Origin of the sequence: Streptomyces virginiae (assembly GCF_040638905.1) — a bacterium.
Classification (GTDB): domain Bacteria; phylum Actinomycetota; class Actinomycetes; order Streptomycetales; family Streptomycetaceae; genus Streptomyces; species Streptomyces virginiae_B.
In genome coordinates this window covers 1-54,732 of record NZ_JBEZYV010000024.1, presented here as the reverse complement: position 1 = coordinate 54,732, position 54,732 = coordinate 1, and the positions used below count along the sequence as shown (strand labels likewise).

Below are 54,732 nucleotides of genomic sequence, written 5' to 3'. Positions count from 1 at the left end.
TTCGGTGAGCGCGCCGGTGCGGTCGGCGGGTTCGCCGGCGCGGGGCGCTGTGACCAGCCTCGTCAGTTCGCTGGGCAGGATCCGCAGGTCGTCGGTGGTGGCGAAGACGACGGCTTCCTCGGTGTCGCCGGCCGCGGTCGCGACCTCGGTCGTCACCTCGGTGCCCGCCGGCAGGGTGACGGTGTCGGGCTGGGGGGCGGACAGCCAGAAGTCGACGTCTGCGCAGGCGGCCGACGGCGGGTAGAGCTGGATGCCCAACAGGTCGAGGAAGGCCAGGTAGTTCTTGTCCGGGACCCGGTTGAGCCGGTACAGGAGCTGGTCGACGAGGTAGGCGAACGTCTCGATGAGGGTGACGCCCGGGTCGGAGACGTTGTGGTCGGTCCACTCCGGCGCGCGCTGCTGCACGTACCGCTTCGCCTCGTCGACGAGCTGCTGGAACCGTCGGTCGTCCAGGTTGGGGGAGGGCAGGGCCATCAGTCCGCGACCATTTCCTCGGCCCCCTCCTCGGAGGGGATCGTGTAGAAGGGGAAGACCAGGTTGCGCCGGTCGTTGGTGGTGCGCACGGTGTAGTGCACGTCGATGTAGAGGGTGCCCGTGTCGACGGCGTCGAAGGCCACGACGACGTCGTCGACGGTGATCCTGGGCTCCCAGCGTTCCAGTGCCTCGCGGACCTGCTGGGCGACCCGGCCGGCGGTGTCGCCGTCGCCGGGGGCGAAGACGTATTCGTGGATGCCGCAGCCGAACTCGGGCCGCATGGGCCGCTCCCCGGGCGCCGTGCCCAGGACGAGGCGGATGGCCTCTTCCAGCTCGCGTTCGCGTTCGACCATGGCGATCCCGCCGGTCGGTCCGACGCGCAGCGGGAACGCCCAGCCGCGGCCGATGAACCGTTCGCTCATCACACGCCTCCGATCAGGACGTTCAGGGCGCCGGTGAGGACCTGCGCGCCGCATGCGGTCTGGTCGCGGGCCCGGGCAGCGGGCAGTCCGCCGATGAGTACCGTTCCCGCGGTGAGGGCGGCCGGGTTGGGGACGATCACGTTGGCCGGGCCGAGGGCGGCGTGCGGCGGGACCACGCACACGTGCAGGCTGCCCACGACGGCGGCGGGCCGGCCGCCGATCAGCACCGTGGCCACCGCCGCGGCGGCGCCGGGCGGCGGCGTGGCGAGCCGGCCACCGTGGTTGGTGGGGTCGCCGGTACGGGCTGCGGCTGGCATCGGGGGCTCCTCGGGGACGGCGGGTCGTGGTGCAAGGGGGCGTGCGGTACGGAACAAGGGGGCTCAGTTGATGCGGATGAGGCGGGCCTTGAGGACGGCGAGCAGGCCGCCGTTGACCGTGACGTCCGAGGTTCCGGACACCTTCACCGACCGGCCGCCGATGCTGACCCCGGCGGTGCCGTCGATGTCGACCTGGCGGCCGGACACCTTCACGGTGCCCTTGCGGGCGTCCAGCGTGATGCCGTTCTTGTCCATGAGGACGGAGGTCAGCGGCCGGCCCCGGCCCGCGTACACGGTGAGCTCGATGCGGTCCCGGCGGTCGTCCATGCGTACTTCGAGCCGCTCGTCCCCGGTCACCAGCCGCAGCCCGGAGGGCCCCGGCGCCGCCGCGTCCAGCAGTTCCACGCGGTGGCCCGAGCGCGACACGATCGAGCGGCGGTTGACCTTTCCACTGGTCCTGTCGACCAGCGGCACGTCGTGCGGCGAGGGCTGGTCCACACCGTTGTAGAGGCCGCCGATGACGTACGGGCTGTCGAGCAGGCCCTGCTCGAAGCCGACCAGCACCTCGTCGTTGACCTCGGGGCTGACCACACCGCCGCCGCCCTTGCCGCCCCACTGGACGGTGCGCACCCAGTCGCTGACGTAGGTGTCGTCCAGCCACGGGAACTTCAGCCGTACGGCGCCGCGTTCGGAGCCGTTCGGTTCGCGTACGTCCGTCACCACGCCGATCGCCAGGCCCGGGATGCGCGGCCCGCGCCCGGGTGCGTTGGCGCCGGTCACCAGGCCGGTCAGGGAGCGGTCCGGACTGGCGCTGACCCACACGGTGGTGCGGAAGCCGCCGTGCGGCTCCAGGACGTGCTGGACGGCGGTGGCGGTGTACCGGCCGGAGAACGCCTGTCCGACGTTGCCGAGCGCTACCGGTTTGCCGGCCCGCAGCAGCGGGTTGCCCTCGGCGACCGCCTCCAGCTCGCCGAAGCCGGAGCTGATCTGGGCCGCGGCCGCCTTCGCGACCGCCGCCGTCTCGGCCTGTGTGCGGTAGGGGGTGTCGGTGACGGCCACGGCCGCCGCCCCGAAGCGTGCGGCGGTCTGCGGCCCGAGGCCCGGCACCACCGTGTCGCTGACCACGGACGGCTGCTCGGCGACCAGGGGCCGCTTCGTGGTCACGTCCCAGCCGCGCACCTGCACCTTCGAGGCGCCGTCGGCAGCCGTCAGCGCGGCCCGCAGGGCGAGGAGGTTGCGCCCGTACTCCAGGACCATCGGGTCGCGGACCGCCGACGTCGACGGGGCGGGCGCCCCCGAAGCCTTCACGGGCCGGGTGAACTGCAGGAGCCCCTTGTCGTCGACGCGCACCTGTGCGCCGCTCTCCCCGGCGAGGAACTGCAGGAAGTCCCAGTCGGAGACGTTCGCCTGGGACAGCTGCTTGTACGTGACCGGCGCGGCCTCCACCTTCCCGACGGCGAGCCCGGCTCCGGCGGCCACCTTGCGGACGATGGCGGCGGCGGTCATGTTCCGGTACGCCACGACCTTGCGGCCCCGCTGGAGGCGGTGCGCCTTGGAGTAGGCGCGTACGACGGTGAAGGAGCCGGTGCGGTCCCGGTCGATCTCCAGGGCCGTGACCTCGCCGTTGAACAGCCGTTCCCGTGACTGTCCCTTCACGGTCGCCACCGACACCCGCAGCGGGGTGCCGATGGTGATGCCGGTGGCGCGCAGGAACTCGTGGTCGGGGTCGCGGTAGGTGAGCACCGCGGTGTCGGGGAGGCCGACGTTCTCGTCGACCACACAGCTGACCAGCTGCGCCGCCCAGATCTGCGGCAGTTCGCCGGGGGCTTCCACGATGGGGTCGGCCGCGAACGACCGGCCCCCGGTCTCGGACCCGCTCACCGCTGCTCCTCCTCGCCGTGCTGGTCCCGCGAGCCCGGCACCACGATCTCGCTGCCGGGGACGAGGGCCATGGGGTCGTCTATGCCGTTGGCCTCGGCGATGACCCGCCAGGCCGTGGCGTCGCCGTATTCGCGCCAGGCCAGCATGGCCAGGCTGTCGCCCGCCACCACGGTGTGGGTGCTGCGGGCGGTGCGTGAGCCGGAGGTCGGGTTCTGGCCGGGCGGGTCGACGCTCGCCTCCTCGATGGAGAGCGAGCAGGTGGCCCGTAGCGGCTTTCCGTCCACGTCGAAGAGCGTGTACGACACCGACAGGTTCGACAGGACACCGTCGAACGAGGTCGTCCGTGCGCTGCCCCACTCGAAGCGCACCCACGGGCTCGCCGGCTTCTTGCGGCCGAGGCTGGCCGGGGTCGGCACGCACGCCTTCATCAGCTTCTCCACCGCCTGCTCCACCGAGTTGTCGTGGGTGGCGGTGGCGTCGAGGAACACTTCCAGGCTCAGGGTGCGCGGGCCGCTGCCCACGAACTCGGGCAGCGCCGACTGGCCCGCCATCCTGGACGGGGAGCGCCGCCATTCGGTGGTCTTGCCCAGTTGCAGGGTCGACGGGTTGAACTGCAGGTCGAGCCGGGCGATCGTCCCGCCGGGCTTGGCGCCGACCGAGGCCGGGGGCTCCTTGAGGGTGAGCTGGGCCCGAGCGCGGCTGGCGCGTGCCGAAGATGCCATGCCGTGGACTTCCTTCCGGGGCGGCGACGAACGGGACGAGGGGGGAGGGCGAGGGGGAGGCGGAGTCGGGACGTCGGGACGTCGGGAGGTCAGGAGGGCAGCAGGCCCGCGTGGGCGATCTCCAGGGTCTCCACCGCCGCCGCGGAGTTGGCGGGATCGAAGGACGGCCCCTGCCAGCGCACCGGAACGATCCCGAAGACCTGCCAGCTGATGATCCGGCTCAGGTCGGGCCGCAGCGCCACGATCTCGCCGTCCTTCGGTTCGACCCGTCGCAGCGTCTCGTCGAGCCAGCGGGCGATCTTCGCCGTGTCGGCGGTTACGGGCCGGGTGAGGGTGATGTTCGACCAGGTCACGCGGCCGGGCAGCTGCCAGGTGAAGCCGTTGTTGCCGCCCTCGGCGTAGCTCTCCATCTCGACCTCGGCGCCCATGCCCGAGCAGGTGTGGAAGGCGCCCAGGTCGTTGCCGCCGATCGCCAGCCGGAAGAACACGCTTGTCGCGAAGATGTTGTCGGTCATCGGTCCGTCGTCCGTTCCTCGTTCGTACGTGATCTCAGCGGCGGCCGTCGAAGGGCCTGCCCGCGCGTTCCCGGCCTCGCCGCAACTCGGTGCGCAGGAGGCGGGCGACCGGGTCGAGCAGACGCCGTGCCAGGTCGTCCAGGTCGAGGTCGCCGCCGCCGTGGGGCGCGGCGTCGCGCGCGCCCTCGGGCCGGCGAGCCGCTGCGGCGGGGGTGACCGGGCCGAGACCGGCCCGGCCGGCCCGGCCCGTGTCGCGCTGTACGGGGGGTGGCGGGCCGCTCGGCGGCGGCGCGGGAACGGCCGGGCCCGGGACTGCGGCGGGGGCCGACGCCCTGGGCCGTACGACGGGCACCGGTCCGGCGCCCGCAGCGGCGGGGGCCGGCTGGACCACGAGCGGCGGTGTGTACGGGCCGGTCACGGGCAGGGGGGCCGCCGCCCTGGCGGGGGCCGCGGGCGACGGCGCGGGCGCCGGGCGCACGGGCTGTGCGGGGCGGGAAGCCACGGGAGCCGGGGCGCGCCCACCGCCGGCGGCACGCTGGATCTGCCGCGGCTGCCCGGTCCGCCCGGGTGCGGCGGTGGACGGGGTAGTGGACGGGGCGGACCAGCGCGCGGGGACCACGGGCCGGCCGGCCGGGCGGGAGCGGGGGGCGGCGGCCGGCGCGGCCCCCATGCCCGCCACGTCAAGGGTGCCCGGGGCCAGGGGCCGGGCCGCCAGGAGCTGGAGGGCCCGGGGTGCGGTCGCGTCCGGCGCGACCGTCCCCCCGACGGCACGGGCGGCGACGAGCGGGACCGCGCCGGAACGCCGCGGTGTGGCGGCGGCCCGCTGGACGGGCGGACGCGCCCCCGCCGGCCCGCCGGTACGGGGCTGCGTGGCGGACGCGCCCGCCCCCAGCAGGGGCGCGTGCCCCCGGGACCCGGACGAGGCGACGGACGCGGGTACGGCGGCACTCGCCGGCATCGACTGCAGGGGCGCCCCGAGACCGCTGCGCACGCGCGGCCCGGCCGCCGCCGGGCCGCTCGCGGCGGGCTCTGCCTGACGCTGCACGGTGGGCATGGCCGGAGCCGCCCCCGGCCCCGCGATCGGCTTCGACGGTGTCGCGGTGGGCGGCAGTTCGGTGAGCGGCGCGCCGAGCGGCGCGCCGAGCGGCGCCCGGGTGCGCACCGGCTTCTCGGCCGCCGGGCCGCTCGCGGCGGGTTCCGGCCGGCGCTGCACGGTCGGCATGGCCGGGCCCGGGATGGCCGGTCCGGGGCTCGACGGGATGGCTGTGGACGGGAGTTCGGTGAGGGGTTCGCCGAGGGGTGCGCGGGTGCGCACCGGCTTCTCGGCCGCCGGGCCGCTCGCCGTGGGCTCTGCCCGGCGCTGCACGGGCGGCATGGCCGCAGCCGCCGGTTCCGGACCATTGGCCGCGGGCTCCGCTTGGCGCTGCAGGGTGGGCATGGCCGGACCAGGGGTGGCCGCCGTAGCGGGGATCGACGGTGTGACGGTGGGCGGCAGTTGGGTGAGGGGTTCGCCGAGGGGTGCGCGGGTGCGCACCGGCTTCTCGGCCGCCGGGCCGCTCGCCGTGGGCTCTGCCCGGCGCTGCACGGGCGGCATGGCCGGTGTGGCCGTGGGCGGGAGTTCGCCGAGGGGCTCGCCGAGGGGCTCGCCGAGGGGTGCACGGGTCCGCACGCGCTGTACGGGCGCCTCCGGTGCGCCACCGGTGGGTGCGGCCGGGGCCGCCGGTGCCGGACCGGTGGCCGTGGGTTCTGCGTGGCGCTGCACCGTGGGCATGGCCGGAGCCGGAGCGGCCGCCGTGGGGGTCGACGGTGTGACCGTGGGTGCAAGGCCGGGGAGCTGCGTCTGGGGGAGTTCGGTCTGGCGCTGCACCGTGGGCACGGTCGGAGCCGGGGTCGACGGGAGGCCGGTGCCGAGCGGGGAGCGGGTCTGCGCACGCTGCACGGGCGCGCTCAGGGCGGTCTCCGGCGTGGCGGAGGGGCGTACGGCGGGCACGAGCCGTCGCGGCGTGGCAGGGACCCGCGCGGTGGTGAGTGCACGACCGACGGGGCGCGGCCGGACCGCCGCGGTCGGCCCCTCGCCCGTACGGCCGGGCCGGGCGGCCCCAGGTGCGCCGGACCCGGACGTACGGGCGGCGGTGCGCTGGACGGGCGGGCCGGACACGGGCTCGGCGGATGCCCCGGGGACCACCGCGATGCGGCGGACCACCGGGAACTGCGCAGGCGAGGTCGTTGCACGGCCGGGCTCGGCAGGGGAGACGGAGGCCCGCTGTACGGCGGGCGCGGACGCCCCGAGCACCGTTGCGGAGTGCGTGGACGTGAGGCCCCGCGTCCCGGATCCGGATCCGCCCTGGGGCCGTTCGCGGGACGGTGTCACGGAGCTCGTCGCGGAAGCCTGCGTGCCCGGCTCGGCCGCGCCCGCGCCACCTCGGGCAGGGGCACGCGGGACGACCGGCTGTGGTGCTCGGTCGGCGCCGTGGGACGGCGCCACCGTGTTCGCCGCGGGCCCGGGCCCGGACGCGGGCCCGCGATCCGTCGTGCGCGGCGGAGACGCGCCCGCGTCACCCCGGGTGACGGCACGCGCGACGACCGGACCCGGCGTGCCGGTGTTCGCGCCGCGGTCCGCGGACGATGTCGGCCGTACGGCGTCCGGTGCGACCCCTGATCCCGATCCCGATCCTGATCCGGACCCGGGCCTGGATGCGGACCGGCTCGGCGAGGCGGCGCCGGGCCGCGTGCGGCGCGCGATCTTCGGGGTGTCGCGTACGGGCCCGGCCTCGGGCACCGGCTCCGCGCCGGGCTCGGTGGGCAGCGCCCGCAGCAGCAGCGGGCCGCCGCCGCTGTGGGTGGGGCGGGCGGTGGCGGGGCGGGCGACCCCGCGTACGAGACCGGCCGGCGCGGACGGCAGCAGGGCGTGGGCGAGCCCCGTGTCGAACGACGGGTCGCGCCACGCGGCCAGGCCGGAGCGGAAGGCGAGCCCGTCGCTGACGCCCAGGGCCGCGCGCGACACGGTCAGCGGGGGCGGCGCGGTCATGCGCCAGCCGCCGTCCCAGTCGCCGGGCACGGCGACCGACGCAGACGCCGGGGCCGACGCAGACGCCGGGGCCGACGCAGGCGCCGGCCCCGAGGAGGCCGGCGCCGTAGCCGCGGTGTCCGGCACGGCGGTGCGCCGACGCAGCCTGTCCCGCCATGCCATCTACTCAACCGCCTTCGTTCACACGGGTGTTGATCCGAGCTATCTCGGCGACCCAGTCCTGGCGCTCGCCGTGGGTCAGGTCGAGGATCTCGTCGCGCCGCCAGTGGAAGTGGTAGGCGATGTACGCGATCTCCTCCCGGAGCCGGGGGAGCGCGTACGTCACGATTCCCCCAGGCGCCCACCGGAGAGGTCGACCTCGAAGCCGCCGTCGCAGTGCGGGCAGGTGACCGCCGCGCGGGTGTGGCCCTCGCTGTTGACGCGCCGGTAGAAGTCCTGGAGGAACGCGACGTCGGTCGCGTACATCCGCTCGACGACCCCGGCGTGCACGTCGGTGATGGTGCCGAGCCGGGTGATCACCTGGCTCAGCAGCACCACGCTCAGGTACGCCGGGTTCTCCTTGACCCGCAGGTCGATCTGCGGGCGGAGCTCGTCGCGCGCGGTGGCCAGGCGCATCGCGCCGTGCCGGTGCACCGTGCCCGCCTCGTCCACGTACCCGCGCGGCAGCTCGAACTCGAACTCCGTGCGCAGCCCGTGGTCCTCGCGCGGGGCCGGAGCGGCGGCGGCCGGGGGTACCGCCGCCTGCTCCGGGGCCTGGGCGGGCGCCGTGACCTGGAGGATCTCCTCCAGGCTGCCCGCGGTCACGGTACGGCGCCTCATTCGACGATGATCTCCTCGAACACGATGGTCACGGACTCGGTGGCCGCGGCGGACTCGCCGGCCTTGAGGGAGGGGCCCTCCCACTTGGAGGCCCAGCCCTGCATCAGCTGGATGCGGCGGACGGTCGCGCCCGTGGAGTCCTTGATCTCGATCGTGAGGTTCTGCCGCGCGGTGTCGACGGCGCCGTTGTTGAGGGTCTCCTTGATCCACTTGGTGAACTCGCTGCTCTTGTCGAGTCCCCGGGTGATCGTGACCTCGCCCGCCTGGCGCGCGCCGGGCTGCTTGCGGATGATCTGCTTGCCCTCCGCGCTGACCTGGCGGACCTCGACGACCTCTTCCTCGACGGTCAGGCCGCTGATCTCCTGGATCGATTCGACCAGGTAGCCGCCGAGCTGCACGCCGAAGATATGGGTGGAAAGAGCATCGCCCTCTGCCATGACTGTCCTTCACCTTTCCTTGCTGCTGCTGGTGCTGTCGGTGCAGCCGGTGCCGCTGCCCCGGAGGGTCACTCGTCGACGAGGCTGGTGCTGTCGGAGAACTGGGCCAGCCGGAACACCACGAACTCGGCGGGCTTGACGGGCGACACACCGATCTCGCAGACCACCCGGCCCTGGTCGATGGACTCCTGCGGGTTGTTGTCCCGGTCGCACTTGACGTAGAACGCCTCCGCCGCCGTGCGGCCGAACAGCGCGCCGCGGCGCCACTCCTCGGTCAGGAACGCGGTGACGTTGCGCCGGATGCTGGACCAGAGCCGGTCGTCGTTCGGCTCGAAGACCACCCACTGGGTGCCCAGGAGGATGGACTCCTCCAGGTAGTTGAAGAGGCGGCGCACGTTCAGGTAGCGCCAGGCCGGGTCGGAGGAGAGGGTGCGCGCACCCCAGATCCGGATACCGCGGCCGGGGAAGGCCCGTACGCAGTTCACACCGATCGGGTTGAGCAGGTCCTGCTCACCCTTGCTCAGGCGCAGTTCCAGGTCCACCGCGCCGCGGATCACCTCGTTGGCGGGCGCCTTGTGCACTCCGCGTTCGGCGTCGCTGCGCGCCCACACGCCGGCGATGTGGCCGCTCGGCGGGACCGTCGTGTTGCGGCCGGCGGCCGGGTCGAAGACCCGCACCCACGGGTAGTAGAGGGTGGCGTAGCGGGAGTCGTAACCCGCCTCGTCGTTGCGCCAGGTGCGCACCTGCTGTGCCGAGAGGCCGGGCGGGGTGTCCAGGACGGCCACCCGGTCACCCATCTGCTCGCAGTGGGAGATCACCGCGAGCTGTACGGTGCGCACGCCCTCGGCGTCGATGTCGCCGCGCTCGTAGGCGCTCATCAGGTCCGGGACCGCGACCATGGTGATCTCGTCGATGGTCTCCAGGCCGGCGAAGCCGGTGCGGGCGCCCGCGTCGCCGACGTACTCGGCCGGGTCGAGCCGGGACACGGTGCCGTTCGCGGTCGCGGCGGGCACGGAGGCCGGGGCGTCGGGCAGGGCCACGGTCTGGCCCGCGGGGCGGGTCTGGGCGGCGGACCGCTGCTCGGTGACCTCGATCAGCTTCGAGGCGCGCGCCTGGGTGACGAGGTAGCCCTTGACGTTCTTGCGGGCGGAGACCTCGAAGGTCTCGGCGACCTGCTCGCCCTGGCGGACCAAGAGCTTGAAGCGGTCCTCGGGCGGGTTCTCCCCGTCCGCGTCGGCGATCTCCACGGTCACGCCGGTGGTGCCCGGCCGCGCCGTGATCAGGAAGCCGCCGAGCTCGACGGGCTCCGCGGCGCGGGGCTGGGGGACCGATCCCGCGGCGGCCGGTGCGGTGGAGGCGTCGTCGCGGTCGGATCCGCCGATGCGGACGACGTACGCGGCGCCGCCGCCGTTGGCGAAGTAGCCGTAGACGGCGTGGGGCAGGTAGGTGCCCTCGGTGAAGCCGCCGAAGTGCTGGGAGTACTGGTCCCAGCTGGTGACCAGCGTCGGTTCGTGGAAGGGCCCGCTCTGGGCGAACCCGACGAACGCGGCGACGGCGGTGCCGACCCCTTCGATCGGGCGAGCACCGGACTGCACCTCCTCCACGTACACGCCCGGGGTGAGGTACGTCGGCATGCTCGCTCCTTCGTCACGGCTTTGCAATCAGGTCTGGTCACAGCCTCGTGCGCGGGCGCCCCCGTCGGCAGGGGCGTGCGGACCTGGCCAGGGGCAAGTGCGCTGCCCTCGCGGTCGTTTGCGCCGGACCGTCCAGGCAGCGCGCACGCCCCGCACGCCCCCGTACGCGGCTCACACGTCCGTGACCTGGCCGAGGTACGGTCCGAACTCGCCCTCCAGGACCAGGCGTCCGAGCTTGCGGTACTCCTGGGCGACGGCGGTCACCACCTGGCGCATGGCCAGCGCTCCGCCCGCAGCGGCCGCGGAGTAGGCGGCCGTCACCGCGCAGGACCGGATCGAGCCGCCGGCCAGTTCGAACCGGTCGGCGCAGAACTTGAGATCGACGTCGTCGGCCCGGGGCAGCCGGTCGCCCAGGCAGCGTTCCCACAGGGCCCGGCGCTGGGCGGCGTCGGGCACCGGGAAGTCCGCGATCACGTCGAGGCGGCGGGTGAACGCCTCGTCGAGGTTGGCCCGCAGGTTGGTCGTCAGGATGGCGATGCCGTCGAAGGACTCCATCCGCTGGAGCAGGTAGGCCGACTCCATGTTGGCGTGCTTGTCGTGGGAGTCCTTCACGTCCGAGCGCTTTCCGAAGATCGCGTCGGCCTCGTCGAAGAGGAGCACCGCGTTGACGGCCGACGCCTCCGTGAAGATCCGTTCCAGGTTCTTCTCGGTCTCGCCGACGTACTTGTCGACGACCGTGGACAGGTCCACCACGTACAGGTCCATGCCCAGGTCGGCGGCCACCACCTCGGCGGACATGGTCTTGCCGGTGCCGGAGGAGCCCGCGAACAGGGCGATCACCCCGCGTCCGCGGCCGCCGCCGGGGCGCATGCCCCACTGGCCGAGCACCTGGTCGCGGTGGCGTGCGCGCACCGCGAGTTCGCGCAGTCGGCGGTGGGTGGGGGCGGGCAGTACCAGGTCGTCCCAGCCCACGGCGGGCTCCACCCGGCGTGCGAGGCGGGCCAGGCCCGCGCCGTTCTGGGCCCGTACGGCGGCACGCAGGTCGGCGGGGGAGACGGGACGGCCGTCGAGCGCGGCGGTGCGCGACGCGGTGTCGGCGGCGCGCCGCAGCTGCCCGGCGTCGAGGCGGTGCGCGGACACGGACCGGGCGAGGGCTTCGACCTCGTCGGCCCCGCTCGCCTCGCCGGCCCCGGCCACCTCGCCCGTCTCCCCGTGCCCGCCCGTCTCGCCGGCAGCGCCCGTCTCGCCGTGCTCGACCGCGGCGCGTTCCAGGGCGTGCCGCCAGCGCACGGCCTGCCGGTCGGGGGAGGGGGCCGTCACCGTCAGGGAGACGGGGGTGGCGGCCGCCCAGGCGGGCTCCCAGCCGCTGGTGCCGTGCGTGAACAGGGGGATGCCGCGCAGCACCGTGCACAGCGTGCGCAGTACGTGCGCGCGCTCGTCGGGCTTGTCGGGCAGGTCCTCCAGCGGCCCGAGCAGCACTCCGGCGCCCACCAGCCGGGCTTCGCGGGCCGCTGCGCGGGCGAGTGCGGGCAGGGCGCGGGCGTGGTGGGCAAGCGCCGAAGGGTCCAGGACCAGGGGGCGCAGCCCGCGGGCCCGCAGGGCGGCGGCGGCCAGGCCCTCGGGGTCGCCGCCGCGGGTGCGCAGGTGTACGTGGCCGGTGCCGCTCAGGGCCGCGGCGGCGGCCCGGTACAGCTCGTCGGGGTCGACGGCCGGGTCGTCGGCGGCTTCGCCGAGCACCTCGGCCAGCTGCGGATCGGGCGCCGCGTCGCCGAGCAGGTGGGCGGTGACCCGGTCCGGTACGGCCAGCACCCGTGACAGGGGCGGCCGCTCGGGTTCCGTGACCTCCAGCAGGCCGCCCGCGACGAGCGGTGCGCCGGAGGCGAGCCGGAAGCGTGCGGCGGCGACCCGGCCGCGGCCGCAGAGTTCGAGGGCGAGCCCGACGGTGGGCCGGCGGCGCGTCAGGTCGTCGTTGAGGTAGCCGTAGAGCCGTTCGAACCGGGCGTCCAGGTCCGGGGCGAGCGCGACCAGGAGCAGGTCCACGTCCAGCGGCTCCAGGCCGAAGCGCGTGACGAGGACGTCGAGCGGTGAGCCGGGCGGCGGCGGGCCGGCCGGGGCGAGCGTGGGCAGGTCCGGGGCGGCTTTCCCGTCCAGGATTCGGGCGGCCGCCTCGGGCGTGAAGTACTGGCCCCGGTAGGGGTCGTCCGGGTCGGGGTCGACGGCGCGCCGCAGGTCCACGGCCAGCCGGACCCGTTCCTCGACGAGCCGGAGCCGTGCCCACAGGTGGGGGACCTCGCCGTCGGAGGCCCTCTCGGGGCCCGGCGCGGGCGCGGGGGCCGGGGGCTGCAGGGTGTGCGTCACGGCTGGCGTTCTCCTCGTCGCCGGCGGGCGGGGGCCTTGGGCCGTTCGCGGGACCCGCCGAAGCCTTCCGGCCCCGGTGCGGCCAGCTCGACGTAGCGCAGCCGGCGCGGCCTCCCGTCGCCGTCCGGCCCGGCCTGCGGTACGGAGTCCACCACGAGGCCCTGGGTGACCGGCGGGGCGGTGGTCTTGCCGATGCCGGCCAGCGGGGCCTTCACACGCAGCCCGAGGGACGGCTTGAGTTCGCCGCCCAGCGCCGACCACACGTCGGAGGCGGCCGGCGCGTCCATTCCGGTGCCGCCCGCGTCCACGTCCACGAGCAGGCCGAGGTCGGCGAGCGTGCCGGTGAGCAGGCGCGGCGGCAGCGTGTCGGTGTTCACCAGGCAGGAGAGCACCTGCGACAGCAGCCGGTGCTCGTCCTGTGGCCTGCCCGCCCAGGCGGTGACCAGGTACGTCAGCTCGAACCAGCGCGGCGGGGTGCGGCGCGCGACGACGAAGCCGTCCGCGTCGTACACCTCGCCCGCGCCGCTGCCGCGCCGGGTCGGGTCCTCCCGGATGTCGTACAGGAACACGCAGACGGTGGGCGCGCTGCGGCGGGCCGCCCAGTCCCGGGTCGGCGCGTCGAAGACGACCTCGACGCCCGACGCCTCCAGGCCGGACTCCGCCAGCAGCCGCCGGAGCCCTTCGTCGACCTCGTGGATCACCGGCGGGCCACCTCGTCGGGCGGCTGCACCGTGCCGTTGACCACGAGGAAGTCGGTCTGCACCGGGGAGAAGCCGGGGCCGCTCGCCGTGATGGTGCGCGGGCCGGTCTGGTCCTTGGCGAGGATCAGCAGCTGGCCGATGAACGTGCCGTCGGCCTGCGGGTGGGTCGGCGCCGCCGCGGCGGTGATGCCCGGCTTCCACGCGAACCGAACCGGCGCGCCGGGCGGGAAGTCCTCGCCGCGTACCGAGGTGACGAAGCCGGGCCTGCCGATCGCCGGGACGGCGACGATGCGCGGCTGGAGGACGCGCAGCTGCTGCTGGGCGGTGTTGTCGCCGGGGTCGGCGTCCGTGCCGGTGGTGGTGAGGGTCGCGGTGACCTGGGCGGTGAGCGCCTTGTCGGGGCTCAGGACGATCCGCAGGACGCTGCGGGCGCCCGGCGCCAGGTCCGGCAGTGCGCACGTCCAGTTCTGGTCGCAGCCCGGCGGCGGCCCGTCGTGGGGGACGCCCTGGGGCAGGCCGATGCGCAGCCGCAGGCCGGTGGCCAGGGCGCTCCGGCCGTTGGCGACGGTGTAGGTGACGACGACGCGGCCGCCGACGTAGCCGGGGTTCGGCTGCGCGGTGATGCTCACCCCGGGACCTGCCTGGGGCGCGGGCGGCTGCGGCGGCGCGGGCGGAGGCGTCGGGGCCGGGGTCGGCGCCGGTGTCGGGGTGGGCGTCGGCGTCGGCGTGGGGGGTACGGGGGTCTCCCGCACCGGCACCACGGTCCGGCCGGCGTTGTCGCTGGGGCGGGGGTCGAGGACGGTGCCGGTGACCGACCACTCCACGGGCTGGTCGCCGGGGGTGACGCCGGTGAGGGTGACCGACACCGGGACGGTGGTGCCGGGGCGCACCACGCCCAGGGTGCAGGTCAGGGCCGCGGCGTCGCAGGTGGCGCCGGGTGCCGTGAGCGCGGTGACGCTCACGCCGAGCGGGGGTGCGACGGTCAGCCGGGTGCCGGGGGAGGCCGCCGGGCCGTGGTTGACGACGTCCACCCGGACGGTGGCCGAGCCGCCGACGGTGAGCGGCGGGGTCTTCTCGGGTGCCCTTACCGCGAGGTCCACCGACTGCTGCACGGTGGGCTCCTTCTGACGACCCGGCAGGCCGGTGACGAGCAGGTTGTGGGCGCCGGTCGCCACGTCCACCAGCTTCAGCTTCTCCGGGCTGTTGACGGCCCGGGAGCCGCGGCCGGTGAGCACCAGGCTCCTGCCGTCGGCGGTCCAGGCGGCGTCACGGGGCTGGAAGGGACCGGAGCCGGTGGTCTCGGGCAGTTCGCGGCCGCAGGCCCCCGGCTTGTCGCGGGCGGCGTCGGGCAGCAGGACCCGGCAGGTGCCGCCGGCCGCGGAGGCCAGCAGGATGCCGCTGCGCTCGTCGACGCGGCCGCCGCCGTTCTTGCGGTTGAAGGCGATGGTGGCGCCGTCCGGGGAGAACGCCGGGCTGTCGTCGATGACGTCGCAGGCGCCGGGGCACATGGTGGCGCTCAGGTCGCGCTGCCGGTCCAGGTGGTCCACGGGCACGGTCCAGACGTGCTTGTTGCCGCCGTGGCCGTTGATCACCAGGTTGCGGGTGAAGGCGAGCGTGGTGCCGTCGGAGGACCAGGTGGGCTGGGCGTCGCCGCCGCCGGGCAGGTCCGGGGGCGGGGTGATCCCACCGCGGATCGCGCCGGTGGCGGCGTCCGCGATCAGGATGCGCCCGGGGCCTGCTGCCTGGCCGGCGCCGCCGGGCGAGGTACGCGTGAAGGCGAGGTACCTGCCGTCGGGGGAGAACGTGGGGTCGGTGTCCCAGTCCTTGGGGCCGCGGCCGGCGAGCGGCAGGGGCGATGCGTCGGTTCCGTCGGCGTCCGCCGTCCAGATCCGCTGGATCCGGGAGCCGGGCCTGCCCTCGAAGCGGGTGACCACGATCCTGCGCCCGTCGGGCGTGTAGCTCTGCCGCTCCGTCCACGGGTCGTGGTCGGGGCCGGGCTGGAACAGCGGGTCCTTGGCCGGGTCGGTGTTGGTGTCGGCCGCCGGGTCCTCGTCGAGGATGGTCAGGCCCAGGTCGCGGGGGTCGGAGCCGTCCGTCCGGGCGTCCTGCAGGGTCACGGTGTGCGGGCCGGCCGCCGAGATCCGTTCGACGACGGCGCCGCCGCCCTTGAGGGGGCCGAGCCAGGTGGGCGAGCCGATCTCGCGGTCCTCGCTGTAGACGAGCTGCGGGGTGTCCGCCGAGTGCGCGGGCACCTGGAAGACGTGGTCCCAGTCGCCCTTGCATTCGCAGGTGCGGTCCGGGCTGAGGAAGAGCAGGCCGTTCCCGTCGGGCAGCCAGGCTGCCCCCCGGGTACGCCAGCCGGCCTGGGCGCCGGCCAGCAACTGCCCGTCGGCGCGGCCGTTCGTCCACCGCAGGCGGGGCCCGGAGGCCCCGGTGGCGGTGTAGGCGATTACGTCGCGGTTCGCGGCGTCGTCCACCGGGTTCCACACCGGCTCGGTGGCCGGGCCGTTGGCCGGGTCGGTGAGCCGGGTGGCGGCGCCGCCGCGCAGGGGGCGTACGTAGACCTGCCGGCCGGCGGCCGGGTCGCCGTCGGAGGAGTACGCCAGGCGTCCGCCCTCCGGGGAGACGGTGGGGTGCTCCTCGTTCGCGGGAGTGTCGGTCAGCCTGGTCAGGCCGGTGCCGTCGGTGCGCACGAGCCACAGGTCGCGCTGGACGCCTCCGGTCGTGGCGCGCTGGGCCGAGTCGAAGACGACCGACCGCCCGTCGGGGGTCAGCCGCGGGTTGCCCGCGTCCATGCCGCTGGTCAGCCGGCGTACCGAGCCGTCGGCGGACCTCAGGTAGACCTGCGGGGTCTTCTCGTCGCGCCGGCCGGCGAAGACGAGCTGGTCGCCCAGGGCTGCGGGCTGGACGTCGAGGTGGACCGGTCCGTCACCGAAGAGCGGGGTGCTGGTGTCGGACCTGCCGCTCGCCACCCGCCCCAGGCTGCGGTGGCGCGTACCGGCGTACGCGACCCGGCTGTCGCCCGCGTCGGCCGCGAGGGGCCGCGCCCCGGTGTCGCCCGGTCCGGCGGCCGCCGTCACCGCGAGCAAGGGCGCCAGCAGCAGCATCGACGCGCCGGCCCTCCCCCAGCGGTGTCGCCGACTGCCGGACCCATCCGTGCCCATCACGGCCCACCTCACAGTCCGGTCCAGCATGCTGCCTGTCACCCCGCCACCCTGCGGCCGGGACCGGCCGGTGCGGCAGGGCCTCGGGGCCGGATGCGGGGGAAGCGTGCGTTGCGCTTTCGGGCAGTGGCGGGCGGCCGTCCCCGCCCGCCACCGTCCGTCCGGGCGTCAGATCAGCCCGTTGCGCAGGGCGTAGCCGACCGCGTGCGTCCGGTTGCGCAGCTGCAGGCGCGTGATCACCTCGTGCAGAACGTTCTTGACGGTCCGTTCGGAGTACGAGGTCTTGCGCGCTATCTCCGCGGTGTCCAGGCCCTCCGACACCAGGCGCAGCATGTCCGCCTCGCGGGAGGTCAGGGTGGACAGGGACACGGAGCGCGGATCGAGCGCCGAACGCTGCAGGCTGCCCATGTGGTCGAGGAGCTTGGCGAGGAGGTCGCCGGGCAGGACGCCCTCGCCGTTCGCTATCGCCAGGACCAGCCGCAGCAGCCGGTCCTGGTCGGCCTCGGCGCGCCGCAGCACCGCGCTGACCCCGCATTCGATGGCGCGCTGCAGGGCGTCCCCGGATGCGAAGGTGCCGACCACGAGCCCGGTGCGCGTGCCGGGGTTGTGCCGCAGCCGGTACAGCAGTGCGGCGGTCTCGTCGTCCACGCTGTCCACGGTCACCAGCGACACCTGCGCGGCGTCGGCGTCCGTGTCGGGGACGAGTTCGATCTCGGGGCGTTGGCGCAGCTGGTGGACGACCCCGACGCGCAGGATCGGGTCCGACGCGTACACGGCCACGGTCACCCGTCGGCCGGTTCTGCGGGGAGGGGCCGGGCTGGGGGGCTGGGACATGCCGGTGTGGGACGTGAGGACGGGGCTGTTGGTGTCAGCGCAGCGCATGTGTCGTACCTGTTCCGTGATGCGTACGTGGGGTAGCGGAATTGGCCGGCTTGCTCGGATCTCGACGCTGAGATCCAACCGATGGCCGTACATGAGGAGTTGGGAAGTCTGTGGGGGCATCGGGACTGCCCGGGGCCTTGCCCCCGCGTCCGTGGAGGCGGCGCGGGCGTCGGCGTAGCGTCGTGGCGTGACATCCCCAGCTGCATCTCCCAGCCCTGGCGCGCCCGTCCTCGACATCGAGCCGGTGTCGGTGATGCCGGGCGGTACCGCCACCACGAGCCTGACCGTCCGCAACGACAGCGACATCGTCGAGGCGTACCGCCTGGAGGTCGTCGGCGACTGCGCTGCCTGGACCACGGTGGAACCCGAGCGCGTCTCGCTGTATCCGGGCACCTCGGAAACGGTGACGATCCGTCTGGCGCCGCCCCGTTCGCCCCAGGTGCGGGCCGGGGACGTGCCGCTCGCCGTGCGTGTGCTGCCCACCGAGCAGCCCGAGGCGGTCCGGGTTCCCGAGACCACCGTGCACGTCGAGGAGTTCCGGGAGCTTCGCGCGGAGAGCGCTCCCAAACGCCGCCGCGGCTGGCTCCGCGGGCGCTACCGCATCGCCGTGCGCAACGAGGGGAACTCCCCGGTACGGGTCGGTTTCACGCCCGCGCAGCCCGGTGAGGACCTGAAGTTCGACTTCGCCCCGGCCACGCTGAAGCTGGAGCCGGGCGAGTCCGCCGAGGTGGTGCTGAAGGTGCGCGCCGGAGGCCCGGTGTGGTTCGGATCCCCCGTGACCTGGCCGTTCACCGTGGAGGTGGCCGAGACCAAGGACGGTGAGGACGGCGACGCCGCCACGGTGCGGCCCGAGCCGGAGAACGTGCGGGCTCCGCTGGACGTGGAGTTCGTCCAGATCCCGATCTTCCCGACGTGGCTGCTCGCCGTTCTGGCGGCGCTGCTCGCGCTGCTGCTCGCCTGGTTCATGCTGGTGCGCCCGGCCGTGCGCAGCACCGCCAAGGAGGCCGCCGCCGAGGCGGCCAGGAACCCGGCGCCCGCCGCGGACGGGGCGGGGCAGACCCCGGTGACCGGTGACGGCAAGCAGCCGGGCGGCGCGGGCACGGCCCCGGGCGCGGCGAAGGGCAACCAGCCCGGAGCGGGCGGCGGCGGTACGGGTGGTGGCGGGGCCGGCGGCGGTGGGGGCGGGCTGCAGAGCTCGGCCACCATCGACCTGCAGACCGGCGGCGGCCAGTCCAAGACCGGCTCCTACACGGTGCCGGCGGGCAAGGTGTTCGGCATCACGGACCTCGTCGTCGCCAACTTCCAGGGCGACGAGGGCGTGGTGACGATCAACTTCGGTGACCGCAAGATCACGACGATCGCGCTGGAGACGTTCCGAAACCAGGACTACCACTGGGTCACCCCCATCAGCATCACCGAGAGCCAGACTGTGACTGTCCAGGTGACCTGTGCAAAGCCGGGCACGCCGGCCACCGGCCGTCAGGCGCAGGAGTGCCACGAAGTCCTCAACGTGAGTGGTGTGCTGAGCGACCTCAGGTGACCCGAGCGGCACGGACATCGTCCGTCAGGCTCGCCCAGGAACAAAGCGGACCCGCTCCGGTCCGTCCGGAAAGTGCTTACCGGACGGACTGGTGACGGGTCGTCGGCAATGGCGCCTTCCGGTGCGGTTACGCCGTTCCACGGCTATTGCCGACCTACTGGGCGGTAGCAAGACAGTACAGAAAAATATGGCTGCATTTCGACGCCTTCTCCCCCCTGCTCCCCGTCCCCGGTCGGCGCCGACCGTACGGGCGGCCACGGCTGCTGCTGCAGGAACACCCTGAGCCTTGCCGCCGATCACGCGCGGGCACCACTGAGCCCCCGGACGAATGTCCGGGAGCTCGGTGGCGAATGGCTCAACGCGCGGGACGGTCATGCCCGCGACGGGTCAGTCCTGTCGGGTTGCCGTGCCTCCCCGGGTCCTCTTCATGGCGAAGAAGGCCGAGCCTGCGATGAACGCCAGCGCGGCCGCGGCGGCGGCCATGATGCCGGCACCGCTGCCCGAGCCGGTCGCGGCGAGGTCTGCCGGCGCCTCCTTCGGCTGTCGGCCGGTGGCGGCGCTCACGTGGGCGAAGTTGACGCTCTTGGCGGCGTGGCCGGGACCGAACTGGCCCAGGGCGTCGTCGAGGCCGCCTGGCAGGAAGTCGGCCCACGGGGGCTTGCCCTGGTCGTCGTGACCGTGGCCGGGCTTTCCGTGGTCGTCGTGACCGTGGCCGGGCGGCCTTTCGTGGTCGTGCTCGCCGTGGCCGTCTTCACCGTCGTCGCCGTGACCGTGGTGGTGATCACCCGAGTCGCCATCTTCACCCTTGTCGCCGCGCGGCCCCTTGGGTCCGGCGGGTCCGGCGGGTCCGGCGGGTCCGGCGGGTCCGGCAGGTCCGGCAGGTCCGGCAGGTCCGGCGGGTCCTACGGGTCCTACGGGGCCGGCAGGTCCGGCAGGTCCTGCGGGTCCAACGGGGCCGGGTGCGCCGGGGCTGCCGGAGGGGCCGGGTGCGCCCGTGGGGCCGGGTGCGCCCGTGGGGCCGGGTGCACCAGGGCTGCCGGTCGGTCCGGGGGCACCCGTGGGGCCGGGGGCACCCGTGGGGCCGGGCGCGCCGGTCGGTCCGGGCTCACCCGTGGGGCCGGGCGCGCCGGTCGGTCCGGGCTCACCCGTGGGGCCGGGCGCGCCGGTCGGTCCGGGCTCACCCGTGGGGCCAGGGGCACCGGTCGGGCCAGGGGCACCGGTCGGGCCGGGAGAGCCGGTCGGTCCGGGAGGCCCGCTCGGTCCGGGAGGCCCAGGCGGGCCGACGGCGCAGGCCGCCCTGGTGATGGTGTTGGTGTCCAGCGTGACCGCGCCATTGCGCGCCAGGGCGCGGCCTTCGAGCACGGCGCCGGTGTTCAGCGTGATGGACGTCAGGGCAAGGATGTTGCCCTTGAACTGGGTGTTCGTGTCGAGCGTGGCGGAGCTCCCCACCTGCCAGAACACGTTGCAGGCGTTTGCTCCGTTGATCAGGGCCACGACGCTCGCCGGAGCTGTGATCAGGGTCGAGGGGATCTGGAAGATGAAGACGGCCTCGGGGTTGTTCTGGCCGTCGAGAGTGACCGTTCCGGTGAGGTTCAGTGTCGACGAGGCCGTGTAGACGCCCGGCGCCAGTGTCTGGCCGCCGATGTCGGGCGGCGTGGCGGTGCCGGGTCCCCGGCTCGCCGCGTCGTTGTAGGCGATGACGAGGTCGGACTTCGCCTGAGCGGCGGCGGCGTCGTTGATGTGCTGCGTTCCGTTGACGATGCCGGGCGGGAAGCCGGTCACCGATGTGCCCGGGTGGAGCCCCAGGTCGCCGTTGATGACGGTGGGGCCGGTATTGGTGACCGTCGAACCGGCCAGGACCGCGTAATTGGTGGCGGTCCCCAGGTTCACGGGGGCTTCCAGAGCGTGAGCGAGGTTCGGGACCAGGGTTGCCGCCGCCAGGAGCGCGGCGGGGAGCAGGACGAGGACTCCCCGTTTGAACAGATTGCGTCTGGGCCTTTTGTCGGGTGGACCCGACCGGATGACATCCAATGCCACAGCAGGACCTTTCTTGTTGCTTCGGGCCTCAGTCCTCCCGGAGGAGGCGCCCGAGCGCCCGCGACGATGACCGCTCAGGGCCGCAGGCCCCCACCCCGCCCCGTCGCGCAGGCTGATCCTGAGCGGCACCGCGAAGTGGCTACCAGGCAGACATGTGATGAGCCGTCATCCGGGAGTATTCACGCATATTTCCGTGCAATAGCTTCAAATCGGCAAAAGCGTCTGCATGAGTGACGCGGTGTCAGGAGTTGATGGGGTGCACGCACGTGCGGACCTGTCGGGTGCCCGGCCGCCGGCCGCGCCCGGAGCCGGGCCGACCCGCGGGGCGGGGCGCCCGGAAGGGGCGGGCGTGGGCTCGCGTCAGGCAGTCGCAGCGGGGCACGCGCAGTCCGCAACCGGGCACGTTCCTCGGTTGTGCGTCCTCGACGTGCCCCGACCGCCGGCCTCCGGGCGGGCCGGGACGCCCTTGTGGAGGGCCGCCGATCGGCGCCGGAGGGGAGGGATCAGGGCCAGACCAGGCAGTACGGCTGGTGTCCGGCCTCGTGCAGACGGTGGCTGAAATCCTGCCACTCGTGCAGCAGCTGGTAGACGTTGAAGGCGTCGCTCGGGCCGCCGCGGTCCGGGACCGTGGACCAGATGAAGGCCGCCGCGCCCACGGACTCCTCGCCGATCCCGCGCAGCGGGTCGACCACCGTCATGGGGAGCTTGACCACCGCGTAGTCGGGGTGCAGGACGACCAGCTCCAGCGGGGGCACCTTGTGCAGGGGTATGCCCTCGATGCCGGTCAGGACCATCGCGGCCACCGTCTCCGGCTTGATCTTGGTGAAGAGGCCGCCCATGCCGAGCTCGTCGCCGCCGAGCTCCTCCGGCCGCATCGTCACCGGGACCCGCGCCGCCGTGGCACCGTCCGGGGCGCCGAAGTACTTGTACGTCACTCCCATGCCGCGGCCCCTGGGCAGGTCCTGCGGCGTCGTCGCGGCCTCCGGCACGGCGTCGGCCGCCTCGGTGGCGCGCCGGCGGTGCTTGCCCCGGCGGCGGGCCTCGCGGGCTTCGCGGGCGCGCTGCGGATCGAGGCCGTCCGTACCCTCGCCCGGTCCACCACCGCGTTGCATATCTCCACCCGACTGGTCTTGCTCGCCACGGCCCCGCGGCGCCCGCCGCGCAGCCTGATCATCATGGCAGTGACCTCCCCCGCGGCGACGCGGTGAAACGCCCGCCCGCAAGTCTGTCGCAGCCTCTGAGACCATGGCTGGTGTGAGCTACCCGTACCCGTATGAAGCCCCAGTTTCGCAGACGCTCTTCGAGCGCGCCTCCCTCGTGACCCCCGGCGGCGTGAACTCTCCCGTGCGCGCCTTCCGCGCCGTGGGCGGTACGCCCCGGTTCATGGTGTCCGGCACCGGTCCGTACCTCACCGATGCCGACGGCCGCGAGTACGTGGACCTCGTCTGCTCGTGGGGGCCGATGATCCTCGGCCACTCCCACCCCGAGGTGATCGAGGCCGTCCAGGCCGCCGTCGCCCGCGGCACCTCCTTCGGCACGCCCGGTGAGGGCGAGGTGGCGCTCGCCGAGGAGATCGTCGCGCGCGTCACACCCGTGGAGCAGGTGCGGCTCGTCTCCTCCGGGACGGAGGCCACCATGTCGGCGATCCGGCTGGCACGCGGCTTCACCGGTCGCGCCAAGGTCGTGAAGTTCGCCGGCTGCTACCACGGTCACGTGGACGCGCTGCTCGCCGCCGCCGGTTCCGGGCTCGCGACCTTCGCGCTGCCGGACACCCCCGGCGTCACGGGCGCACAGGCCGGCGACACCATCGTGCTCCCCTACAACGACCTCGAAGCGGTACGGGCGGCCTTCGCCGCGCACCCCGGCGAGATCGCCTGCGTGATCACCGAGGCCGCGCCCGGCAACATGGGCGTGGTCACCCCCGCCGAGGGCTTCAACCAGGGACTCGCGGACCTCTGCCGCGAGAACGGCGCGCTCTACGTCTCCGACGAGGTCATGACCGGCTTCCGGACCTCCCGCGCCGGCTGGTACGGCGTCGACGGGGTCAAGCCCGACCTGATGACCTTCGGCAAGGTCATGGGCGGCGGCTTCCCCGCCGCGGCCTTCGGCGGCCGCGCCGACGTCATGGGCCACCTGGCCCCGGCCGGGCCCGTCTACCAGGCCGGCACGCTCTCCGGTAACCCCGTCGCCACCGCCGCCGGCCTCGCGCAGCTGCGCCTGCTCGACGCGGCCGCGTACGAGAAGGTCGACGCCGTCTCGGCGCAGATCCAGTCCCTGGTCACCGGGGCGCTCGCCAAGGAGGGTGTGGCGCACCGCCTGCAGACCGCGTCCAACATGTTCTCCGTCTTCTTCACCGCGGACGCGGTGCGCGACTACGACGACGCGAAGAAGCAGGAGAGCTTCCGCTTCAACGCGTTCTTCCACTCGATGCTGGCGCAGGGCGTCTACCTGCCGCCGTCCGCCTTCGAGTCCTGGTTCGTCTCCACCGCCCACGACGACAAGGCGATCGAGCGCGTCGCGGCGGCACTGCCGGCCGCCGCCCGTGCCGCCGCGGAGGCCACCGCATGAGCAACGACGGCCGTGAAGCGAAGTCCGACCTCACCGTCGTGCACCTGGTGCGCCACGGCGAGGTGCACAACCCGGACGGGGTCCTGTACGGGCGCCGCGAGGGCTACCACCTCTCCGAGCTGGGCCGCCGGATGGCGGACCGGGTCGCCGAGCACCTGAAGAGCCGGGACATCGCCTACGTGGTGTCCTCCCCTCTGGAGCGGGCGCAGGAGACGGCCGAGCCGATCGCCAAGGCCCACGGCCTGGATCTGGCGACGGACGGGCGGCTGCTGGAGGCGGAGAACGTCTTCGAGGGCAAGACCTTCGGCGTCGGCGACGGGGCGCTGCGCAAGCCCGGCAACTGGAAGCACCTGACGAACCCGTTCAAGCCCTCCTGGGGCGAGCCGTACGTCGAGCAGGTGGTCCGGATGATGAGCGCGCTGGAGTCGGCGCGCGACGCGGCCCGCGGCCGGGAGGCGGTGGCGGTCAGCCACCAGCTGCCGATCTGGATCGTGCGCAGCTTCGCGGAGAAGCGCCGGCTGTGGCACGACCCGCGCCGCCGGCAGTGCACCCTCGCGTCCCTGACGTCCTTCACCTTCCAGGGCGACAAGCTCGTGTCGGTGGGCTACAGCGAGCCGGCCCGGGACCTGGTCCCGGCCCACCTGCTGGCCGGCGCCAAGCCGGTGAAGGGCGCGTCCAAGGCGTTCGGCGCCTGATCCGAGCCTGATCCTCGTCTGATCCGCGTCTGCCCCGGGTCGGTTCCGGGAGTGATCCGACGGTCTGTTACGGGCCGTTACAGGCCTGTCTAATTAAATACAAGATGCGCGGGAATCACCGTGTCAGCACACAGGTCCGGTCGGCTTGTCCGTCTCCATGGGCTTCGGGTCGGGACGTGTTGACGACGAGGGGGACGGTGACATGCGCGACAACAGGGGAGTCGGTCGGAGGGGGCTGCTGGGACTGGGACTCGGCGCCGCGGCCGCGATGGGAGTCGCCGGCTGCGGTCTGCCCGATGTGTCCGGTCCCGGCGCTCCCGGACCCGTGAAGGACCCGGAGCCCGGCGAGCGGCCGCCGGCCAGGCCCATCGGTGACGGCTCCACCGCCGACACCGGCCCGCAGCCCCACCAGCCCGACCGGCCCGTGCCGCTCCGGCCGGGCGAGACGCCGCCGCAGTTCGTCGTCTTCAGCTGGGACGGCGCGGGGGAGATCGGCAACGGCCTCTTCCCGCGCTTCCTCAAGCTCGCCAAGGACCACGGCGCGGCCATGACCTTCTTCCTCTCCGGCCTCCACCTGCTGCCCGAGTCGAAGCGGAGCCTCTACCGTCCGCCCAACAACCCCGTCGGCGCCTCGGACATCGGCTACCTCAAGGACGAGAACGTCCGCGCCACCCTGAAGTACGTCCGCGAGGCGTGGCTCGACGGGCACGAGATAGGCACCCACTTCAACGGCCACTTCTGCGGGGGGCCCGGCTCCGTCGCCCGGTGGACCCCGGACGACTGGCAGAGCGAGATCGACCAGGCCGTGTCCTTCGTCACGAACTGGCGCACCAACACCGGCTTCACCGACGTGGAACCGCTGCCCTTCGACTACCGCAAGGAACTGGCCGGCTCCCGCACCCCCTGCCTCCTCGGCCGGGACACCCTCCTGCCGACCGCCCAGAAGCTGGGCTGGCGCTACGACTCCAGCTCGCCCGGCGGCCTCCAGGTCTGGCCCGTGCGCCGGTCGGGCGTCTGGGACCTGCCGCTGCAGTCCCTGCCCTTCCCCGGGCACTCCTTCGAGGTGCTGTCGATGGACTACAACATCCTCGCCAACCAGTCGAAGAACACCACGCAGGGCGTACCCGCCAACTACCCGGCCTGGCGCACCCAGGCCACCGCCACCTACCTCGGCGGCTTCCGCCGGGCCTACGAGACCAACCGCGCGCCCCTCTTCATCGGCAACCACTTCGAGCAGTGGAACGGCGGCATCTACATGGACGCGGTCGAGGAAGCACTCAAGGGCATGGCGGACAAAAGGGATGTACGGCTCGTATCCTTCCGGCAGTTCACCGACTGGCTGGACGTCCAGGACCCCAAGGTGCTCGCCCGGCTGCGCACCCTCGGCCCCGGCCAGTCGCCCACCGGTGGCTGGAACGCGTACCTGACGGCCGCCTGACCGGTACTGCCCATCCTCTGACCAGGGCATTGACATCGGCCCGGGGGGCGCGACAGATCGCGGAACCGTTCATGCGAAACTTTTCACATGAGCCTTAGCCGCGCCCCCCGACGCCGCTCGACCGGCGGCCGCGCCCTCCTGCTGACCGCGGTGACCCTCACCGGCGCCCTCGCCCTCACGGCGTGCGACGGTTCGGACAGCGGCAAGCCGACCGGGAGTGGCGGGAACTACGTCACGGGCGCGAAGGGCGTCTCCACCGCCGCCAAGGGCGAGCGCACCGAGGCCCCCAAGCTCGACGGCGAGACCGTCGACGGCAAGACGCTCGACACCACGGCCCTCAAGGGCAAGGTCGTCGTCCTCAACGTGTGGGGCTCCTGGTGCCCGCCGTGCCGCGCCGAGGCCCCGTCCTTCGCGAAGGTCTCCAAGGAACTCGCCGACGCGGGCAAGGACGTCGTCTTCGTCGGCGTCAACGTCCGCGACAACAGCAAGCAGAACGCCGCCTCCTTCGAGGAGACCTTCGGGATCACCTACCCGAGCCTCTACGACCCCGACGGCAAACTGCTGCTGCGCTTCCCCAAGGGCAGCCTCAACCCGAACGCCATCCCGTCCACGCTCGTCCTGGACCGGGAGGGCAGGATCGCGGCGCGCACCCTGGCCCCCCTCAGCGAGGAGCAGCTGCGCTCCATGATCGACCCCGTCCTCGCGGAGCAGTGACCTCGTGGTCCCGTACGTCCTCGCCGCCGAGGCCACCGGTGTGAACGAGACGGTGCTGAACGGCGCACTGCTCCTCGCACTGCCGATCGCACTCCTCGCCGGCCTGGTCTCCTTCTTCTCTCCCTGCGTGCTGCCGCTCGTCCCCGGCTACCTCTCCTACGTGACCGGCGTCAGCGGCGCCGACCTCGCCGAGGCCCGCCGCGGGCGGATGCTGGCGGGCGCGCTCCTGTTCATCGCCGGCTTCACCGCCGTCTTCGTCTCCACCGGCGCGCTCTTCGGATACTTCGGCGAGACCCTCCGGGAGAACAACGAGATCATCTCCCGCGTCCTGGGCGGCGTGGTGATCTTCATGGGCCTCTTCTTCATGGGGGCCGTCCCGGGTCTGACGATGCGGGAGTTCCGCTTCCACCGGAAGCCGACGGCGGGCCTGCTCGGCGCGCCCCTGCTCGGCGTGCTCTTCGGCGTCGGCTGGACCCCCTGCATGGGCCCGACCCTCGCCGCCGTGACCACCCTCTCCCTCGACCAGGCGAGCGCCGGCCGCGGCGCCCTGCTGACCGTGGTCTACTGCCTGGGCCTCGGCGTGCCCTTCATCCTCGCCGCGATCGCCTTCCGCAAGGCGCTCGGCGCGTTCGGGTGGGTGAAGCGGCACTACGCGTGGGTGATGCGCATCGGCGGCGGCATGCTGATCCTGACCGGACTGCTGCTCGTCACAGGAATGTGGGACAGCATCGTCAGCGACATGCAGAGCTGGACCCAAACCTTCACGGTGGGGATCTGAGGACTTAACGGACATGAGTACGACAGACAAAGCGTCCACCGAGGCGTCGCACGAGCCCGCCGAGCCCGCCGAGCCCGGCGACTCCGCCGCCCTCGGCGACGCGGGCGCCCAGCTCTCCACCGCACCCGTCGAGGACCGCGGTCCCGTCGGCATCGGCGTGATCGGCTGGGCCCGCTGGTTCTGGCGGCAGCTCACCTCCATGCGGGTGGCGCTGATCCTGCTCTTCCTGCTGTCGCTGGGCGCCATCCCCGGCTCCCTCGTGCCGCAGACCAACGTCGACGCGCTGAAGGTCGCGCAGTGGAAGGACGAGCACTCCTCCTACGTCGGCATCGCCGAGGCGCTGCAGCTCTTCGACGTCTACAGCTCGGTCTGGTTCTCCGCGATCTACCTGCTGCTGTTCATCTCGCTGATCGGCTGCATCATCCCGCGCGCCTGGCAGTTCGTCGGCCAGCTGCGCGGCCGCCCGCCGGGTGCCCCGGGCCGCCTCGACCGGCTGCCCGCCCACACCACCTGGCGCACCGGGAAGACCCCGGAGGAGGTCCTCGCGCTCGCGAAGACGCTCCTCGGCGAGCGGCGCTTCCGTACCGAGGCGGGCGGGGACCACGTGGCGGCGGAGAAGGGCTACCTCCGCGAGGCCGGGAACCTGGTCTTCCACGTCTCGCTGATCGTGATGCTGGTGGCCTTCGCCTGGGGCCAGTACTTCAAGTCCGAGGGCGGCAAGCTGGTCCTGCGCGGCAGCGGCTTCTCCAACACGCTCACCCAGTACGACGACTTCAAGCCCGGCACGCTCTTCCACCCGGACGACCTGCCGCCGTTCAGCTTCACGCTGGACCGGTTCGACGCCACCTACGAGATGTCCGGCCCGCAGCGGGGCACCCCGCGCGACTTCAAGGCGTACGTCACCTTCCGTGACGGCGCGCACGGCGCACCGCAGAAGCGCGAGATCCAGGTCAACAAGCCCCTTGAGGTCGACGGGTCCAAGATCTACCTGCTCGGCCACGGCTACGCGCCGATCATCTCGGTGACCGACCCCACCGGGAAGGTGGTCTACAAGGACGCCGTCCCGGTCCTCCCGCAGGACGGCAACCTCACCTCCACCGGAGCCGTCAAGGTCACCGACGGCTACAAGGACAAGGACGGCAAGAGCGAGCAGCTCGGCTTCAACGCCGTCTTCGTGCCGACCTTCGCCGGCGAGGGCATGGGCACGATGTTCTCGCAGTTCCCCGCCCCCTTGAACCCGCGGCTCATGCTCAACGCCTTCCACGGCAGCCTCGGCGTGGACTCGGGTCTGCCGCAGAACGTCTACCGGCTCGACACCGCCAAGCTGGTGCCGTTCAAGGACGGGTCGGGCCAGCAGTTCAAGCAGAAGCTGGCGCCCGGCGACACGATGACCCTGCCGGACGGCGCGGGCACCGTGAAGTTCGAGGGCATCGAGCGGTGGGCCACCTTCTCCGTCACCCACCAGCCCGGCAGCGCCCTCGCCCTCGGGGGCGCGATCGCCGCCATCGCGGGCCTCGCCGGATCGCTGTTCATCCAGCGCCGACGGGTCTGGGTCCGTGCGGTGACCGGCAAGGACGGCGTCACCGTCGTCGAGATGGCGGGTCTGGGCCGCAGCGAGTCCGCCCGGCTCCCCGAGGAACTGGCGGACCTCGCCGCCACCCTGCACCAGCAGGCGCCGAGCGCGCCCACCGCACCTGCCGAACCACGTGTCGAAGAAACCCCTGAAGGAGAGCGCGGATGACGCCGCTCGCAGCCGCAGCCAACGAGAACCTGGCTCAGATCAGCAACTACCTGATCTATTCGTCGATGGCGGTCTTCACGCTCGCCTTCTTCGCGCACATCGCCGAGTGGACCTTCGGCAGCCGCAGCAAGGTGGCCCGTACGGCCGCCGCGCTCACCGGCGCCGATGCGGCCCCGGCCCCGGCCGTACAGGTCCGCGGCAAGGGCGGGGCCACCGCGGTCCTCGACCGGCCGAAGGTCACCACCCGCTCCGGCGCGGGCACCCGTGACGTGCCCGACGGCCCCGGCGCCGCCGGCGGCACGGTGCAGGGCGACCTGTACGGCCGGATCGCGGTGTCGCTGACCGCGCTCGCCTTCCTCGTCGAGGCGGCCGGAGTCGTCGCCCGCGCGATGTCGGTCGAGCGGGCCCCCTGGGGCAACATGTACGAGTTCTCGATCACCTTCTCCACGGTGGCCGTCGGCACGTACCTGGCGCTCCTCGCCCTGAAGAAGAACGTCCGCTGGATGGGCCTGATCCTGGTCACCACCGTCCTTCTGGACCTCGGCATCGCCGTCACCTGGCTCTACACCGACAGCGACCAGCTGGTCCCGGCCCTGCACTCGTACTGGCTGTGGATCCACGTCTCCACCGCCATCTTCTGCGGCGCCGTCTTCTACCTCGGCGCGGCCGGCGCGGTCCTCTACCTCTTCCGCGACGCCTACGAGGGCAAGCTCGCCGACGGCGGCAAGCCCGGCAGGATCACCTCCTCCATCCTGGAGCGGATGCCGTCCGCCGCTTCGCTGGACAAGTTCTCCTACCGCATCAACGCGGCCGTCTTCCCGCTGTGGACCTTCACGATCATCGCGGGCGCGATCTGGGCCGGCGACGCCTGGGGCCGCTACTGGGGCTGGGACCCCAAGGAGGTCTGGTCCTTCGTGACCTGGGTGGCGTACGCCTGCTACCTGCACGCCCGCGCCACCGCCGGCTGGAAGGGCCGCAAGGCCGCCTACCTGGCGCTCTTCGCCTTCGCCTGCTGGATCTGGAACTACTACGGCGTGAACATCCTGCTCAGCGGCAAGCACTCGTACGCGGGCGTCTGACCGTCGGGAGTGGGACGCTGGTGGCATGTCCCTCGTGAGCCATGCCACCAGCGAACGGCGCGGCGAGAACCACTGGCTGCTCCGCTTCGAGCTGCACCTGCCGTACGCCTATGAGGCCCTCTGGCACGCCCTGACCACGCCCGACGGGCTGCGCGGCTGGCTGGCCGAGGCCGACGTCCTGGAGCGGCACCTCGGCGGTGCCGTCACGCTGCGCTGGCTGAACACCGGGACCGTGGTGAGCGGCCACGTCTCGGCCTGGGACGTCGAGCGCGTCGCCGAGTACACCGTGAGCGAGCACGGGCGGATCCGCTTCCACCTGGAGGCCGTCGGCACCGACTCGACGGTCATCCGGTTCCTGAACGAACGCGGCGGATCCGACGAGGACCGCCTCGACTGCCTGGCCGGCTGGCACGAGCACTTCGAGCTGCTGGACGCCGCACTGGCCGGACGCCCGACGGACTGGTCCACCTGGACGGACGCCCGCTGGGCGCGGCTGCGCGAGTCGTACGCGTCCTTCACCAGGGCCCGCAAGGCCTCCTGAACCGCCGGGGCCGCGTTCACCACACCGGGCGCAGGGGCGGCAGCCCCTCCTCTCCGTGGAGCGCGCGCACGACGCGCGACAGCTCCCGGCGCAGGGCGCCGACGTCGGCGCTGCCCGCGAGCTCGGCCTCCAGCTCGTGCAGGACCCGGCCCGCGACCAAGAGGTGTTCCCGGGCCGCCGCGGTCAGCACGACCAGCTTGCGGCGGCCGCCCCCGGGGTGCGGCTCGCGGCGTACGTAGCCGCGCCTCTCCAGATCGTCCACGATCTGCCCGGCCGCCTGTTTGGTCACCCCGAGCCGCTCGGCGAGCTCGGTGGCGGTGGCGCCGTCGCCCTTCAGGGCCTGGAAGGCCATGCCGTGCACGGGCCGCAGGTCGCCCTGGCCCGCGTCGGCCAGGCGCCGGGTGAAATCGCCCAGCACCAGTTGGAAGCCCAGGCCGAGCAGGAAGGTCAGCTCGACGCCGGCGTAGTCGTCTCTCGTCACGCAAATATGGTGACACGACTGAGTCAAGGTGCTTTACTCACTGCGAGTAAAGCACCTTGACTAAGTAGCCGAGAAGAATGGGCCCCGCCTTGCACGTGATCGCCGCTTCCCCCGAGAACGTCACCACCACCCCGAACGCCACCATGACCGCGTTCGCCGCCCCCAGTCGCGGCAGCTCCGAGCTGTCCACCTGGCACGTCGACATGCCCGCCGGCGCCACCGGCCCCGAGCACTCGGTCAGCCGCGAGCAGGTCTGGACCCTGACCGCCGGCTCCCTGGAGGCCACCTGCGACGGCCGCACCGAGAAGGTCACCGCCGGCCAGACCCTGGTCCTGCCCGCGGACGTGCCGCGCCGGATCCACGCCGCCGAGACCTTCCAGGCCTACGTCGCGATGCGCGCGGACGGCGTGGTGTCGGTGCCGGGCGAGGAGGGCACCCGCGCCCTCCCTTGGGCCCGGTAGGACCCTGCCGCGCCCCCGCCCGGGGGCGTGTGACGGAACCGCCGCCTCCCCGTCCGGGGTCCGTAACAGACCTTCCGGTCCGGGACGCGGCGAGCGGCCCCCCGGGCATGCTGACCAGCATGATCGAAAACAACGGGGGGACGACCGGGGAGCCGCGCAAACGGTCCGCGTTCGTCGCGGTCGCCGCCGTCGGGCTGGCGTCGGTACTGGCCGGGGCCGGGCTGCTGCTCGGCCCCGTCGCGAACGCCGTGGACACGCAACGCGCCTTCGAGGCCGCGACCCCGTGCGCCCGGGGACAGACGCGGGACTGCCTGAGTGCGGCTCCCGCGACGGTGGTGGGGCGCTTGGACAACGGCAGCCTCCGGCACGCCGACATCGAGTTCGCGACGGCCGACGGGACCAGCCAGGTGATCACCCTGGACTACAAACCCGACGAGAGGCACTTCCCCGCGGACAGGCCCGTCCGGCTGGTCGCCTGGCGGGGCGCGGTCACCGCGGTCCAGTACGGCAACGGCCCGAGCGCCGGCAGCTCCCTTACCACCGACCACCCGCGCGACGCCCACCAGGCGCCCCTGGCCTGGGCGCTGGGCCTGGTCTTCGCCGGTGCGGGCGTGCTGTGGCTCGTGACGTGGACCGCAGCCTTCTCCACGCGCTCCCTGCGCAATGCGCCGCCGGGGGCCGCCGTCCCGTACGTCTGGCTCGTGACGGTCGCCGTCGCCGCGCCCTTCACAGCCATGTTGACCGACGGCGTGCCCCAGAGCCTGTTCTGGACGGCCGTCGCCGCCGCCGTGCTGCTGTGCATCACCGTCGCCCTCTGCCGGTCCCAGGTGGACCGGGGCGAGGTGATCGAGGTGGCGCCGCGCCGCGACGGGCGGGAGCACGTCTTCCCGGCGCTGGTGCTCGGTGACCGCAGCGGCCCCGGCGGTACGTACGCCCACAGCCACCTCGTCGTGGGCCCGGGGGTGCTCGCCTTCACCAACGACCCCACCGGCGCCTTCCGGCGCGACCCGCTGCCCGCCGGGCTGGTGTTGGAGCGGGTCCGGCGGCTGCTGCCCTCGGATCCCGATGCCATCGTCGCGAACGACGTCGGCCGCGCCTGCCTGGTGGCCCAGTGCCGCGACGGGGAGCGCGAGGTGCTCATAGCCGTCACACCCCGGAACATGCGGTGGCTCGTCGGCGCGCTGCCCCGCACGGACCCCGCCGACGCCGACTAGTCGGAGTCCTTGTCCTTGTCGCGGTCCTTGTTCTCCTGCTCCTCGCGCAGGAACTTCAGGAACTCCGGGTTGTCGTCCGGAGCCACCCACCGGCTCCGGCCCCGGGGGCCGCGCCCACCGCCGGAGGCCACCCGCTTCTTGCCCGCGAACAGCCACACCACCGGTCCCACGATGGAGAAGAGCAGGATGATGAGCACCCACATCGCCTTGGGCAGGTGCTTGACCTCTTCCTCCGGTGTGTTCAGGCAGTCGATGAAGGCGTAGATGGTCAGCGCGATGATCAGCAGGAACGGCAGATAGCGCAGCACGGTGTGGGACCGACTCCCGGGCAGTGACGGCGGGCCCGCAGGGGGCCCCGGTGACGCTCCCAGCGTAGTTGGTGACGGATACTGGCCCCTATGGCTTACGACGATCTCCGCTCGCTGCTCCGGGCTCTGGAGCGAGAGGGCGACCTCAAGCGCATCAAGGCCGAAGTCGACCCGTACCTGGAGGTCGGGGAGATCGTCGACAGAGTGAACAAGGCGGGCGGCCCCGCGCTCCTCTTCGAGAACGTCAAGGGCTCGGCGATGCCGCTGGCCATGAACGTGTTCGGCACCGACCGCCGCCTCCTGAAGGCCCTGGGCCTGAAGTCCTACGCCGAGATCAGCGAGAAGATCGGCGGCCTGCTCAAGCCGGAGCTGCCGCAGGGCTTCATCGGGGTCCGCGAGGCCTTCGGCAAGCTCGGCTCGATGGTCCACGTGCCGCCGAAGAAGGTGAAGGGCGACTCCGCGCCCGTCCAGGAGGTCGTCCTCACCGGCGACGACGTCGACCTGGACCTGCTGCCGGCCCTCTTCACCTGGCCGAAGGACGGCGGCTCCTTCTTCAACCTCGGCCTCACCCACACCAAGCACCCCGAGACGGGCGTGCGCAACCTCGGCCTCTACCGGTTGCAGCGCCACGACAGGCGCACCATCGGCATGCACTGGCAGATCCACAAGGACAGCCGCAACCACTACGCCGTCGCCGCGGCCAAGGGCGAGCGGCTGCCGGTCGCGATCGCCTTCGGCTGCCCGCCCGCCGTCACGTACGCGTCCACCGCTCCGCTGCCGGGCGACATCGACGAGTACCTCTTCGCCGGCTTCGTCGCGGGCAAGCGGATCGAGATGGTCGACTGCAAGACCGTCCCGCTCCAGGTCCCGGCCAACGCGGAGGTCGTCGTCGAGGGCTGGCTGGAGCCCGGCGAGATGCTCCCGGAGGGCCCCTTCGGCGACCACACGGGCTTCTACACCCCGCAGGAGCCCTTCCCGGCCCTGAAGATCGACTGCATCACGATGCGCAAGCGGCCGCTGCTCCAGTCGATCGTGGTGGGACGCCCGCCGACCGAGGACGGCCCGCTGGGCCGCGCGACGGAGCGGTTCTTCCTGCCCCTGCTGAAGATCATCGTCCCGGACATCGTGGACTACCACCTGCCCGAGTCCGGCGGCTTCCACAACTGCGCGATCGTCTCGATCGACAAGAAGTACCCCAAGCACGCGCAGAAGGTCATGCACGCCATCTGGGGCGCCCACATGATGTCGCTGACCAAACTGATCATCGTGGTGGACAAGGACTGCGACGTCCACGACCTGCACGAGGTGTCCTGGCGGGCCCTCGGCAACACGGACTACTCCCGCGACCTCACGGTCGTCGAGGGCCCGGTGGACCACCTCGACCACGCCTCGTACCAGCAGTTCTGGGGCGGCAAGGCGGGCATCGACGCGACGAAGAAGCTGCCCGAGGAGGGCTACACCCGCGACGGCGGCTGGCCGGACATGGTGGAGTCGGACCCGGCGACCGCCGCCCTGGTGGACCGCCGCTGGAAGGAGTACGGCCTGTGAGCCCGATTGCTGTGGGCGGCCCCGCCCTGTTCCTCGGCGACGGCACGCCGTGCGTGGCACTGGTGCGCCCGGAGCTCGACGTGAACGACTTCGGGCTGCGGTTCGCCGCGGAGCAGGCCGGTGTCACCCCGGAGGAGTTCGCCGGCCCGTCCGACGTCTGGCAGGTGATGGCGGACCGCCAGGACGGCGAGGGCCGCTCCTTCGAACTGCCGGAGCTGTCCGACGGGGACGTGGCGGTCTTCACCGAGGAGCTGATGGCCGCCCTGTCCGGTGCCGGCACCGGTGGGGGCGCCGAACTGGAGCTGTCCGACGGCGCCCTCACCGTCACCGTCGACGCGGCCGGTGACGACCGGGTCGCCCTGACCGCCCGGGTCGTACCGCCGCCCGGCGGGGACGCACCGGCGGGCGAGAGCGGCCCGCTGGAGCTGGAACTGGGCACCCTGCCCGTCGCCGAACTCCGCGACGAGGTGGCCTCCTTCCGCCGGAGCTTCGCATGATGACCACCGCGGAAGACGTCCTCGGGCCCGGCCCGGCGCCGCGGGCCGACGGCAAGGTCAAGGCCTTCCTGCGGCTGGTGATGATCGAGCACTCGGTCTTCGCGCTGCCGTTCGCCTACATCGCGGCCCTGACCGCCATGTTCCAGCTCGACCGGACCGTGCACTGGGGCAAGCTGCTCCTCGTCACCGTGTGCATGGTGGGGCTGCGCACCTTCGCCATGGCCGCGAACCGGATCATCGACCGCGAGATCGACGCCCGCAATCCGCGGACCGCGGGGCGCGAGCTGGTCACCGGCGCGGTGTCGGTCCGCTCGGCCTGGACCGGAGCCGCGATCGCGCTCGTGGTCTTCCTCGGCTCGGCGGCCCTGCTGAACCCGCTGTGCCTGGCGCTGGCGCCGGTCGCCGTCGTCCCGATGGTCGTCTATCCGTACGGCAAGCGGTTCACGAACTTCCCGCACGCCATCCTGGGGCTTGCCCAGGCGATGGGCCCGGTCGGGGCCTGGCTGGCGGTCACCGGCGAGTGGTCCTGGGACGCGGTCGTCCTGGGCCTGGCGGTCGGCGTGTGGATCGGCGGCTTCGACCTGATCTTCGCCTGCCAGGACGTGGCCGCCGACCGCGCGGAAGGCGTCAAGTCCGTCCCGGCCCGCTTCGGCGTCCCGGCCGCCCTCTGGGGGGCGCGCGGCTCGCACGTCGCGACGACGGCCCTGCTGGCCTGGTACGCGCTCGCCACGGACGCCGGCCCGCTGTTCTGGGCCGGCCTGGCGATCGTCGTCGCCGCCTTCGTCTACGAGCACACCATCGTGACGCCCGACGACCTGTCCCGCCTGAACCGGGCCTTCTTCACGGTCAACGGCTTCATCGGCATCGCCCTCTTCGCGTGCGCCCTGGCCGACCTCGTGGTCCGCGGCCTGACCGTGTAGCCCGGCGGGCCCCGCCGTCGTCAGGCCGTGACCCCGCCGTCCTCAGGCCGCGACGGCCGGGCGGTGGGCCGGCCGGCGGAAGCAGAGGGCCGTCACGATGCCCGCCACCAGACCGCACAGGTGGCCCTGCCAGCTCACGCCCGAGTCCGTCGGGAGGATGCCGGAGACGATCGTGGTGCCCCAGACGGCGGCGACGCCCACGGCCACCGCGATGCCCAGCGCCTTGCGCTCGACGAAGCCCCGTACGAGCAGGTAGCCGAAGAGCCCGAAGACGATGCCGGAGGCGCCGAGCGTCATGGTCCCGGACGGCGATATCAGCCAGGTGCCGAGGCCGTCGGCCAGCAGGATCAGGCCGCACACCGCGAGGAACCGGCGGATCCCGGACAGGGCGGCTATGAAGCCGAGGACCAGCAGCGGGACGCTGTTGGACGCGACGTGGTCGAAGCCGAAGTGGAGGAAGGCCGCGGAGACCACGCCGCTGAGGCTGTCGGGGTCGCGGGCGACGATCCCGTACTGGTCGAGGGCGTGCCCGGTGGCGTGGTCGACGGCCTCCAGGACCCACAGCAGGGCCACCCAGCCCAGCATCAGCTTGGCCGCGGCCTTGGCCCGGCCGGTCTGCGTCCAGCCGGTATCCACCGTCGTGCTCATCTTCGCCCCCTTCGCGGCTCCCCTCACGGGAACGTGCGGTCACCTTACTGAGTGCCCGCCGGGCATGGCCGGATAGTCTCGGAGGTATGACAGAGCGCAATCGCACCCCGTGGGTGGTCGGGGTTTCCGGAGCGTCCGGGACGCCGTACGCGGCGGCGGTGCTCCGCGGGCTGCTCGCCGCGGGGGAGAGCGTCGACCTGGTCGTGAGCCGGGCATCGCGCCTCACCCTGCTGGACGAGACCCAGATCGCCTTCCGCGACGCGCACTGGCGCGAGGACCTCGCGCAATGGCTGGCACGCGGAGCCGACGGAAAGCCGGGGACCTTCGAGGGCCTGGCGGCCGACGCGGACGTCCGGTACTGGGCCGCCGGGGATCTGGCCGCGGGCCCGAGCTCGGGCTCGTACCCGGCCAAGGGGATGCTCATCGTCCCCGCCTCCACGGCGTGCGTGGCGGGAGTGGCGCTCGGGCTGTCGAAGGACCTGCTCCAGCGCGTGGCGAGCGTGACGCTCAAGGAGCGGCGCCGGCTGGTGGTCGCGGTGCGGGAGACCCCGCTGAACGGGCAGACGCTGAAGCACCTGGTGGCGCTGGACGAGGCCGGCGCGGTCGTGCTGCCCGCCTCTCCGGCGTTCTACGCGGGTGCGACGCACATCCAGGATCTGGTGGACTTCGTCGCCGGGCGGGTGCTGGACGCGGCAGGGGTGCCGCACCGGCTGTACCGCCGCTGGGAGGGGGAGCTGGGAGGCTCCCGCTCCCCCCGGGGGGCAAGCGGCGGTGACTAGGCCTTCTTGCGGCCCAGCGGCTTGCGGGCCTTGTCGACGCGGACGGCCGCGGCGGGCTGGTGGGCACGGGATCGGTTGGCCAGCTCCTGGAGCTCTCGCATGTGTGCGTGCGCCATCTCGATCGTGAACACGGTGTACCACTCCTGAAGATCGTCGCTGATCTGTTGAATGAAATCACAGGGTGTTGACCCTGTGTGCCTTAGATTCTATACCTAGACTTGCAGGATCGCCGAATAATGGAAGGCTCCACGTAATGGACACGGTGGACAGGCAGCTCATCCAGGCACTCCGGGAGAACGGTCGCGCCTCGTACGCGGAGCTGGGCCGTCTCGTGGGCCTCTCCGGCCCCAGCGTCACCGACCGCATCAACCGGCTGGAGACGGCCGGCGTCATCACCGGTTACCGCGCGACGGTCGACTCGGCCTCGCTCGGCCTCGGCGTCACCGCGCTGATCGGCATCTCCCTCTCCGACGCCGCCGACCACGAGGACGTGGCCCGGCGGCTGCGCGACCTCGCGGAGATCGAGGACTGCTGGTTCATCGCCGGTGACGACTCCTACATGCTCAAGGTGCGCGCCAGCGACGTGGACGGCCTGGAGAAGATCATCCGTAAGCTCTCCGGAACCAAGGGCGTCTCGCGCACCCGCACCACCATCGTGCTCTCCACGAAGTGGGAGAACCGGGTCGGGGAGCTGCCCGAGGAAGCCTGAGAGTACGGTTGGTCAGGGTTTGCAGGACAGGCAAGAGGCATCTAGAGGAGGCGACCGGTACATGGACGCTGGGCTCAAGCGTGAGCTGGAGGAGAAGGTCCGCTCCGGCGAGCGGCTGACCCGGGAGGACGGCATCGCCCTCTACGAGTCGGACGACCTGGCCTGGCTCGGCGGCCTCGCCCACGAGGTGCGCACGCGCAAGAACGGTGACGTGGTCCACTTCAACGTCAACCGCCACCTCAACATGACCAACGTGTGCACCGCGTCGTGCGCGTACTGCTCGTTCCAGCGCAAGCCGGGCGAGAAGGACGCGTACACGATGCGCATCGAGGAGGCCGTGCGCCTGGCCAAGGCCATGGAGACGGAGAACCTCACCGAGCTGCACATCGTCAACGGCCTGCACCCGAACCTGCCGTGGCGCTACTACCCGCGCTCGCTCTCCGAGCTGAAGAAGGCGCTGCCGAACGTCTCGCTGAAGGCCTTCACGGCGACCGAGATCCACCACTTCGAGACGATCTCCGGCATGTCGGCCTCCGACATCCTGGACGAGCTGATCGAGGCCGGCCTGGAGTCCCTCACCGGCGGCGGCGCGGAGATCTTCGACTGGGAGGTCCGCCAGCACATCGTCGACCACCGCACCCACTGGGAGGACTGGTCGCGCATCCACCGTCTCGCGCACTCGAAGGGCCTCAAGACCCCCTCGACGATGCTGTACGGGCACATCGAGGAGCCGCGCCACCGCGTGGACCACGTGCTGCGCCTGCGCGAGCTCCAGGACGAGACCGGAGGCTTCCAGGTCTTCATCCCGCTGCGCTACCAGCACGACTTCGTGGACATGCAGGACGGCAAGGTGCGCAACAAGCTGCAGGCGCGCACGACGATGGCCACCGGCGCCGAGGCGCTGAAGACCTTCGCCGTCTCGCGACTGCTCTTCGACAACGTGCCGCACGTGAAGGTCTTCTGGGTGATGCACGGCGTGCAGACCGCCCAGCTCGCGCTCCAGCACGGCGCGGACGACATGGACGGCTCGGTCGTCGAGTACAAGATCACCCACGACGCGGACAACTACGGCACCCCGAACAAGCTGGGTCGTGAGGACCTGCTGGAGCTGATCCGGGAGGCCGGCTTCCGGCCGGTCGAGCGCAACACGCGCTACGAGATCATCCGCGAGTACCCCGGCCCGGACGCGGACCTGCGCGAGACCCCGCAGGCGATGCGCGTCTGACCGGCGCGCGCCAGAGGCGCCAAAGGCGTCAAAGGCGTCAGAGGCGCCAGAGCCGCTCCCGGCGAGTTAACCCCGGCCCATGGGCCGGGGTTTAGCTTTTTCTGGACGGGCGGATTAGGTAATGGGTAAACTTGTTCAATGACCCTTACTTTCACCCTGGATCCGGTCGTCGGACCCTCCCTGCGTGATGGAATCCTCGAACTCTGGGCGGACGTCTCCAACGCGGGCGGCGCCGTGGGCTTCGTGCCGCCGGTCACCTACGACGACGTCCGCCCCTCGCTCGACAAGCACCTGGCCGCCGTCGCCGACGGGACCTGCCGGCTGCTCGTCGGGCACGACCAGGACGGCGCGGTCGCCGCCACATCCTTCCTCACCCACAACGCGCACCGCCTCCAGCGGCACTGGCTGTGGGCCTACACGGTGATGGTCCACCCGCGTCACCAGGGCAAGGGGTTCGGCCGCGAGCTCATGGCCGCGACCGAAGCCGCCGCCCGCTCCGTCGAGGGCATCGACGCGGTCCGCCTCACCTGCCGCGGCGGCCTCGGACTGGAGCACTTCTACTCCTCCTGCGGCTACAAGGAGGTCGGCCGCGTCCCCGGCGCCGTCCGGGTGGCCCCCGGCGACGACCGCGACGACATCACGATGCTGCTGCCGCTGTACTGACGGCCGAGGCCGCGCACGGGCCCGCCGCACGGCCGGGGAGGTGCCGAGGTGTGCCGCCCGCGCACCCCGGCGGGCCGCGGGCGGGCTGCGGCGTGCTTCACTGGACGGGCACCGTGCGACGCACGACGTACCGACCACCAACGCCACGACGAGAGAGAAGGGGTCACCGTGTCCCTCAAGCCGAGCGCAACGATCCGATACACCGCGATGCGCCTGGGCATCTTCGTCGGCTGCCTCGCCGTCGTCGCCGTCCTCGTCCGGCTCCGCTGGGTGCCCGCCGGACTCGGCGACGCCAACGGCGCCTGGGTCGTGCTGCTCGCCCTCGTCCTCTCCGCCCCGCTCTCCTTCGTCCTCCTGCGCAAGCAGCGCGACGAGATGTCCGCGCAGATCTCCGGGCGCGTCGCGGGTGCGAAGGAGAAGCTCGCCGCCAACCGCAGCCAGGAGGACCGGGCGGACGACGCGGCGCGCGTCGGGTCATAGCGCCCCAGTTGGCTTCATCACACATCGAACCGCCCCAGCACCGGGTATACCGCCCGTAACGCTGGGGCGTTGGTGTTTTCCGGGTCCGCGCAAGAGGGCCCCGTGCGCCGCTGTCTCAAAGGGCCCCTTTGAGATTCTCAAAGGAGAAGTGTTAGCGTGTTCAACATGTTGACCACAGCTGCGCACCCGATGATCACGAGCGTTCCGCTCGTGACGCGCCTGCACGTCGACCTCTGCCGCCGCGCGTCCGCGGCCTGTTGCTGTTGAGCTGAATCGATACAGCAGCGGTCCCGGCCGGCCCTTCCTGGCTGCTGCCGCACCGCAACACCACGCAGAACCACCCCCCCTGACTTCGTGCGCCACCTCCGGAGAGTGTCCGTGTCCGCGACCCCGCAGGCCCCTGCCAAGGCCTCGTTCAAGTTCCCCTTCTGGGCCCAGATCGTCGCCGGTCTGGCCCTCGGCGTCCTCTTCGGCTGGATAGCCCGCAGCCAGGACGTCAGCTGGCTCGCCACCACCCTGGAGAAGACCGGCGACATCTTCGTCCAGCTGCTCAAGCTGGCCATCGCCCCGCTCGTCTTCTTCGCGATCCTGGTGTCGATCACCAACCTGCGGAAGGTGAACAACGCGGCGCGCCTCGCCTCCCGCACCCTCCTCTGGTTCATGATCACCTCGCTGATCGCGGTCGGCATCGGCATCGGCATAGGCCTGTTGACCGACCCCGGTGCGGGCACCGGCCTCACCGCCGCCGACGGCAAGGACCCGAAGAAGACCGGCTCCTGGATCGACTTCCTGACCGGCATCGTGCCCACCGACATCGTCACGCCGTTCACCGAGCTGAAGGTCCTTCAGATCGTCTTCCTGGCGGTCGTCGCCGGCATCGCCGCCCTCCAGCTGGGCGCCAAGGCCAAGCCGGTCCTCGACCTCGCCGAATCCGCCCTGGAGCTCCTGCAGAAGGCCCTGTGGTGGGTCATCCGCCTCGCCCCGATCGGCACCGTCGGCCTCATCGGCACCGCGATCGCCACGTACGGCTGGGACCTGATCGGCAAGTACGCCACCTTCACCGCCGACATCTACATCGGCTGCGCCCTGGTGCTGTTCGGCGTCTACCCGCTGCTGCTCGCGACGGTCGCCAAGGTCAACCCCGTCCAGTTCTTCAAGGGCGCCTGGCCCGCCATCCAGCTGGCCTTCGTCTCCCGCTCCTCCGTCGGCACCATGCCCGTCACCCAGAAGGTCACCGAACGCCTCGGCGTCCCGAAGGAGTACGCCTCCTTCGCCGTCCCGTTCGGCGCCACCACCAAGATGGACGGCTGCGCCGCGATCTACCCCGCGCTCGCCGCGATCTTCATCGCGCAGATCTTCGACGTGCAGCTGGGCATCAAGGAATACCTCCTCATCGTCTTCGTCTCGGTCATCGGCTCCGCCGCGACGGCCGGCCTGACGGGCGCGACCGTCATGCTGACGCTGACCCTCTCCACCCTGGGCCTCCCCCTCGCGGGCGTCGGCCTGCTGATGGCGATCGACCCGATCCTCGACATGATGCGGACTGCCACGAACGTCGCCGGTCAGGCGCTGGTGCCGGTCCTCGTCTCGGCCCGCGAGGGCATCTTGGACAAGGAGGCCTACGCGACGGCCTCGGGCTCTCTGGACGAGCCCGCCGCCCCGGCCGTCGTCGAGGCCACGCCGCAGCCGGCCGCCGCGACCGCCTGAGCCGCCCCGGCTCCACCCGGCCGCCCGGCTCACCCGGGCCGGCCGCCGCACTCGCCGCAGCCCCCGCCCCCGTCCGGGCGGGGGCTGCGGCGTTCGGTCGGGCCGTACGGGCTGACGGGGAGGTCAGACCGTCTGGGCGCGGAAGTAGGCGATCGTCGCGATCAGGACGGGCGCGGCGAACCACCAGCGCCCCATCGTGCGGCGGTAGAGCGGGGTGATGGTGATCAGCAGGCCCAGCAGGCACAGGACGAGGGAGAAGCCGCCCATGAACCGGGCGTCCTCGCGCAGCTGGTCGTACGGCGAGTCCGGGCGCACGGCCAGGGCGATGTAGCAGGCGTACACCGCGGGCACGTAGAGCACCACCAGCGGGATGCCGAGCACCCAGCGCAGGCAGCCGCGGTCCTCGGGCAGGTCGACGTCCTCGCGGGGCAGCCTCAGCCGAGCGTCCCGATACGAACCCACGCGATCACCCCCAGTACGAGCGGTGGCGCGAACCACCACGGGCCCAGCGCCTTGCGGACGGGCGGGACGAGCGTGATCAGGGTCCCGATCAGGCCCAGGCAGAGGGAGAGGAAGACGGCCGCCGCCGTCCCCTCGTAGCCCTGGTGGTCCCACTCGGCCTGCGGGCCCCGGGCCACGGCGGCGTAGACGAGGACGGCGTTCAGCGCGTGCACGAGGGCGAGGGGCAGCCCGAACGCCCAGCGCACCCACCGACCACCCCCGGCCGGGACGGTCGTCCCGCGGCCGTCTGTCATCCCATCGCGTCCTTCACCTTGCCGAGAGCGTCGCCGAAATCATCGCCGTAGTCCTGGGCCTTGCCCGACTGCCAGTACGGACCGCCGTTGTAGCGGGCGGCGATCTCCCGCATCTGGGCGTCGGTCAGCTGCTCGGCGGGCACGTCGCCGTACCCGGCCTCGGTCTTGATCCGGGCCAGGAAGCCCGCGGCGATGAACGCGTTCTGCTCGGGGTCCTGGAGCGACTCCTCCACCAGGTCCCGCTGGGCGTCCGTGAGGTGCGCCGGATCGTAGCCGAGCACCTCGGCGCCCCGGCGCAGCTGGATCGCGATCGGGCCGAAGGAGGTCTCGTCGGGGGTCCCGCCCAGCCGCCAGGGGAGGTCCCGCGCCGGGACCGGGCCCAGCGGCGAGTCGGCCGCGCCGCGCACGGTGTCGGTGAGGTCGTCGGTGAACCCGTACTGGCCGCCGATCTCCTTCCAGGCGATGCCCGCGACGAGTTCGTCGGGCAGCCCGGAGTGCCGCGCCGCGGCTCGGAGGACCTCCTTGTTGTGGGAGATCCAGCGGCCCGCTCCTCGTCGTCGCCCGGCGGGTCCCAATAGCTGTCGTCCGCATGCGGCAGGGACGAGATCCGCATCCGGATGTCCCGCAGCGCGGGTGACATCGCGGCGTCGCCGGGCGGGGGCGCCGTCTCCCGCTTCGGGCCGCTGCCGGGCAGGTGCGTCAGCGGGGAGGCCGCGGCCTCCGCGGCCTCCCGGCGGATGTCCGCCATGGCCGCGTACAGGTCGGGGCGCGCCCCGCCGCCCGGCACCTTGAACTCGGGGAGCAGCTCGTACGCCTGCTTCAGCGCGTGCACGCAGGTGGCGCGGGCCTCCGCCTCGACCGTCTTCGCCAGGTGGAAACTGCCGCCCGCCGCGTCGTGGAGCCGGTCCGCCTCCTCCCGGATGTCGTCGACGTCCATCGTGGCCTCGGCCAGGAAGTCCAGGAAACCCGTCGTGGCGCGCATGTCCTCCCACCGGCGCATCGGCTCGGCCGCCCGCGCGACCTTGGTGACGGCCACGCCCTTGGTGTCGATGAGCGCGGCGAGCGCCCGCTCGGTGTGCTTGCCGTTGCGGTAGTGGGACTTGGCGGTGGTGACGGCGGCGGCATAGGCGTTCAGGGCGCTGGCGGCCTTGTCGTACCCCTCGGCCGTCTGGGCCACGAGCAGGCGCGCCTCGGTGAGGCGCGCGGTGTACGTGTGGCTGCCCTCGCTCTCCCACTCGGTACGGGTCTCCGCGCGCCGGGCCGGTTCGCCGACCTGGACGAGGAGGTCGCGCAGGCGGCGGAACTCGGCGGCGTTCCGCTCGATGAGGGGCGGATTGCACTCTTCGAGGAACGCGACGTCCTCACGATGGCTGAGCCCGCTGCTCACTTGCACTCCGGCGGTACGTACTGCCCCGAGGAGAGGAGGCCCGCGAGGAAGGACCGGGCGGTGTCGTCGTCCACGCGCGCGAATGCGGTGCCGGTGGTCTTCAGGCGGGTGGCGAGGCCGGCGAAGAGGGCGACGGTGTCCTTGAACTGGTCGTCGGCGAACGCCGCGAACCGCAGGACCTGTTCGGCGACTTCGGTGTGGGCGCGCGGGGCGCGGGCCATGGTGCTCGCGTCGCCGTCGGGGCGGCCCTCGTGGAGGAGGGCGGCGATCTCGATCAGGAGGTTCGCGTTGCCGTTGATGGAGGAGGAGCCGGCCACGAGGGTCCCGGCGGGGCCGCCGCCGCTCGTGTCGGGCGCCGGTGCCGGTGCCGGTGCCGACCGGGCGAGGGCTTTGTGCTGCGCCCATTCCGCGTCGAATGACATCCATCCCCCGCCTAGTTGACGACCGTCAATCGGGAGACGCGCAACGGGAACGCACGGTTCCGTCAGGCGTCGAACGCGTGGGCGACGAACCCGGCCCATGCGTGCGGGCCGAAGGCCAGGTGGGCGCGCTCGACGTCCTTGGAGTCGCGGACCAGGACCACGCCGGGGGTGGTGGCCACCTCGACGCAGTCGTCCCCCTCGCTGCTGTCGCTGTAGCTGCTCTTGAACCAGCCGAGCTCACGGTTGTCGGTCATGTTTCTCCCAGCAGTTCCTCGATGAAGGCCCGCGACTCTCGGGGCGTGAGCGCCTGAGCTCGGATGATGCCATAGCGCAGTTCAAGGATTCGGAGCTGCTTCGGGTCGGAGACCGTTCGGCCGTGGAACGCGCCGTCCGATCGTCCGACTGCCGAGCCATCGGCGAACTTCAGGACTTGGATCCGTCCGCCCATGCCCGCGTGCTCCTCGCGGTTGGTGGGCATCACCTGAAACTCGACGTTCGGCAGCTGGACGACCTCCAGTAGGTGTTCGAGCTGGCGGCGCAGCACCATTGTGCCTCCGATCGGACGGGTGAGCGTGACCTGTTCCTGGACGAAGCTGAGCGCGGGTCCGGGGGTGCGTTCGAAGACGGATTGACGTGCCATGCGGGCCGCCAGGTTGTGGTCCATCTCGTCTTGGGAGTACGCGGGCCTCCGCATCCTGAACAGCGCCGAAGCGTACTCCGGGGTCTGGAGCAGACCGTGGATGTTGTGGTTGCCGTACGAGCCGATCTCGACGGCCCGCGCCTCCAGCTTCGCCAGGTCCCGCACCTTCTTCGGGTAGCGGACCTGCTCCAGATCGGCCTTCATCGCGGAGATCCGGCCTCCCGCGTCCAGTACCTCGTCCGCCCTGTCCAGGTATTCGGGGCGAGGGATCCGTTTGCCCGACTCGACCTTGCGGACCTGGTCCTCCCCGTACTGGATGGCCGCCCCGAAGTCCGCGGGCCGCAGGCCGGCCGCCTCGCGCCACGCCCTGAGCTGGCGGCCCAGCGCGGCCACCACCGCCGCGCCCTGTTCGTCCTCCGGATCGACGTCCCAGCCGGGCTCTTCCGTACCGTCACTGTCTGCGCTCATGCGCACCCACTTCCGACGAGCCGATGTACGCAACGCCTCGTACCCGTCGGGCGCGTCCGGACAGTCGGGACGGCTCCGGACAAGCTCCGGACAAACCCGGGACGTACGGGCGCTGCCACTTCTCACGGTACGCACGGACGGACACGCTGAGTGACGTGATTCCTCAACTCGTCGACTTCCACGTCCAGCTGTCCGCGACCCCGCGCGCCGCCCGTCTCGCCCGCCTCCTGACGGTCGAGCAACTGCGGGGCTGGGGACTTCCCCTGGTCGAGCCCGCACATGTCGTGGCCGAGCTGGCCGCCAACGCCGTGACCCATGGGCGCGTGCCCGGCCGGGACTTCCGGCTGGCCCTCACGGCGACCCCGGAGACGCTGCTGATCGAGGTGACGGACGCGCGCGGCGACCGGATCCCGCGGATCCGCGACGCGGGCTGCGGACTGGTCATCGTCGAAGCGCTGGCGGACCGCTGGGGCGTCAGGGAAGGGCCGCTGCCCTGCAAGGTGGTGTGGGCGGAGGTCTCCCTGGCCTCCTTGGTCGCCGGGTCGCGGGGGTCCGCGACCCGGCGTGCTTAGACGCATAAAGACCCAAAGAACCGGGAGAAAGAACCAACCCACCAACCCACCCGGCCCGCGTCGCTCGGACGGGTGAAAGGTGCCAACTGGGCTGGCTTTCGGGTGGGTTGGCGGGCATATGCTCGCCGCGACAACTCCAGACATGAGACGGCCCCCGGTGGGACTGGCATCCCGGCCGAGGGCCTGACCAACAAGGAAGTAGACGCTTCCCAATGGCTCCCCAGCACCCTAGCGCGCCTTCACGCGCCACGTCCCGAGTTCCCTCCGGCGCCGCCCGATCCGGTGTCATCCACGTCAACACGTGGCACGCGAGTCACTACACCGTGGTCGGCAACCACCTCCTCCAGCACCGGGAGCTGTCCGCGACGGCGATCGGTGTCGCGGCGTACATCCAGTCACTGCCGGGCGGCGCCCCCGTCGGCATCAAGGCCCTCACCGGTCGGTTCCCGGAGGGAGAGGTGCGGATCGCCTCCGCCCTGCGCGAGCTGGAGAAGCACGGCTACCTGGAGCGGCGGCGCGAGCGGCTGGAGGGCGGCCGGGTGGTGACCCGTACGTACTCGTACAACAAGCCGGGCTCCGCCTCGGACGGACCACCCCCGCCGCTGCCTCCACCGCCGCCGCCGGTCCGGGAACCCGTACCGGAGCCGGAGCGGGAGCCGGAGCCGAAGACGGAGCCGAAGTCGAAGCCGGAGGCGGAGGCTGCGCCGCAGGGGGCCGACGAGCCCCGTCTCGTGGCGGACCCGGCTCCGGAGCCGGACGTCGTGGCGGCTCCCGAAGAACAGCGGCTGCACCCGGGTGCGGCCGACCTGCTCGCCGGACTGCGGCGCTACGACCCGCGGCTGCTGCTGGCCGAACGCGACGTACGACGCCTCGCGCCCTTGGTGTCGACCTGGCTGGAGCGCGGCGTCGACCCCGAAGCCGTCCGGCGGGCCCTGTCGTGGGACCTGCCCGAGGACATGCGCCGCCCCGCGTCCGTCCTCGCGTACCGGCTCACCGCCCTGCTCCCGCCGCACCTCCCGCCCGCCCCGCCCACCCCGACGGTCCAGCCGCCCAGACGGCCGGACCCTCTCCAGAACTGCGACGGCTGTGACCACGCCTTCCGCGCCCCGACCCCGGGCCGCTGCAGACGCTGCCGACCGGTCGTGGCCGCGTAGGGTGCGGAGATGGAACGCTTGTCCGATGGAATTGAGAGCGTCGCGAACGACTACGACGGCTTCGCCGAGGCCTACGCGGCGGAGAACGAGAACAGCCTCGTCAACGCCCACTACGAACGGCCCGCGGTCCTGGCCCTCGCCGGGGACGTGACCGGGCGCCGGATCCTGGACGCCGGCTGCGGCTCGGGCCCGCTGTCCGCCGCCCTGCGCGACCGCGGTGCCCTCGTCACCGGCATCGACGTCAGCGCCGGGATGCTGGCCCTGGCCAGACGGCGGCTCGGTGACGACGCGGCGCTGCACCGCGTCGATCTGCGGGACCGACTGCCTTTCGCCGACGGTGAGTTCGACGACGTGGTCGCATCGCTCGTGCTGCACTACCTGGAGGACTGGGGGCCGACGCTGGCCGAGCTGCGGCGCGTGCTCAGGCCCGGCGGCCGGCTGATCGCCTCGGTGGACCACCCTTTCGTCGCCTACACCTTCCAGGATCCCCAGCCCGACTACTTCGCGACCACCGACTATGCCTTCGAGTGGACGCTGGGCGGGCACTGCGCCCCGATGAGGTTCTGGCGCAAACCGCTGCACGCGATGACCGACGCCTTCACCGCCGCCGGCTTCCGCCTCTCCGTCATCAGCGAGCCGCAGCCGGCCCCGGCGGCCCGCGAGTTGTTCCCCGACGACTTCGACGACCTTTCACGCAGGCCGACGTTCCTCTTCTTCGTGGTCGAGGCCGCGCCGTCGCCCGTCTGCCCGGACTGATCGACGGCGGAGCAGCCGATCACCCGCGAGGCGGCGCGGGCGGGCGGCGCGGCGGCGCGGGAAATCGGCGCGCGGGAGGCGCGGGCCGGATGGCAGGGTGCGGCATGGCATCCCAGTATCAGGTCCGCGCCGACTACGACGCCCGCACGATCGTGGTCTACCAGGCGTACGCGCCCGCCAACGCCGAGCCGGCGCTGCGGGCGGGCCGCTTCGTCGAGCCGTTCTCGTTCCACCGGATGACGTGGATCAAGCCGTCGTACATGTGGCTGATGCACCGCAGCAACTGGGCTCGCAAACCCGGTCAGGAGCGCGTGCTCGCGGTGCGGATGACGCGCGACGGCTGGGAGGAGGCCCTGTCCCGGGCCGTGCTCACGACCGCGGACCCGAGGGCCGTGGGCCGGGCCGCCGTGCACGTCCAGTGGGACCCGGAGCGCTCGCCGCGCGGTACGGCGCTGAACCACTACAGCATCCAGGTCGGCATCGGCCGCCATCTGATCCGTACGTTCAACGACGACTGGATCGTCGGTCTCACCGACCTCACTCCGCAAGTCCGCAAGGCCGCATCGCTGCTGCAGACCGGGCAAGCCGCCAGAGCACGGCGGCTTTTCCCCGCAGAGCGCGCCTACCCGCTCCCGCCGGCGCTGGAAGGCCGCCTCACTCCTGGCGGGTGACGGCGGACTGCCGCGAAACCGGGTTCAACCGGCGCTCCGAGCTGTTGGAGCGGTGTTCGCCGCGGCCGCAGGCCCGAGCGGCGACCGCACGGGGTCCGGGCCGGGGGCAGGGACTTCGCGGTGAGCGTCGGGTGGAGCGTCGGTGAAGAAGGGCTCCAGGGGCTGGTCGGGCGCGGTGACCCTCCGTAGATTACCGGCGGTAACACTCGTGTGAGCCGAGGAGTGTGCGCCGTGGAAGCGGAGCCGAAGCTGGTGGAGCCCGTCCGGACGGTCGTCGACGGAGTGGTGCGCGAGGTGCGGGTACCCCCACTCGCCGCGGTCCCCGCGCACGGCTCCCTCGGGGACATCCCCTTCGAGAACGCCGCGCAGGCCCCGAACGAAGCCGTACTCGCCCGGAAGGAGGCCGACGGCTCCTGGCGCGACGTCACGGCCGCCGAGTTCGCGGCCGAGGTCCTCGCCGTCGCCAGGGGCTTGATCGCCGAGGGACTGCGCGAGGGCGACCGGCTCGCCATCATGGCCCGCACGACCTACGAGTGGACCCTGCTCGACTTCGCCGGATGGGCCGCGGGCCTGGTCACCGTACCGATCTACCCGACCTCCTCCGCCCTCCAGGCGCGCTGGATCATCCAGGACTCCGGCGCCGTGGCCTGCGCCGTCGAGGACACCGCACAGGCCCGCATCATCAGCGCCGAGCGGGCGAACCTGCCCTGGCTGGCCCACCTCTGGGAGTTCGACACCGGCGCGATCGGCCGGCTGGTGAAGGCGGGGGAGCGCATCCCCGAGGCCCTCGTGCACGCGCGGCGGGCCAACCGGACCCCGGACTCCGTCGCGACCCTCATCTACACCTCCGGCACCACCGGGCAGCCCAAGGGCTGTGTCATCACCCACGCCAACTTCTTCGCCGAGGTGGACAACTCCATCGAGCTGCTGCACCCCGTCTTCAAGTCAGCCAGCAAGGACCCCGCATCGACCCTGCTGTTCCTGCCGCTCAGCCATGTCTTCGGCCGGATGGTCGCGGTCGGCTGCCTGCGGGCCCGCGTCAAGCTCGGACACGCGCCCAGCATCCGTACCGAGGACCTCCTCGCCGACCTCGCCGGCTTCCGCCCGACCTTCCTGCTCGCCATCCCCTACGTCCTGGAGAAGGTCTACAACACCGCCCGCGCCACCGCCGAGAAGATGGGCCGCGCCTCCTCCTTCGACCGGGCCGCCCGCATCGCCCGCCGCATCGGCGAGAGCGTCGAGGGCAAGGCCCCCGGGCCCGTCCTGCGCGCCGCCCGGGCCCTGTACGACCCGCTCGTCTACCGGCGGATCCGGACCGCGCTCGGCGGCCGCGTCCGCTACATCCTGAGCGGCGGATCACCGCTGGGGCGCAGACTCGCCGCCTTCTACACCGGCGCGGGCATCGAGGTCTTCGAGGGCTACGGACTCACGGAGACGACCGGGGCCAGCACCGTGACCCCGCCGCTGCGCCCCCGGCTCGGCACCGTGGGCTGGCCGCTGCCCGGCACGGCGGTGCGGATCGCACCGGACGGGGAGGTGCTTCTGGGCGGGCGGCACGTCTTCGCGGGCTACTGGAACAGCGGGCAGGCGCTCCCGTACGGCAGCTGGCTGGCCACCGGGGACATCGGGGAGCTCGATGCCGACGGGTACCTCACCATCACCGGCCGCAAGAAGGACCTGATCATCACCTCCGGCGGGAAGAACGTCGCCCCGGCGCCGCTGGAGGACTGGCTGCGGGCCCACCCGCTGGTCGGGCAGTGCATGGTGGTCGGCGACAACCGGCCGTACATCGCCGCGCTGATCACCCTGGAGCCGGACGGGCTGTGGCACTGGCGCCAGATGCGGAAGAAGCAGAACGTGCCGATGCGGGAGCTCGTCCGGGACGAAGAGCTGCTCGCAGACCTCCAGCGGGCCGTCGACGAGGCGAACCAGCTGGTGTCGCGGGCCGAGTCGATCCGCCGCTTCGCCGTCCTGACGGGCGACTTCACCGAGGCGCGCGGTCATCTGACCCCGTCGCTGAAGCTCAGGCGGGGCGCCATCGCACGCGACTACGCCGACCGCATCGACGAGCTGTACCGAGGGCCGCGCGAGGCGTGAGCGGCCATGGCCCCGGTCGCACCACAGGTCGTCCGTCTGTCGATAATCCGTGACGGATCGAGTTTCGTTACGCTGGCTGACATGACAGCCATGGCACCCACCCGCACCGAACCGGACTTGTCCTTCCTCCTGGATCACACCAGTCACGTACTGCGCACCCGGATGAGCGCGCAGCTCGCCGAGATCGGGCTCACCCCGCGGATGCACTGCGTGCTCGTCCACGCCCTGGAGGAGGAGCGCACCCAGGCGCAGCTCGCCGAGATCGGGGACATGGACAAGACCACGATGGTGGTGACCGTCGACGCGCTGGAGAAGGCCGGCCTGGCCGAGCGCCGTCCGTCCAGCACCGACCGGCGGGCGCGGATCATCGCGGTGACCGAGGCGGGGGCGAAGGTCGCGAAGGAGAGCCAGAAGATCGTCGACGGCGTCCACGCGGGCGCCCTCGACTCCCTGCCCGCCGCTGAGCGCGAGGTGCTGCTCCGGGCGCTCAACCGGCTGGTCACCGGCCATCTGGAGACCCCGGTCGAGGGACCGCGGCCGGCTCGGAGGGCGCGCCAGAAGGGGTGACGGCGAGAAGGGCGGCAGCGCAAACCTGGGTCCGTAGAAGATAGTCTGCAACAAAACTATCTGTTACGGTCTCTCCTGTTGGCTCCCGACGACAGGAGAGACCGCCATGTCTGCCACTTCCGCACCAGCAGCCGCACCGGCCGCAGCCGCACCGACCGTGCGCACCTCCCGCCGGCTCGCCCTCGGCGTCCTGGCCACCGGGATGCTCATGACCGTCCTCGACGGCAGCATCGTCACCGTCGCCATGCCGGCCATCCAGGACGACCTCGGCTTCACCCCGGCCGGGCTGAGCTGGGTCGTCAACGCCTACCTCATCGCCTTCGGCTCCCTGCTCCTGCTCGCCGGCCGCCTCGGCGACCTGATCGGCCGCAAGCGGATGTTCCTCGCGGGGACCGGACTCTTCACCGCCGCGTCCCTCCTGGCGGGCGCCGCCGCATCTCCCACGGTCCTGATCGCCGCCCGCTTCCTCCAGGGCGTCGGCAGCGCGATGGCCTCCGCGGTCAGCCTCGGCATCCTCGTCACGCTCTTCACCGCGCCCCGCGAACGGGCGAAGGCCATCGCGGTGTTCAGCTTCACCGGTGCCGCCGGCGCCTCGATCGGCCAGGTCCTCGGCGGCGTCCTCGCCGACGCACTCACCTGGAACTGGATCTTCCTCATCAACCTGCCCATCGGCATCGCGACACTCCTCGTCGCCCTCCCCGCCCTCCCCGGCGACCGCGGCCTCGGCCTGAAGGCCGGCGCCGACACCTTCGGCGCGCTGCTCGTCACCTCGGGACTGATGCTCGGGATCTACACCGTCGTCAAGATCGACCAGTACGGAGCGGCCTCGGCCCACACGCTCGGCCTCGGCGCCCTCTCCCTCGCCCTGCTCGCCGGATTCCTCGTCCGCCAGGCCACCGCACGCAATCCGCTCATGCCCCTGCGGATCTTCCGTTCGCGCAGCGTCACCGGCGCCAACCTGGTGCAGATGCTGATGGTCGCCGCCCTGTTCTCCTTCCAGATCCTCGTCGCCCTCTACATGCAAAACGTGCTCGGATACGGAGCCGCCGGGACCGGCCTCGCGATGCTGCCGGCCGCCGCCGCCATCGGCGTGGTCTCCCTGGCCGTCTCGGCCCGCCTCAACGCCCGCTTCGGCGAACGCAGGGTCCTCCTGACCGGGCTCGTCCTCCTGATCGGCGTACTCGGCCTGCTCACGCGGGTCCCCGGCAACGCCGAGCACGCCCACTACCTCACCGACCTGCTCCCCGTGATGCTCCTCGCCGCCGGCTTCGGCCTCGCCCTGCCCGCCCTCACCTCCCTGGGCATGTCCGGAGCGAAGGAGGAGGACGCGGGCCTGGCCTCCGGGCTCTTCAACACCACCCAGCAGATCGGCATGGCCCTCGGCGTCGCGGTCCTCTCCACCCTCGCCGCCTCCCGCACCGAGTCCCTCACCGCGGCCGGCCGCCCCGCCTCCGAGGCCCTGACCGGCGGCTACCACCTGGCCTTCGCGGTCGGCGCGGCCCTCCTCGTCGCCGCCCTGGCAGTCGCCGCCACCGTCCTGCGCCGCCCGCCCCGGACCCCCGCGGCCTGACACGCCGGCGGGGCCGCCTCAGGCGACGTCGGACCAGCGGCTGCGCAGCGACGCCCGCACGGAGTGCCCGGGCCCGCCCTGGGACTCGGGCCGCATGGGGATGAGGGTGCCGGTCGCGGCGCGCCCCACGGAGTCTCCGACCAGGCCGGGCGCCACGCGCAGGGCTCCCACGGCGATGGCGGCCTTCAGGAGGGCGAGACGGTGGATGCTGGTCATGACGTTCTCCTTGGCGCTGCGGGGAGCGGTGGCGGCCGGCCTGCGGAGCCGAACCTCGTACGACCATTGCGCCCCCGCCGCCCCGCCCCGTCACGCCCCGGCATCTCGGGGCTTGACACCGACCGGGCCCCCACTCCCGGACCCGGGAGGTGGCGGAACGCCAGGCGGGGGCTCCCGACCATCCCGCAGCCGCCCCGCCGCGTTACGGCACCTCCCCCGTGGGTATCGGCCTGCACGGGAGAGGGGGCGTTGTGCGCGTTGGTGTGCGGGGGTTGGGGCGGGGGGCGGCCGGGGCCGGGGTGGTCGTGACGCTCGCGGTGGCCGGGTGGTTGATGTGGGTGCTGCCCGGGCCGCAGATGGGCGCCGTACTCGGCTTCGGGCCCGTCGACGGGGTCCTCTCGGTCAGCCGCTGCTTCGAGGCAGCCGACGCCGAGGGCTACACGACCGGCACCGACTGCACGGGCTGGTACACGCCCCGGCGGCCGGGGGAGGCGGCGCGCGAGATCGTGCTGGACACCGCCGCCGACGAGTACCGGCGGGGCACCGAGGTGGAGGTGCGGACGGCGAGGGGCAGGGCGTACGAGCTGTCGGGGGGCGCGGTGTTCAATTTCGGCACGGCCGGCGGCCTGCTGCTCGTACCGTTCCTGACGCTCGCGGCCTGGCTGTTCGCCTGTGCGCGCAGCGGCACGGTGGAGAACGGCGAGGGTTACTTCCTGCTGTCCCTGGTCGGTCTGTTCGCCGCCATCGTGCTGGCGGCGGCGGCCGGGATCCTGGTCGGGATCGGGACCGCCGTCTTCTGACGGCCGGTCCCGTCGACGCCCCCGCCCCGCCCCGCCCCATCGCGCCCTGCCCCGCCCCGCCTAGAGCGTGTCTCTTTGATCGGTTGGTCTTGATCGGATGTGTCTGTCCATTTAGTGATCACTGATGCCATGTGGGACCGGATCGAGCCGCTGATGCCGCCCGATCCGGTCCGCGGTCGGCGGTGGGCCGATCACCGCCGAACCCTGGAGGCCATCGCATGGAAGTACCGCACGTGCTCGCCCTGGCGGGACCTGCCGGACGAGCTCGGCTCGTTCCGGACCGCTCACAAAGCCTGATCAGGTGGGCCGTGGACGGCACCTGGGGACGCATTCTCGCCGCAGTTCTGGCAGCAGCCGACGCTGATGCCGACATCGGCTGGACCGTCTCGGTGGACTCCACCGTCTGCCGGGCTCATCAGCACGCTGCCGCTGCCAGGAAAAAGTGCCCCTATGGTTTTCGTCAAGCCGTGACCGTGGTGGGTGGCTGGTAGAAGGTGCCGTCGCGGAGCATGGCGAAGAGGACGTCTATGCG

Annotated in this window: 57 protein-coding genes and 1 pseudogene (1 of these 58 only partly in view); 30 read left to right on the top strand and 28 right to left on the bottom strand. The window is 72.5% G+C overall.

The window, feature by feature from the left end; all coding sequences use genetic code 11:
- From AB0F82_RS27155 to AB0F82_RS27085, 15 genes are all read right to left on the bottom strand, one after another.
- Positions 1–474, bottom strand: partial view of a putative baseplate assembly protein gene (locus AB0F82_RS27155; RefSeq protein ID WP_362632049.1) — the beginning only. The gene continues 1,512 nt to the left of window position 1, outside the view; only the first 474 of its 1,986 coding nucleotides appear in the window; its start codon is at positions 472–474; its stop codon lies beyond the left edge, outside the window.
- Positions 474–896 carry a GPW/gp25 family protein gene (locus tag AB0F82_RS27150; protein ID WP_362632047.1) on the bottom strand — a complete coding sequence of 141 codons (423 nt, stop codon included), beginning with the start codon at positions 894–896 and terminating at the stop codon, positions 474–476. Before AB0F82_RS27150 ends, AB0F82_RS27155 begins: the two co-directional genes overlap by 1 nt.
- Positions 896–1,213, bottom strand: a complete 318-nt coding sequence (locus tag AB0F82_RS27145; protein ID WP_356814716.1) for a PAAR domain-containing protein — start codon at positions 1,211–1,213, stop codon at positions 896–898. Before AB0F82_RS27145 ends, AB0F82_RS27150 begins: the two co-directional genes overlap by 1 nt.
- 63 nt (positions 1,214–1,276) lie before the next feature.
- The gene (locus AB0F82_RS27140) at positions 1,277–3,094 is read right to left on the bottom strand and encodes a VgrG-related protein (RefSeq protein ID WP_362632046.1); all 1,818 of its coding nucleotides are present in this window, start codon (positions 3,092–3,094) and stop codon (positions 1,277–1,279) included.
- Positions 3,091–3,816: a CIS tube protein gene (locus tag AB0F82_RS27135; RefSeq protein WP_362632044.1), complete on the bottom strand. Its 726-nt coding sequence runs from the start codon at positions 3,814–3,816 to the stop codon at positions 3,091–3,093. Before AB0F82_RS27135 ends, AB0F82_RS27140 begins: the two co-directional genes overlap by 4 nt.
- 89 nt (positions 3,817–3,905) lie before the next feature.
- Positions 3,906–4,331 (bottom strand): phage tail protein, encoded by a 426-nt coding sequence (locus AB0F82_RS27130; protein WP_030831940.1) that lies wholly within the window; start codon positions 4,329–4,331, stop codon positions 3,906–3,908.
- Positions 4,332–4,365: 34 nt separating this feature from the next.
- On the bottom strand, positions 4,366–7,359 hold the full coding sequence (locus AB0F82_RS27125; RefSeq protein WP_362632041.1) for a hypothetical protein: 2,994 nt from the start codon (positions 7,357–7,359) through the stop codon (positions 4,366–4,368).
- Positions 7,360–7,525: 166 nt separating this feature from the next.
- A complete protein-coding gene (locus AB0F82_RS27120; protein WP_242707110.1) occupies positions 7,526–7,684 on the bottom strand; it encodes a DUF6760 family protein in 159 nt (52 codons plus the stop codon).
- Positions 7,681–8,178 (bottom strand): hypothetical protein, encoded by a 498-nt coding sequence (locus AB0F82_RS27115; protein ID WP_356815532.1) that lies wholly within the window; start codon positions 8,176–8,178, stop codon positions 7,681–7,683. The genes AB0F82_RS27120 and AB0F82_RS27115 overlap by 4 nt, the downstream gene beginning before the upstream one ends.
- On the bottom strand, positions 8,175–8,615 hold the full coding sequence (locus AB0F82_RS27110) for a phage tail protein (RefSeq protein ID WP_030388073.1): 441 nt from the start codon (positions 8,613–8,615) through the stop codon (positions 8,175–8,177). The genes AB0F82_RS27115 and AB0F82_RS27110 overlap by 4 nt, the downstream gene beginning before the upstream one ends.
- A gap of 68 nt (positions 8,616–8,683) precedes the next feature.
- A complete protein-coding gene (locus AB0F82_RS27105) occupies positions 8,684–10,249 on the bottom strand; it encodes a phage tail sheath family protein (RefSeq protein WP_362632038.1) in 1,566 nt (521 codons plus the stop codon).
- 171 nt (positions 10,250–10,420) lie between these two features.
- Entirely contained in the window at positions 10,421–12,607 is a 2,187-nt protein-coding gene (locus AB0F82_RS27100; RefSeq protein WP_436842165.1) for an ATP-binding protein, read from the bottom strand.
- Positions 12,604–13,308: a DUF4255 domain-containing protein gene (locus tag AB0F82_RS27095; protein ID WP_356815534.1), complete on the bottom strand. Its 705-nt coding sequence runs from the start codon at positions 13,306–13,308 to the stop codon at positions 12,604–12,606. The genes AB0F82_RS27100 and AB0F82_RS27095 overlap by 4 nt, the downstream gene beginning before the upstream one ends.
- Positions 13,305–16,472, bottom strand: coding sequence for a hypothetical protein (locus tag AB0F82_RS27090; protein ID WP_362632036.1), 3,168 nt, complete (start codon positions 16,470–16,472; stop codon positions 13,305–13,307). The genes AB0F82_RS27095 and AB0F82_RS27090 overlap by 4 nt, the downstream gene beginning before the upstream one ends.
- Positions 16,473–16,640: 168 nt before the next feature.
- Positions 16,641–17,306 carry a helix-turn-helix transcriptional regulator gene (locus AB0F82_RS27085; protein ID WP_356815541.1) on the bottom strand — a complete coding sequence of 222 codons (666 nt, stop codon included), beginning with the start codon at positions 17,304–17,306 and terminating at the stop codon, positions 16,641–16,643.
- 235 nt (positions 17,307–17,541) lie between these two features.
- Here AB0F82_RS27085 and AB0F82_RS27080 point away from each other — a divergent pair, with 235 nt between their 5' ends.
- Positions 17,542–18,894, top strand: coding sequence for a COG1470 family protein (locus AB0F82_RS27080; protein ID WP_362632034.1), 1,353 nt, complete (start codon positions 17,542–17,544; stop codon positions 18,892–18,894).
- Between the two features lie 387 nt (positions 18,895–19,281).
- Here AB0F82_RS27080 and AB0F82_RS27075 read toward each other — a convergent pair whose 3' ends face one another.
- Positions 19,282–20,784: an ice-binding family protein gene (locus AB0F82_RS27075; RefSeq protein WP_362632032.1), complete on the bottom strand. Its 1,503-nt coding sequence runs from the start codon at positions 20,782–20,784 to the stop codon at positions 19,282–19,284.
- Between the two features lie 650 nt (positions 20,785–21,434).
- Positions 21,435–22,043: a hypothetical protein gene (locus AB0F82_RS27070; protein WP_362632030.1), complete on the bottom strand. Its 609-nt coding sequence runs from the start codon at positions 22,041–22,043 to the stop codon at positions 21,435–21,437.
- Positions 22,044–22,176: 133 nt separating this feature from the next.
- Between AB0F82_RS27070 and hemL the strand changes: the two genes are divergently transcribed.
- The 8 genes from hemL to AB0F82_RS27030 all read left to right on the top strand — a co-directional run bounded on the left by hemL (position 22,177) and on the right by AB0F82_RS27030 (position 30,485).
- Positions 22,177–23,499 carry a glutamate-1-semialdehyde 2,1-aminomutase gene (gene hemL, locus AB0F82_RS27065; protein WP_362632028.1) on the top strand — a complete coding sequence of 441 codons (1,323 nt, stop codon included), beginning with the start codon at positions 22,177–22,179 and terminating at the stop codon, positions 23,497–23,499.
- Complete coding sequence (locus AB0F82_RS27060) at positions 23,496–24,194, top strand: histidine phosphatase family protein (protein WP_356814856.1); 699 nt, start codon at positions 23,496–23,498, stop codon at positions 24,192–24,194. The genes hemL and AB0F82_RS27060 overlap by 4 nt, the downstream gene beginning before the upstream one ends.
- 202 nt (positions 24,195–24,396) lie before the next feature.
- Complete coding sequence (locus tag AB0F82_RS27055; protein ID WP_362632025.1) at positions 24,397–25,632, top strand: hypothetical protein; 1,236 nt, start codon at positions 24,397–24,399, stop codon at positions 25,630–25,632.
- A gap of 87 nt (positions 25,633–25,719) precedes the next feature.
- Positions 25,720–26,346, top strand: a complete 627-nt coding sequence (locus AB0F82_RS27050; protein WP_362632023.1) for a TlpA family protein disulfide reductase — start codon at positions 25,720–25,722, stop codon at positions 26,344–26,346.
- Positions 26,347–26,350: 4 nt separating this feature from the next.
- Positions 26,351–27,124, top strand: a complete 774-nt coding sequence (locus tag AB0F82_RS27045; RefSeq protein WP_356814859.1) for a cytochrome c biogenesis CcdA family protein — start codon at positions 26,351–26,353, stop codon at positions 27,122–27,124.
- Between the two features lie 13 nt (positions 27,125–27,137).
- Positions 27,138–28,865, top strand: coding sequence for a cytochrome c biogenesis protein ResB (gene resB / locus AB0F82_RS27040; protein ID WP_362632021.1), 1,728 nt, complete (start codon positions 27,138–27,140; stop codon positions 28,863–28,865).
- Complete coding sequence (ccsB, locus tag AB0F82_RS27035) at positions 28,862–29,944, top strand: c-type cytochrome biogenesis protein CcsB (protein ID WP_356814861.1); 1,083 nt, start codon at positions 28,862–28,864, stop codon at positions 29,942–29,944. Before resB ends, ccsB begins: the two co-directional genes overlap by 4 nt.
- Positions 29,945–29,969: 25 nt before the next feature.
- Positions 29,970–30,485, top strand: coding sequence for an SRPBCC domain-containing protein (locus AB0F82_RS27030; RefSeq protein WP_356814862.1), 516 nt, complete (start codon positions 29,970–29,972; stop codon positions 30,483–30,485).
- Positions 30,486–30,501: 16 nt separating this feature from the next.
- Here the strand turns inward: AB0F82_RS27030 and AB0F82_RS27025 are convergent, their stop codons facing one another.
- A complete protein-coding gene (locus tag AB0F82_RS27025) occupies positions 30,502–30,966 on the bottom strand; it encodes a MarR family winged helix-turn-helix transcriptional regulator (protein ID WP_362632018.1) in 465 nt (154 codons plus the stop codon).
- Positions 30,967–31,043: 77 nt separating this feature from the next.
- Here AB0F82_RS27025 and AB0F82_RS27020 point away from each other — a divergent pair, with 77 nt between their 5' ends.
- Positions 31,044–31,427: a cupin domain-containing protein gene (locus AB0F82_RS27020; RefSeq protein WP_362632016.1), complete on the top strand. Its 384-nt coding sequence runs from the start codon at positions 31,044–31,046 to the stop codon at positions 31,425–31,427.
- Between the two features lie 119 nt (positions 31,428–31,546).
- A complete protein-coding gene (locus tag AB0F82_RS27015; protein ID WP_362632015.1) occupies positions 31,547–32,641 on the top strand; it encodes a hypothetical protein in 1,095 nt (364 codons plus the stop codon).
- Here AB0F82_RS27015 and AB0F82_RS27010 read toward each other — a convergent pair.
- Positions 32,638–32,949, bottom strand: coding sequence for a PLD nuclease N-terminal domain-containing protein (locus AB0F82_RS27010; protein WP_356814866.1), 312 nt, complete (start codon positions 32,947–32,949; stop codon positions 32,638–32,640). The two genes, AB0F82_RS27015 and AB0F82_RS27010, sit on opposite strands and share 4 nt — an antisense overlap.
- A 90-nt stretch (positions 32,950–33,039) precedes the next feature.
- On the opposite strand from AB0F82_RS27010, the gene AB0F82_RS27005 reads away from it, so the two are divergent.
- The 3 genes from AB0F82_RS27005 to mqnP are packed head-to-tail and all read left to right on the top strand — an operon-like array spanning position 33,040 to position 35,914.
- Positions 33,040–34,497 carry a menaquinone biosynthesis decarboxylase gene (locus AB0F82_RS27005; RefSeq protein ID WP_356814867.1) on the top strand — a complete coding sequence of 486 codons (1,458 nt, stop codon included), beginning with the start codon at positions 33,040–33,042 and terminating at the stop codon, positions 34,495–34,497.
- Positions 34,494–34,994, top strand: coding sequence for a hypothetical protein (locus tag AB0F82_RS27000; protein ID WP_356814868.1), 501 nt, complete (start codon positions 34,494–34,496; stop codon positions 34,992–34,994). The genes AB0F82_RS27005 and AB0F82_RS27000 overlap by 4 nt, the downstream gene beginning before the upstream one ends.
- On the top strand, positions 34,991–35,914 hold the full coding sequence (mqnP, locus tag AB0F82_RS26995) for a menaquinone biosynthesis prenyltransferase MqnP (RefSeq protein WP_390075869.1): 924 nt from the start codon (positions 34,991–34,993) through the stop codon (positions 35,912–35,914). The genes AB0F82_RS27000 and mqnP overlap by 4 nt, the downstream gene beginning before the upstream one ends.
- A 42-nt stretch (positions 35,915–35,956) precedes the next feature.
- On the opposite strand, the gene AB0F82_RS26990 is transcribed toward mqnP, so the two are convergent.
- A complete protein-coding gene (locus AB0F82_RS26990; RefSeq protein ID WP_362632011.1) occupies positions 35,957–36,562 on the bottom strand; it encodes a rhomboid family intramembrane serine protease in 606 nt (201 codons plus the stop codon).
- A gap of 86 nt (positions 36,563–36,648) precedes the next feature.
- Between AB0F82_RS26990 and AB0F82_RS26985 the strand changes: the two genes are divergently transcribed.
- On the top strand, positions 36,649–37,341 hold the full coding sequence (locus AB0F82_RS26985; RefSeq protein WP_356814870.1) for a UbiX family flavin prenyltransferase: 693 nt from the start codon (positions 36,649–36,651) through the stop codon (positions 37,339–37,341).
- On the opposite strand, the gene AB0F82_RS26980 is transcribed toward AB0F82_RS26985, so the two are convergent.
- Positions 37,338–37,472, bottom strand: coding sequence for a hypothetical protein (locus AB0F82_RS26980; RefSeq protein WP_356814883.1), 135 nt, complete (start codon positions 37,470–37,472; stop codon positions 37,338–37,340). The genes AB0F82_RS26985 and AB0F82_RS26980 overlap by 4 nt on opposite strands.
- A gap of 122 nt (positions 37,473–37,594) precedes the next feature.
- Between AB0F82_RS26980 and AB0F82_RS26975 the strand changes: the two genes are divergently transcribed.
- The 5 genes from AB0F82_RS26975 (at position 37,595) to AB0F82_RS26955 (ending at position 42,125) form a co-directional block, all read left to right on the top strand.
- Entirely contained in the window at positions 37,595–38,050 is a 456-nt protein-coding gene (locus tag AB0F82_RS26975; RefSeq protein WP_030026281.1) for an Lrp/AsnC family transcriptional regulator, read from the top strand.
- Positions 38,051–38,111: 61 nt separating this feature from the next.
- The gene (gene mqnE, locus AB0F82_RS26970) at positions 38,112–39,275 is read left to right on the top strand and encodes an aminofutalosine synthase MqnE (protein ID WP_030026283.1); all 1,164 of its coding nucleotides are present in this window, start codon (positions 38,112–38,114) and stop codon (positions 39,273–39,275) included.
- A gap of 138 nt (positions 39,276–39,413) precedes the next feature.
- Positions 39,414–39,938, top strand: coding sequence for a GNAT family N-acetyltransferase (locus tag AB0F82_RS26965; protein WP_362632008.1), 525 nt, complete (start codon positions 39,414–39,416; stop codon positions 39,936–39,938).
- A 207-nt stretch (positions 39,939–40,145) separates the two neighbouring features.
- Entirely contained in the window at positions 40,146–40,418 is a 273-nt protein-coding gene (locus AB0F82_RS26960) for a DUF4229 domain-containing protein (protein WP_390075943.1), read from the top strand.
- Positions 40,419–40,796: 378 nt separating this feature from the next.
- Positions 40,797–42,125 carry a dicarboxylate/amino acid:cation symporter gene (locus AB0F82_RS26955; RefSeq protein ID WP_390075865.1) on the top strand — a complete coding sequence of 443 codons (1,329 nt, stop codon included), beginning with the start codon at positions 40,797–40,799 and terminating at the stop codon, positions 42,123–42,125.
- A gap of 123 nt (positions 42,126–42,248) precedes the next feature.
- On the opposite strand, the gene AB0F82_RS26950 is transcribed toward AB0F82_RS26955, so the two are convergent.
- From AB0F82_RS26950 to AB0F82_RS26940, 3 genes are read right to left on the bottom strand one after another with little or no spacing between them, the layout of a single operon-like run.
- Positions 42,249–42,587 (bottom strand): hypothetical protein, encoded by a 339-nt coding sequence (locus AB0F82_RS26950; RefSeq protein WP_356814874.1) that lies wholly within the window; start codon positions 42,585–42,587, stop codon positions 42,249–42,251.
- The gene (locus tag AB0F82_RS26945) at positions 42,560–42,880 is read right to left on the bottom strand and encodes a hypothetical protein (RefSeq protein WP_362632005.1); all 321 of its coding nucleotides are present in this window, start codon (positions 42,878–42,880) and stop codon (positions 42,560–42,562) included. Before AB0F82_RS26945 ends, AB0F82_RS26950 begins: the two co-directional genes overlap by 28 nt.
- The gene (locus AB0F82_RS26940; protein ID WP_362632003.1) at positions 42,877–43,455 is read right to left on the bottom strand and encodes a hypothetical protein; all 579 of its coding nucleotides are present in this window, start codon (positions 43,453–43,455) and stop codon (positions 42,877–42,879) included. Before AB0F82_RS26940 ends, AB0F82_RS26945 begins: the two co-directional genes overlap by 4 nt.
- Before the next feature lie 42 nt (positions 43,456–43,497).
- On the opposite strand from AB0F82_RS26940, the gene AB0F82_RS26935 reads away from it, so the two are divergent.
- Positions 43,498–43,974, top strand: coding sequence for a hypothetical protein (locus AB0F82_RS26935; RefSeq protein ID WP_362632001.1), 477 nt, complete (start codon positions 43,498–43,500; stop codon positions 43,972–43,974).
- A 289-nt stretch (positions 43,975–44,263) separates the two neighbouring features.
- Here AB0F82_RS26935 and AB0F82_RS26930 read toward each other — a convergent pair whose 3' ends face one another.
- The 3 genes from AB0F82_RS26930 to AB0F82_RS26920 form a co-directional block, all read right to left on the bottom strand.
- Positions 44,264–44,689 (bottom strand): hypothetical protein, encoded by a 426-nt coding sequence (locus AB0F82_RS26930; protein ID WP_362631999.1) that lies wholly within the window; start codon positions 44,687–44,689, stop codon positions 44,264–44,266.
- A gap of 62 nt (positions 44,690–44,751) precedes the next feature.
- Positions 44,752–44,943, bottom strand: coding sequence for a DUF397 domain-containing protein (locus AB0F82_RS26925; RefSeq protein WP_362631997.1), 192 nt, complete (start codon positions 44,941–44,943; stop codon positions 44,752–44,754).
- A complete protein-coding gene (locus AB0F82_RS26920; protein WP_362631995.1) occupies positions 44,940–45,797 on the bottom strand; it encodes a helix-turn-helix domain-containing protein in 858 nt (285 codons plus the stop codon). Before AB0F82_RS26920 ends, AB0F82_RS26925 begins: the two co-directional genes overlap by 4 nt.
- A 155-nt stretch (positions 45,798–45,952) precedes the next feature.
- On the opposite strand from AB0F82_RS26920, the gene AB0F82_RS26915 reads away from it, so the two are divergent.
- The 7 genes from AB0F82_RS26915 (at position 45,953) to AB0F82_RS26885 (ending at position 53,184) form a co-directional block, all read left to right on the top strand.
- Entirely contained in the window at positions 45,953–46,369 is a 417-nt protein-coding gene (locus AB0F82_RS26915; protein ID WP_362631993.1) for an ATP-binding protein, read from the top strand.
- A gap of 323 nt (positions 46,370–46,692) precedes the next feature.
- The gene (locus AB0F82_RS26910) at positions 46,693–47,523 is read left to right on the top strand and encodes a helix-turn-helix domain-containing protein (RefSeq protein WP_362631989.1); all 831 of its coding nucleotides are present in this window, start codon (positions 46,693–46,695) and stop codon (positions 47,521–47,523) included.
- A 9-nt stretch (positions 47,524–47,532) separates the two neighbouring features.
- Complete coding sequence (locus tag AB0F82_RS26905) at positions 47,533–48,279, top strand: class I SAM-dependent methyltransferase (protein ID WP_362631987.1); 747 nt, start codon at positions 47,533–47,535, stop codon at positions 48,277–48,279.
- Positions 48,280–48,383: 104 nt separating this feature from the next.
- Complete coding sequence (locus AB0F82_RS26900) at positions 48,384–48,950, top strand: DUF4291 domain-containing protein (protein ID WP_362631985.1); 567 nt, start codon at positions 48,384–48,386, stop codon at positions 48,948–48,950.
- A gap of 222 nt (positions 48,951–49,172) precedes the next feature.
- A complete protein-coding gene (locus AB0F82_RS26895) occupies positions 49,173–51,047 on the top strand; it encodes an AMP-dependent synthetase/ligase (protein ID WP_436842167.1) in 1,875 nt (624 codons plus the stop codon).
- A gap of 81 nt (positions 51,048–51,128) precedes the next feature.
- Positions 51,129–51,614: a MarR family winged helix-turn-helix transcriptional regulator gene (locus AB0F82_RS26890; protein WP_356814879.1), complete on the top strand. Its 486-nt coding sequence runs from the start codon at positions 51,129–51,131 to the stop codon at positions 51,612–51,614.
- 106 nt (positions 51,615–51,720) lie between these two features.
- Complete coding sequence (locus AB0F82_RS26885) at positions 51,721–53,184, top strand: MFS transporter (protein WP_362631982.1); 1,464 nt, start codon at positions 51,721–51,723, stop codon at positions 53,182–53,184.
- An 18-nt stretch (positions 53,185–53,202) separates the two neighbouring features.
- On the opposite strand, the gene AB0F82_RS26880 is transcribed toward AB0F82_RS26885, so the two are convergent.
- Positions 53,203–53,400: a hypothetical protein gene (locus AB0F82_RS26880; RefSeq protein ID WP_362631980.1), complete on the bottom strand. Its 198-nt coding sequence runs from the start codon at positions 53,398–53,400 to the stop codon at positions 53,203–53,205.
- Positions 53,401–53,651: 251 nt separating this feature from the next.
- Here AB0F82_RS26880 and AB0F82_RS26875 point away from each other — a divergent pair, with 251 nt between their 5' ends.
- Both AB0F82_RS26875 and AB0F82_RS26870 read left to right on the top strand, forming a co-directional pair.
- Positions 53,652–54,200: a hypothetical protein gene (locus tag AB0F82_RS26875; protein ID WP_362631978.1), complete on the top strand. Its 549-nt coding sequence runs from the start codon at positions 53,652–53,654 to the stop codon at positions 54,198–54,200.
- Between the two features lie 99 nt (positions 54,201–54,299).
- Positions 54,300–54,643: pseudogene (locus tag AB0F82_RS26870) on the top strand (transposase); the annotation flags it as partial.
- Positions 54,644–54,732: the final 89 nt, after the last annotated feature.

What these genes read in the sequence shown, in the direction of transcription:
- AB0F82_RS26975 (WP_030026281.1), top strand. Translation starts at nt 37,595, where the DNA reads ATGGACACGGTGGACAGGCAGCTCATCCAGGCACTCCGGGAGAACGGT.
- AB0F82_RS26945 (WP_362632005.1), bottom strand. Translation starts at nt 42,880, where the DNA reads ATGACAGACGGCCGCGGGACGACCGTCCCGGCCGGGGGTGGTCGGTGG.
- AB0F82_RS27150 (WP_362632047.1), bottom strand. Translation starts at nt 896, where the DNA reads ATGAGCGAACGGTTCATCGGCCGCGGCTGGGCGTTCCCGCTGCGCGTC.
- AB0F82_RS27085 (WP_356815541.1), bottom strand. Translation starts at nt 17,306, where the DNA reads ATGTCCCAGCCCCCCAGCCCGGCCCCTCCCCGCAGAACCGGCCGACGG.
- AB0F82_RS26905 (WP_362631987.1), top strand. Translation starts at nt 47,533, where the DNA reads ATGGAACGCTTGTCCGATGGAATTGAGAGCGTCGCGAACGACTACGAC.
- AB0F82_RS27145 (WP_356814716.1), bottom strand. Translation starts at nt 1,213, where the DNA reads ATGCCAGCCGCAGCCCGTACCGGCGACCCCACCAACCACGGTGGCCGG.
- AB0F82_RS26985 (WP_356814870.1), top strand. Translation starts at nt 36,649, where the DNA reads ATGACAGAGCGCAATCGCACCCCGTGGGTGGTCGGGGTTTCCGGAGCG.
- AB0F82_RS26920 (WP_362631995.1), bottom strand. Translation starts at nt 45,797, where the DNA reads ATGAGCGCAGACAGTGACGGTACGGAAGAGCCCGGCTGGGACGTCGAT.
- mqnP (WP_390075869.1), top strand. Translation starts at nt 34,991, where the DNA reads ATGATGACCACCGCGGAAGACGTCCTCGGGCCCGGCCCGGCGCCGCGG.
- resB (WP_362632021.1), top strand. Translation starts at nt 27,138, where the DNA reads ATGAGTACGACAGACAAAGCGTCCACCGAGGCGTCGCACGAGCCCGCC.
- AB0F82_RS27130 (WP_030831940.1), bottom strand. Translation starts at nt 4,331, where the DNA reads ATGACCGACAACATCTTCGCGACAAGCGTGTTCTTCCGGCTGGCGATC.
- AB0F82_RS27020 (WP_362632016.1), top strand. Translation starts at nt 31,044, where the DNA reads ATGGGCCCCGCCTTGCACGTGATCGCCGCTTCCCCCGAGAACGTCACC.
- AB0F82_RS27105 (WP_362632038.1), bottom strand. Translation starts at nt 10,249, where the DNA reads ATGCCGACGTACCTCACCCCGGGCGTGTACGTGGAGGAGGTGCAGTCC.
- AB0F82_RS27005 (WP_356814867.1), top strand. Translation starts at nt 33,040, where the DNA reads ATGGCTTACGACGATCTCCGCTCGCTGCTCCGGGCTCTGGAGCGAGAG.
- hemL (WP_362632028.1), top strand. Translation starts at nt 22,177, where the DNA reads ATGGCTGGTGTGAGCTACCCGTACCCGTATGAAGCCCCAGTTTCGCAG.
- AB0F82_RS27125 (WP_362632041.1), bottom strand. Translation starts at nt 7,359, where the DNA reads ATGACCGCGCCGCCCCCGCTGACCGTGTCGCGCGCGGCCCTGGGCGTC.
- AB0F82_RS26880 (WP_362631980.1), bottom strand. Translation starts at nt 53,400, where the DNA reads ATGACCAGCATCCACCGTCTCGCCCTCCTGAAGGCCGCCATCGCCGTG.
- AB0F82_RS26930 (WP_362631999.1), bottom strand. Translation starts at nt 44,689, where the DNA reads ATGTCATTCGACGCGGAATGGGCGCAGCACAAAGCCCTCGCCCGGTCG.
- ccsB (WP_356814861.1), top strand. Translation starts at nt 28,862, where the DNA reads ATGACGCCGCTCGCAGCCGCAGCCAACGAGAACCTGGCTCAGATCAGC.
- AB0F82_RS27115 (WP_356815532.1), bottom strand. Translation starts at nt 8,178, where the DNA reads ATGAGGCGCCGTACCGTGACCGCGGGCAGCCTGGAGGAGATCCTCCAG.
- AB0F82_RS27060 (WP_356814856.1), top strand. Translation starts at nt 23,496, where the DNA reads ATGAGCAACGACGGCCGTGAAGCGAAGTCCGACCTCACCGTCGTGCAC.
- AB0F82_RS26960 (WP_390075943.1), top strand. Translation starts at nt 40,146, where the DNA reads ATGCGCCTGGGCATCTTCGTCGGCTGCCTCGCCGTCGTCGCCGTCCTC.
- AB0F82_RS26990 (WP_362632011.1), bottom strand. Translation starts at nt 36,562, where the DNA reads ATGAGCACGACGGTGGATACCGGCTGGACGCAGACCGGCCGGGCCAAG.
- AB0F82_RS26925 (WP_362631997.1), bottom strand. Translation starts at nt 44,943, where the DNA reads ATGACCGACAACCGTGAGCTCGGCTGGTTCAAGAGCAGCTACAGCGAC.
- AB0F82_RS27015 (WP_362632015.1), top strand. Translation starts at nt 31,547, where the DNA reads ATGATCGAAAACAACGGGGGGACGACCGGGGAGCCGCGCAAACGGTCC.
- AB0F82_RS27110 (WP_030388073.1), bottom strand. Translation starts at nt 8,615, where the DNA reads ATGGCAGAGGGCGATGCTCTTTCCACCCATATCTTCGGCGTGCAGCTC.
- AB0F82_RS26935 (WP_362632001.1), top strand. Translation starts at nt 43,498, where the DNA reads ATGTCCCGCAGCGCGGGTGACATCGCGGCGTCGCCGGGCGGGGGCGCC.
- AB0F82_RS27050 (WP_362632023.1), top strand. Translation starts at nt 25,720, where the DNA reads ATGAGCCTTAGCCGCGCCCCCCGACGCCGCTCGACCGGCGGCCGCGCC.
- AB0F82_RS26900 (WP_362631985.1), top strand. Translation starts at nt 48,384, where the DNA reads ATGGCATCCCAGTATCAGGTCCGCGCCGACTACGACGCCCGCACGATC.
- AB0F82_RS27070 (WP_362632030.1), bottom strand. Translation starts at nt 22,043, where the DNA reads ATGCAACGCGGTGGTGGACCGGGCGAGGGTACGGACGGCCTCGATCCG.
- AB0F82_RS27055 (WP_362632025.1), top strand. Translation starts at nt 24,397, where the DNA reads ATGCGCGACAACAGGGGAGTCGGTCGGAGGGGGCTGCTGGGACTGGGA.
- AB0F82_RS27090 (WP_362632036.1), bottom strand. Translation starts at nt 16,472, where the DNA reads ATGGGCACGGATGGGTCCGGCAGTCGGCGACACCGCTGGGGGAGGGCC.
- AB0F82_RS27135 (WP_362632044.1), bottom strand. Translation starts at nt 3,816, where the DNA reads ATGGCATCTTCGGCACGCGCCAGCCGCGCTCGGGCCCAGCTCACCCTC.
- AB0F82_RS26885 (WP_362631982.1), top strand. Translation starts at nt 51,721, where the DNA reads ATGTCTGCCACTTCCGCACCAGCAGCCGCACCGGCCGCAGCCGCACCG.
- AB0F82_RS26890 (WP_356814879.1), top strand. Translation starts at nt 51,129, where the DNA reads ATGACAGCCATGGCACCCACCCGCACCGAACCGGACTTGTCCTTCCTC.
- AB0F82_RS26965 (WP_362632008.1), top strand. Translation starts at nt 39,414, where the DNA reads ATGACCCTTACTTTCACCCTGGATCCGGTCGTCGGACCCTCCCTGCGT.
- AB0F82_RS27030 (WP_356814862.1), top strand. Translation starts at nt 29,970, where the DNA reads ATGTCCCTCGTGAGCCATGCCACCAGCGAACGGCGCGGCGAGAACCAC.
- mqnE (WP_030026283.1), top strand. Translation starts at nt 38,112, where the DNA reads ATGGACGCTGGGCTCAAGCGTGAGCTGGAGGAGAAGGTCCGCTCCGGC.